General features: G+C 61.4%; 35 protein-coding genes and 1 pseudogene (1 of these 36 only partly in view). 13 read left to right on the top strand and 23 right to left on the bottom strand.

The features are described from left to right. A partial coding sequence (locus tag AC07OT_RS16280) for an immunoglobulin-like domain-containing protein (protein WP_495108508.1) occupies positions 1-1,100 on the top strand: 1,100 nt, incomplete at its 5' end. 179 nt (positions 1,101-1,279) lie between these two features. Here AC07OT_RS16280 and AC07OT_RS16275 read toward each other — a convergent pair. The 4 genes from AC07OT_RS16275 to AC07OT_RS16260 form a co-directional block, all read right to left on the bottom strand. Beyond that, positions 1,280-1,906, bottom strand: coding sequence for a helix-turn-helix transcriptional regulator (locus AC07OT_RS16275; RefSeq protein ID WP_027603534.1), 627 nt, complete (start codon positions 1,904-1,906; stop codon positions 1,280-1,282). After that, entirely contained in the window at positions 1,906-3,039 is a 1,134-nt protein-coding gene (locus tag AC07OT_RS16270; RefSeq protein ID WP_495108507.1) for an NAD(P)/FAD-dependent oxidoreductase, read from the bottom strand. The genes AC07OT_RS16275 and AC07OT_RS16270 overlap by 1 nt, the downstream gene beginning before the upstream one ends. Then, on the bottom strand, positions 3,036-3,971 hold the full coding sequence (locus AC07OT_RS16265) for an ornithine cyclodeaminase family protein (RefSeq protein WP_495108506.1): 936 nt from the start codon (positions 3,969-3,971) through the stop codon (positions 3,036-3,038). The genes AC07OT_RS16270 and AC07OT_RS16265 overlap by 4 nt, the downstream gene beginning before the upstream one ends. 69 nt (positions 3,972-4,040) lie before the next feature. After that, the gene (locus AC07OT_RS16260) at positions 4,041-4,979 is read right to left on the bottom strand and encodes a LysR family transcriptional regulator (protein WP_495108505.1); all 939 of its coding nucleotides are present in this window, start codon (positions 4,977-4,979) and stop codon (positions 4,041-4,043) included. 108 nt (positions 4,980-5,087) lie between these two features. Here AC07OT_RS16260 and AC07OT_RS16255 point away from each other — a divergent pair, with 108 nt between their 5' ends. From AC07OT_RS16255 to AC07OT_RS16230, 6 genes and pseudogenes are all read left to right on the top strand, one after another. Continuing rightward, on the top strand, positions 5,088-6,587 hold the full coding sequence (locus tag AC07OT_RS16255; protein ID WP_027603551.1) for a CoA-acylating methylmalonate-semialdehyde dehydrogenase: 1,500 nt from the start codon (positions 5,088-5,090) through the stop codon (positions 6,585-6,587). Between the two features lie 241 nt (positions 6,588-6,828). Next, positions 6,829-7,767, top strand: a complete 939-nt coding sequence (locus tag AC07OT_RS16250; RefSeq protein WP_495108504.1) for a pectate lyase family protein — start codon at positions 6,829-6,831, stop codon at positions 7,765-7,767. A 251-nt stretch (positions 7,768-8,018) separates the two neighbouring features. Further along, positions 8,019-9,269: a glycoside hydrolase family 68 protein gene (locus AC07OT_RS16245; RefSeq protein ID WP_065947964.1), complete on the top strand. Its 1,251-nt coding sequence runs from the start codon at positions 8,019-8,021 to the stop codon at positions 9,267-9,269. Between the two features lie 212 nt (positions 9,270-9,481). Next, positions 9,482-10,609 (top strand): annotated as a pseudogene (locus tag AC07OT_RS16240) (HAMP domain-containing protein); the annotation flags it as partial. A gap of 144 nt (positions 10,610-10,753) precedes the next feature. Further along, entirely contained in the window at positions 10,754-11,467 is a 714-nt protein-coding gene (locus AC07OT_RS16235) for a methyl-accepting chemotaxis protein (RefSeq protein WP_370737670.1), read from the top strand. A gap of 17 nt (positions 11,468-11,484) precedes the next feature. Then, a complete protein-coding gene (locus AC07OT_RS16230) occupies positions 11,485-12,405 on the top strand; it encodes a substrate-binding domain-containing protein (protein WP_027603555.1) in 921 nt (306 codons plus the stop codon). Between the two features lie 73 nt (positions 12,406-12,478). Here AC07OT_RS16230 and AC07OT_RS16225 read toward each other — a convergent pair whose 3' ends face one another. Then, entirely contained in the window at positions 12,479-13,897 is a 1,419-nt protein-coding gene (locus AC07OT_RS16225) for an MFS transporter (RefSeq protein WP_495108503.1), read from the bottom strand. Between the two features lie 88 nt (positions 13,898-13,985). On the opposite strand from AC07OT_RS16225, the gene soxR reads away from it, so the two are divergent. Continuing rightward, complete coding sequence (gene soxR / locus AC07OT_RS16220; protein ID WP_065939702.1) at positions 13,986-14,438, top strand: redox-sensitive transcriptional activator SoxR; 453 nt, start codon at positions 13,986-13,988, stop codon at positions 14,436-14,438. A 5-nt stretch (positions 14,439-14,443) separates the two neighbouring features. Here the strand turns inward: soxR and AC07OT_RS16215 are convergent, their stop codons facing one another. The 4 genes from AC07OT_RS16215 to xylA all read right to left on the bottom strand — a co-directional run bounded on the left by AC07OT_RS16215 (position 14,444) and on the right by xylA (position 19,916). Then, the gene (locus AC07OT_RS16215; protein ID WP_495108502.1) at positions 14,444-15,580 is read right to left on the bottom strand and encodes a sugar ABC transporter permease; all 1,137 of its coding nucleotides are present in this window, start codon (positions 15,578-15,580) and stop codon (positions 14,444-14,446) included. After that, complete coding sequence (gene xylG, locus AC07OT_RS16210) at positions 15,581-17,125, bottom strand: D-xylose ABC transporter ATP-binding protein (RefSeq protein WP_495108512.1); 1,545 nt, start codon at positions 17,123-17,125, stop codon at positions 15,581-15,583. Between the two features lie 128 nt (positions 17,126-17,253). Continuing rightward, positions 17,254-18,252 (bottom strand): D-xylose ABC transporter substrate-binding protein, encoded by a 999-nt coding sequence (gene xylF, locus AC07OT_RS16205; protein ID WP_495108501.1) that lies wholly within the window; start codon positions 18,250-18,252, stop codon positions 17,254-17,256. 347 nt (positions 18,253-18,599) lie between these two features. Further along, positions 18,600-19,916, bottom strand: coding sequence for a xylose isomerase (gene xylA, locus AC07OT_RS16200; RefSeq protein WP_253489058.1), 1,317 nt, complete (start codon positions 19,914-19,916; stop codon positions 18,600-18,602). A 139-nt stretch (positions 19,917-20,055) separates the two neighbouring features. Here xylA and AC07OT_RS16195 point away from each other — a divergent pair, with 139 nt between their 5' ends. Together AC07OT_RS16195 and AC07OT_RS16190 are read left to right on the top strand one after the other, a co-directional pair. Continuing rightward, entirely contained in the window at positions 20,056-21,282 is a 1,227-nt protein-coding gene (locus tag AC07OT_RS16195; RefSeq protein WP_495108500.1) for a XylR family transcriptional regulator, read from the top strand. Between the two features lie 189 nt (positions 21,283-21,471). Further along, complete coding sequence (locus tag AC07OT_RS16190) at positions 21,472-22,143, top strand: hypothetical protein (RefSeq protein ID WP_495102161.1); 672 nt, start codon at positions 21,472-21,474, stop codon at positions 22,141-22,143. An 87-nt stretch (positions 22,144-22,230) separates the two neighbouring features. Here the strand turns inward: AC07OT_RS16190 and AC07OT_RS16185 are convergent, their stop codons facing one another. The 7 genes from AC07OT_RS16185 to AC07OT_RS16155 all read right to left on the bottom strand — a co-directional run bounded on the left by AC07OT_RS16185 (position 22,231) and on the right by AC07OT_RS16155 (position 29,865). Further along, positions 22,231-24,639 (bottom strand): glucose/quinate/shikimate family membrane-bound PQQ-dependent dehydrogenase, encoded by a 2,409-nt coding sequence (locus AC07OT_RS16185; RefSeq protein ID WP_495108499.1) that lies wholly within the window; start codon positions 24,637-24,639, stop codon positions 22,231-22,233. 180 nt (positions 24,640-24,819) lie between these two features. Then, entirely contained in the window at positions 24,820-25,581 is a 762-nt protein-coding gene (locus AC07OT_RS16180; protein ID WP_495108498.1) for an SIR2 family NAD-dependent protein deacylase, read from the bottom strand. A gap of 23 nt (positions 25,582-25,604) precedes the next feature. Beyond that, positions 25,605-26,084: a DUF4760 domain-containing protein gene (locus AC07OT_RS16175; protein ID WP_053139554.1), complete on the bottom strand. Its 480-nt coding sequence runs from the start codon at positions 26,082-26,084 to the stop codon at positions 25,605-25,607. After that, positions 26,077-26,505 (bottom strand): DUF1810 domain-containing protein, encoded by a 429-nt coding sequence (locus AC07OT_RS16170; RefSeq protein ID WP_092359112.1) that lies wholly within the window; start codon positions 26,503-26,505, stop codon positions 26,077-26,079. The genes AC07OT_RS16175 and AC07OT_RS16170 overlap by 8 nt, the downstream gene beginning before the upstream one ends. Positions 26,506-26,528: 23 nt before the next feature. Further along, positions 26,529-27,983, bottom strand: a complete 1,455-nt coding sequence (locus tag AC07OT_RS16165; RefSeq protein ID WP_495108497.1) for a toxin-antitoxin system YwqK family antitoxin — start codon at positions 27,981-27,983, stop codon at positions 26,529-26,531. 158 nt (positions 27,984-28,141) lie between these two features. Then, positions 28,142-29,185 carry an LLM class flavin-dependent oxidoreductase gene (locus tag AC07OT_RS16160; protein WP_064052580.1) on the bottom strand — a complete coding sequence of 348 codons (1,044 nt, stop codon included), beginning with the start codon at positions 29,183-29,185 and terminating at the stop codon, positions 28,142-28,144. Positions 29,186-29,379: 194 nt separating this feature from the next. Then, complete coding sequence (locus AC07OT_RS16155; RefSeq protein ID WP_495108496.1) at positions 29,380-29,865, bottom strand: flavin reductase family protein; 486 nt, start codon at positions 29,863-29,865, stop codon at positions 29,380-29,382. A gap of 322 nt (positions 29,866-30,187) precedes the next feature. Between AC07OT_RS16155 and AC07OT_RS16150 the strand changes: the two genes are divergently transcribed. Beyond that, complete coding sequence (locus tag AC07OT_RS16150) at positions 30,188-31,594, top strand: purine-cytosine permease family protein (protein WP_495108495.1); 1,407 nt, start codon at positions 30,188-30,190, stop codon at positions 31,592-31,594. On the opposite strand, the gene AC07OT_RS16145 is transcribed toward AC07OT_RS16150, so the two are convergent. The 7 genes from AC07OT_RS16145 to AC07OT_RS16115 all read right to left on the bottom strand — a co-directional run bounded on the left by AC07OT_RS16145 (position 31,582) and on the right by AC07OT_RS16115 (position 39,231). Beyond that, positions 31,582-32,148: a sarcosine oxidase subunit gamma gene (locus tag AC07OT_RS16145; RefSeq protein ID WP_495108494.1), complete on the bottom strand. Its 567-nt coding sequence runs from the start codon at positions 32,146-32,148 to the stop codon at positions 31,582-31,584. The two genes, AC07OT_RS16150 and AC07OT_RS16145, sit on opposite strands and share 13 nt — an antisense overlap. A 3-nt stretch (positions 32,149-32,151) precedes the next feature. Beyond that, positions 32,152-35,049: a 2Fe-2S iron-sulfur cluster-binding protein gene (locus tag AC07OT_RS16140; RefSeq protein WP_495108493.1), complete on the bottom strand. Its 2,898-nt coding sequence runs from the start codon at positions 35,047-35,049 to the stop codon at positions 32,152-32,154. Then, complete coding sequence (locus tag AC07OT_RS16135) at positions 35,046-35,345, bottom strand: sarcosine oxidase subunit delta (protein WP_495108492.1); 300 nt, start codon at positions 35,343-35,345, stop codon at positions 35,046-35,048. Before AC07OT_RS16135 ends, AC07OT_RS16140 begins: the two co-directional genes overlap by 4 nt. Before the next feature lie 13 nt (positions 35,346-35,358). Next, positions 35,359-36,600, bottom strand: coding sequence for an FAD-dependent oxidoreductase (locus AC07OT_RS16130; RefSeq protein WP_495108491.1), 1,242 nt, complete (start codon positions 36,598-36,600; stop codon positions 35,359-35,361). After that, positions 36,582-37,487: a bifunctional methylenetetrahydrofolate dehydrogenase/methenyltetrahydrofolate cyclohydrolase FolD gene (gene folD, locus AC07OT_RS16125; protein WP_146477591.1), complete on the bottom strand. Its 906-nt coding sequence runs from the start codon at positions 37,485-37,487 to the stop codon at positions 36,582-36,584. The genes AC07OT_RS16130 and folD overlap by 19 nt, the downstream gene beginning before the upstream one ends. Beyond that, positions 37,484-38,350 (bottom strand): formyltetrahydrofolate deformylase, encoded by an 867-nt coding sequence (purU, locus tag AC07OT_RS16120; protein ID WP_495108490.1) that lies wholly within the window; start codon positions 38,348-38,350, stop codon positions 37,484-37,486. Before purU ends, folD begins: the two co-directional genes overlap by 4 nt. Before the next feature lie 281 nt (positions 38,351-38,631). Then, a complete protein-coding gene (locus tag AC07OT_RS16115) occupies positions 38,632-39,231 on the bottom strand; it encodes a helix-turn-helix domain-containing protein (protein ID WP_027603577.1) in 600 nt (199 codons plus the stop codon). A gap of 282 nt (positions 39,232-39,513) precedes the next feature. Here AC07OT_RS16115 and glnT point away from each other — a divergent pair, with 282 nt between their 5' ends. Then, entirely contained in the window at positions 39,514-40,848 is a 1,335-nt protein-coding gene (gene glnT, locus AC07OT_RS16110; RefSeq protein WP_495108489.1) for a type III glutamate--ammonia ligase, read from the top strand. Positions 40,849-40,870: 22 nt separating this feature from the next. Continuing rightward, a protein-coding gene (locus tag AC07OT_RS16105; RefSeq protein WP_065925860.1) for a class II glutamine amidotransferase crosses the window boundary here: on the top strand, positions 40,871-41,289 show its start. Its footprint extends 487 nt past the window's final position; the window shows 419 of its 906 coding nt (coding positions 1-419); the start codon lies at positions 40,871-40,873; the stop codon falls past the right edge of the window.

Genomic DNA, 41,289 nt, shown 5'->3' with positions numbered 1-41,289 from the left:
CAGCCAAGGGCGGCAGCACGAGCGGCAGCGTTGATTTCCCGATTCCGGCGAGCGCCATCGCTGCCAATATCGGTAACAGCAACCGAATATTTACCTTCAGGTATGAAGTGATCCGTGGCAGTGAGGCCAAGTCTTCCGGAACGGTAACGGTGACGGTGACGCCGATTCCTGCAGCGAACCTGCCTCGCGCGGTCATTCATAACATACCTAACGGCGGGACGCTGGACCTGAACACGTTTGCCGGCAATGCATGGGCAGCCCTGGGGAGATGGCCTTTTATTGCTGGCGGGCAACGGGTGTGGATTATCTGCAGCAGTGCGGGAGTCGCCGACCTGTATGTGCTCAATGGCGTGGCGATCACGGATACCGAAGCGGCGTACGGGTTGACGAATAAAACGGTGGTGCGCAGTTGGCTGGAGTCCGTGCCCAATAACCAGCAGATCCATGTGAGGAGCCAGGTGACGCTCAATGGCAGCGTGAGCCCTGGCGATGTGATTACTTTCCCGACGACGACTTACACGTTAGCGAAAACCTTGAGAATTGATCCAACCACAATGAACTTGAATGGGTACGCAATTATTGCATTCAACTGGCCCAGGAATGGGCAGGATTATCCAGGAAACGCACAAACCCGTTTGGCCACTGGCGGTCAACCACCCTACACATACACATCACGTAACAACGCCATCGCCCGGGTGAGCGGAAACGGGAAAGTGGTGGGATATGGTAATGGCAGCACGGTAATCGATGTTGAAGACGTTGCAGGGCACACGGTGTCATACAGCGTCGCTGTCTCTAACGTGTGGCACGTACGCGAGAATGCTAACTCTCTGAGCAGTGCCGAAGCCTACAACTGGCGTAGATCACTGCCAGGTGCCATAGGACTGGATTGGACCAATGGTCTTGAGTACATGCAGAGGGTGTATGGTCCTGCGGCGCAGTTCCCTGTTCCGAATGATGCGTATTATTGGGTATGTATTGACAACGGCGTGTATTGTCACTGGTTAGTCGATGCCACTTGGGATACCAGACGTCCCAACCAGATCTCATGCCTTGGTGTGAACTGGAGAGCATGGGCTTGGTGCTTACAGCCTTCCTGACTATCAAATTACCAACGAGTAACCGCGACGGATCTATACCGATGATAGATCTGTCGCGCGTTGGTGCTACCAGTGCGCAGCTCAAAGTCTCCAGCGTACGGCACTCTTCGCCAACCGCCCCGCATCGCATCCACATTCGCCGCCAACCGCCCCTTCCACATTTGATCAGCGGTGTTCGATCAGCCCTTGAGCTCCTTCAAATGCTTGTAGACCGTAGCCCGCCCCATGCCCAGCACATTGGCCACGTAGTTCGAGGCGCTCTTGCCCTTGAACGCCCCCTCGGCATGCAGCGCCAGCACCAGCTCGCGCTTGTGGTCACGGGTGAGCAGGTTCAGGCTCAGCTGGCGCTCGCGCATCCAGGCATGCAGGAACGTGTTGATACGCTCCTGCCAGTCATCGCGAAACAGCGAGTCCGGTTGCGGGATCAGCTTGCTCGGCGACAGGAACAGGTCCAGCGCGGCCTTGGCGTTTTCGAACAGTGAGATATTCAGGTTGATGCACAGCACCGCCAGCCGGCGACCTGTGTGGTCATGCAGCACGGTGCTCAGGCTGCGGATTTTCTGGCCGTCCCAATTGAGCTTTTCGTAGGGGCCGATATTCACGTCGCTGACGTCGGCGCTGAGCATGTCCTCCAGCGCCGAGTCGTCGCCAATGCCTCGTTTGGACAGGTTATTGGCGATGTAATCGACTTTTTGCGTGCGCAGGTCATGCAGCACCACTTCGGCATGGGGGAAGAACAACGTGGCGATTGCATCGGCAATCGCACGGAAATTCTGCAGGACTTTTTCGTGTTCGGCGCTGTTCATCAATGGGGCTCCAGGCGGGCGAGGGAGAGCATACCAGCGTCGAGGCCGAACCGTGTCAGTGCCTCCGGCAACGCTTCACCGCGCACCAGCGCCGCACTGGCCTGGCCCATGGCAGGGGAGGTCTGGATCCCATAACCGCCTTGCGCCGCCACCCAGAACAGGCCGGGCACCTGCGGGTCGAAGCCGCTGAGCAAATCACCATCATGCACAAAGCTGCGCAGGCCGGCCCAGGTGCGCGTCGGGCGGCGGATGTTCAGGGTGGTGGCTTCTTCGATCTGGTAGATGCCCATGGCGATGTCCAGCTCTTCGGGCTGTACATCCTGGGGCTCCACCGGATCGGCATTCGCCGGCGAGCCGAGGAACATGCCGGCGTCGGGCTTCATGTAGAAGGCTTCGTCGAGGGCCACCAGCATCGGCCAGGCATGGCTGTCCACGCCTTCGGGGCCGGCGAAGATAAACGCCGAGCGCCGCTTGGGTTGCAGGCCGATGGACGCGGCGCCCGCCAGCCCGCCGATATGATCGGCCCAGGCCCCGGCGGCGTTGATGATGATGGGCGCGGTGTAGGTCCCGTCCTGGGTGTTTACGCGCCAGAGTCCCGCGCTGTCACGGCTCAAGCCCAGTACATGGCTGTCGGTGCGCACTTCGCCCTGATTGCGCCGGATACCGCGCAGATAGCCCTGGTGCAGGGCGTCGGTGTCGATGTCGCTGGCGGTCGGGTCATACAGCGCGCCATGGACTTTTTCCCGGCGCAGGATCGGCAGGCGCGCGCAGGCTTCATCCGCCGTGAGCCGTTCGACCTGGGGCACCGTGGCCTTGGCACTCAGGTACTGGGCCTGCAATTCGGCGGCGTCACCGTTGAAGTCCACGGTCATTTCGCCGCGCGGCGTCAGCAGCGGGTGCTCGCAGAAACCCGGCGGCGAGTTATCGAAAAACGCGCGGCTGGCCTGGGTCAACGCCCGCACCTGCGGGGTGCCATACGCCGCCGTGTAGAGCGCCGCCGAGCGTCCGGTGGAGTGATAGGCCGGGTGGGATTCACGCTCCAGCACCAGCACCTTGCCATGGGGCGACAACCAGAAGCCGGTGGACGCGCCGGCAATGCCGCCGCCGATGATGATGAAGTCGGCGTGGCTCATAACAGTCTCCAGAGGGCATTGGCCAGGGCGATGTCTTCCAGGCCCAGGCCGATGGAACGGAAAAATACGTGGCGGTCACAGGCCGGGCGCTGTACCTGCTCACTGAGCAGTTCGGGCAGGTCGCCGACGATCGCGTTCTTGTCCCAGCCGTGCTGTTCAGCCGCAATCAGCATCTCGCCGGCCGAGCCGGGGGTGGTCTGGCGATAGTCGCAGAACACCTGCATGGCGTTGAGGCTCTGGGGCGGCACTTCATGGGCACGCTGGGCGTTGGTGCTGATCGAGGTGATCAGCGCCGGCTTGCTCAAGCGCGACGGGTCGATCACCGGGCCGGCCGATGAGGTGCACAGCAGGATCACATCGGCGTCGGCCACCGCCGCATCGCAGCTGTCGGCGACGCTCAAGCGTGGATCCAGGCGTTTGATGGCGTCGGTATTGGCAGTGGCCAGGCTGGGCGAAAACACACTGATGCTCTGCCAGTCCCGCAGATTCTTCACGTAATGCAAATGTGCCAGCGCGACCTTGCCGCTGCCGATGATCGCCAGGCGCCGTGCCGCCTGCGGGGCCAGCGCCTCCACCGCCAGCGCGGTGGTCGCGGCGGTGCGCGCGGTGGTCAACTCGGCGGCATCGCACAGCAACAGGGGCTCCCCGGTTTGCATCGACATCAACAGCGTCCAGGCCGTTACCAGCGGCCCTTGCTCGCGCACGATATACGGCGAGGTCTTGACCCCGTACACCCCCTCTTCAGCCAGCACGCCCAGGTAGTTGATGAAGTCGCCCGCGCCGTGGGGGAACACCACTAACTGCTGCGCCGGTTGCACCGCTTGCCCGGCGGCCAGGGCGCGGAACAGCGTGCGCAGGATCTGCGGTACATCGACTTGGGCAAGCAATTCGCGGGCCTGGGCTTGGTTGATTACATGGGGCGCGCTGGACATGGATATCTCCGATATCTGAACTTATTTGTCCATTATGGACTTTTAGTTCCGTTGAGCAAGCTAAAAACCTCAGCCCTCGAAGCGGAATCCCGTCGATAACTTCTCCTTCAAATACCCTACCAGCGCACTCACCGACTTCGGCACATGGGGCGAATACGGCCTGATCAGGTAGATCTCATCGGCAAACGCGCCCTTGAGTGTCCAGCCCTTGAGCACCTGTACCAGCTTGCCGCTGGCCAGCGCGGCTTGGGCGCTGAAGTCCGGGAGCAGGGCGATGCCCAAGTGGTTGAGCGCCGAATCACGCAGGGCTTCGCTGTTGTTGGTGGCGAAGCTGCCGGCGATGGGCACGGTGAGGCGTTCGACCTTTTTGCTGCCGCGCTCGAAGGTCCAGGCGGGCTGGTCGGTGCCGCGCGGGTAGAACAGGCAGTTGTGCGCCGACAGGTCGTGGGGTTCGCGGGGTTCGCCGTGGCGTTGCAGGTAATCGCGGCTGGCGACCAGCACCGAACCGGTGTCGCACAGCTTCCAGGCCACATGGGTTTCCGGCACCTGGAAGCCGTGGCGCACAGCGAGGTCGTAGCCTTCGGCCGCCAGGGAGCTCAGGGAATCCGAGACATCCAGCTGGATACGCACCTGCGGGTACTGCTGCAGGAATTCCGCCAAGTGCGGCACCAGCTGTTGCCGGGCAAATGCCACGGGGGCGGTCAAGCGCACCAGGCCACGAATCTCCCCGGCGGAATCGCGCACCGACGAGAAGCTGCGCGCGATTTGCTCATAGGCACCGCGCACTTCACGGGTCAGCGACAACCCGGCATCGGTCAAGCGCACGCTGCGCGTGGTGCGGGTCACCAGTCGTGTGCCGGTGGCTTTCTCGAGGTCGGAAATGCGCTGGCTGACTGCGGATTTACTCACCCCCAGGCGCGCGGCGGCGGCGGTGTAGGTGCCGTGTTCCTCCAGCACTGAGAGCCAGTGAATGTGGGTCCACAGCCCTTCGATCTCGGATTTTTCCATGGGTTTATTGTTCGCCTGTGAGGACAATCAGTTCTTGATTCTGCTCTGGTTTGGAACAAACCGAAAGCCTATCGTGTGTCCCAACGCAACCCACCTGGATCGACTGCCATGACTACAACCATCGAGCACTACATCAACGACCAGCGCGTCAGCCGCGATGATCGCTATCAGGACGTCTACAACCCGGCCACCGGCGAAATCACCGGCCGCGTTGCCCTGGCCAGCAGCCAGACCGTGTCCGAAGCCGTCGCCGCTGCCCAGGCCGCTTTTGCCGGTTGGGCCGACACCCCGCCTATCCGTCGCGCCCGCGTGCTGTTCGAATACCTGCACCTGCTGCGTGAGCGCAAGGACGACCTGGCGCGCATCATCGTCGCCGAACACGGCAAGGTCTTCACCGATGCCCAGGGCGAAGTCGACCGTGGCATCGACATTCTCGAATTCGCCTGCGGCATCCCCAACCTGCTCAAGGGCGAGCATTCCGACCAGGTCTCCCGTGGCATGGACAACTGGACGATGCGCCAGCCGCTGGGTGTGGTGGCCGGCGTCACACCGTTCAACTTCCCGGTGATGGTACCGATGTGGATGTACCCGATCGCCATCGCGGCGGGCAACACTTTCATCCTCAAGCCAAGCCCGACTGATCCAAGTGCTTCGCTGTTCATGGCTGAGCTGCTGCGTGAAGCCGGCCTGCCTAAAGGTGTGTTCAATGTGGTGCAGGGCGACAAGGAATCGGTGGACGCGCTGATCGCGCACCCGGACGTCAAGGCCGTGAGCTTTGTCGGCTCCACGCCGATTGCCCAGTACATCTACGAAACCGGTGCGCGCAACGGCAAGCGTGTGCAAGGCCTGGGCGGCGCGAAGAACCATATGGTGGTGATGCCCGACGCGGATATCGAAAAAACCGTCGATGCCTTGATGGGCGCCGCCTACGGCAGTGCCGGCGAACGCTGCATGGCCATCTCCGTCGCGGTGCTGGTCGGCGATGTCGGTGACAAGGTCATCGCCGCCCTGACCGAACGCGCCAGGCACCTGCGCATCACCGACGGCCGCGACCTCAAGGCCGAGATGGGCCCGATTGTGTCCCGCGCCGCACTGGAGCGCATCAGCGGCTACATCGAACAAGGCGTGCAGGCCGGCGCGCAATTGCTGCTCGACGGGCGTGACTATGTACCCACCGAGGCTGGCCTGGAAAACGGCTTCTGGCTCGGCGCGACCCTGTTCGACCACGTGACCCAGGAGATGAGCATCTACCGCGAAGAAATCTTCGGCCCGGTACTGGCCTGCGTGCGCGTGAATGACTTCGCCGAGGCGGTGAAGCTGGTCAACGATCACGAGTTCGGCAACGGCGTCAGCTGCTTTACCCGCGACGGCAACATTGCCCGCGAGTTTGCCCGGCGTATCGAAGTGGGCATGGTCGGCATCAACGTGCCGATCCCGGTGCCGATGGCCTGGCACGGGTTTGGTGGCTGGAAGAAGAGCCTGTTCGGCGACATGCATGCCTACGGCACTGAGGGTGTGCGCTTCTACACCAAGCAGAAATCGATCATGCAGCGCTGGTCGGAGAGCATCGAGCAGGGCGCGGAGTTTGCGATGCCGGTGTCCAAATAACGTTGGAAGAACACCGTAGGGCAAAAGTGGGAGGGGGTAAGCCCCCTCCCACTTTTGGTTGTTTTTCACTTGAGGGTTGACGGCCAGGCGAATGACGAATACTGTACATAAACACAGTGTTTAAGCGCTGATCAACCAGGATGGCAACATCAGCCACGCCAAACACTGTGTGCAAGTTAATGGATTAACTTAATGCACAGGCTCGTTATACCGAGCCGTTTTATTGATAGAGAGGGAACTCATGTCCTATCCAGAAAGCAAACTCACCGGCTTGACCGGTTTCGCCCTCGCGGCAAAAGTCACTGGCGGCTGGTCCGGCCCTGTGGTCAGCATTACTACCCTGGATCAACTCAAGGCCAATATCGGCGACACCACGCCTCGGGTATTGGTGATCAACAGTAATATCTCGGCGTCGAGCCTGACCAAAGTCAACTTGGGCGCCAACAAGACCCTGATCGGTTCCTTCCAGAACCGCACTTTGGAGAATATTCACCTGCGTGCAACCGCGCAGTCGCAGAACATCATCCTGCAGAATATTATCTTCAAGCATTCGGCAAGTATTAAGGCCAATGACGATATTCAGGTGTACCTGAACTACGGCAGCAAGTATTGGATTGACCATTGCTCCTTTGTCGGGCACAGCTGGTCCACCACTGACGGCAGTGAAGATAAACTGCTGTATATCGGTGAAAAAGCCGATTATGCCACCATCAGCAACTGCTTCTTTGGCAGCCACAAGTACGGGCTGATCTTCGGTCACCCGGCGGATGATAATAAGGCAGAGTTCAACGGTTATCCGCGCCTGACGCTGTGCCATAACCGCTTCGACAATATGGAAGTGCGCGCACCCGGCTTGATGCGCTACGGTTACTTCCATGTGTACAACAACTACATCAATAACTTCCACCTCGGTTTTACCCTGGCGCAGAACGCCAATATCCTGTCTGAAAGCAACTACTTTGGTGAAGGCAGCGAGAATAAAGGCATGTTGGATGACAAAGGTACCGGGACGTTCACTGATATAAACAGTGTGCCGCCGATCACCAACCAGAAGTCGCCCAAAGCACAATGGACGGCCAGTTCCAACTACGCCTATACCTTGAAGACCGCGGCGCAAGCCAAGGACTTCACCCAGAAGAATGCCGGTGCCCAGGCTGCGGCGCTGGTATTCGGTAGTTGAGTAGCTAGCTTTCTATTGAGCTGTCATTTATTGCAAGTGCCACTGTATTTATATCAAGGATATAAATACAGTGATGGCCTTTGTAATCTAAATAATTCTTCATGTTGCGATAAGCAAGTGCCCATGTTAAACCTTGGGGCGCACTTGCAGAGCCAACTATCTCTTGCTCTTTCAGTCAGTATTAAGTTGCTGGCTGTTCGGTGCTATTTAATCTTCGCTTGTCACTTAAGCGTCAGCAAAAGGACATCATCATGAAACATGCGAATCACACACCCACTCGCTGGACACGGGCCGATGCGCTGAAAGTTAATGAAAATGACCCGACGACGACACAGCCGTTAGTGAGTCCTGACTTTCCTGTCATGAGTGACACGGTCTTTATCTGGGACACCATGCCCTTGCGTGAGCTCGATGGCACGGTGGTATCGGTGGATGGCTGGTCGGTGATCTTCACCCTGACCGCCGACCGTCGCCCCCATGATCCACAATTCATCAATGCCGATGGCCGTTACGACATCAAGCGCGATTGGGAAGACCGCCATGGTCATGCGCGGATCTGCTACTGGTATTCGCGCACCGGCAAGGACTGGATCTTCGGCGGCCGTGTCATGGCCGAAGGGGTTTCGCCGACCACCCGTGAATGGGCGGGTACGCCGATCCTGCTGAACAACAACGGTGACATCGACCTGTACTACACCTGCGTCACGCCGGGTGCCACGATTGCCAAAGTCCGGGGCCAGGTCATTACGTCCGACACCGGTGTCACCCTCCAGGGCTTTGATCAGGTCAAGTCGTTGTTCGACGCCGACGGCACCTATTATCAAACCGAAGCGCAGAATGCGACCTGGAACTTTCGCGATCCCAGCCCCTTTATCGATCCCGTCGATGGCAAGTTGTACATGGTGTTCGAAGGCAATGTGGCCGGCGAGCGCGGGACTCACGAAGTGGGCCCGAACGAGCTGGGCCTGGTGCCGCCGGGGCACGAGGACGTGGGCGGTGCCCGCTACCAGGTGGGCTGCATCGGCATCGCCGTGGCCAAGGACCTCAACGGTGACGAGTGGGAAATCCTGCCGCCACTGGTCACGGCCGTCGGCGTGAACGACCAGACCGAACGGCCGCACTATGTGTTCCAGGACAACAAGTACTACCTGTTCACCATCAGCCACAAGTTCACCTATGCCGATGGCGTGACGGGGCCGGATGGCGTCTATGGGTTCGTCAGCGATCATCTGTTCGGGCCCTATACGCCGATGAACGCGTCCGGGCTGGTCCTCGGCAATCCGCCGTCGCAGCCGTTCCAGACGTATTCCCACTGCGTGATGCCCAACGGCCTGGTGACGTCGTTTATCGACAGCGTGCCCACCACCGGCGATGACTACCGCATCGGCGGCACCGAAGCGCCGACGGTCAGGATCGTGTTGAAGGGCGATCGTTCGTTTGTGCAGGAGGCTTATGACTATGGTTACATTCCGGCGATGCGGGATGTGGTGTTGAGCCAGTGACCGCAATGCAAAACCCAGCCTGATTTCATCAGGTAGGTGGGAGGGGGCTTGCCCCCTCCCACTTTTTTTTGACCGCATTTCAGCCTGCCTTCAAGGCTCAAGTCCTCGCCCACCTGGCCGATACAGGCACTAGCGCCACGAGTGATCCCGAACTCGTAGGTGCACGCCTGGTCGTCGCTCAGGTCAACGAATAAAAATCAAAAGGGGTGGCCATGCCCATATTGCAGCGTGTGATCGGCGGGTTTGCGGTGTTGGTGCTGTTACTGCTAGTCATGGCGGGGATCAGTTATCAGAACACCCAGTCCATCAGCAGTCGCTTGAACATTATCACCGGCGAGTCGGCACCCTTGAGCCGGGCCGCCAGTGAGCTGTACGTGTATATCCTGCGCGCCAACCAGGCGTTGCTGGCCCTTCAGATCAGCACCGACCCCAAGCAGATCGAGGACGGCAAGCGACCGTTCACCGAGAGCATCGCCCAGTTCAATCAATTGCTCGACAGCACCCTTGCCTATACGGGCGAGCATGAGGCGCTGCGCGCGAACCTGGCGCAGCAGCGCCAACAGGTCGCGGCCTACGCCGAGCAGGCGCAGGCGTTGATGACGTCCCATGTGCAACACGTGCAGCAGTTGGCGCTGACGCGGCAACTGCAAGGCTACAGCAGTGCACAGGCGATACAGCTGACCAGCTATCTGCGCGACTACATTGCCCATGCGCGCAGTGTCGGCGAACCGCAACAGGTGGCCGCAGCGGAAAAGCTGCTGTTGGAAGTCAACAAATCCTACGATGGCTTCGCGGCTCATACCGTCACGCCGGCCATTGATAAATTACAGCGTGTGCTCAATCTCCAGGACGAAGTGATCAGCACCCGGGCCCAGGCCCTGGCGGCGATTGACCCCAGGGTCGGGCGGATTGCCGGCGTCATGGTCAATCGCCTGCTGACTGACCTGACCGCCCCTGACGGCCTGTTCCAGGCTTATCAGGTGGAGGCAAAACTGGCCGCGCAGGTGCAGCAGCAACGCAGTGCGGTTGACGCGGCGCTGAAAGCCACCCTGGACAGGATTGGTGAGTTCGGCAGCCAGTCCCTGGAGGTCGCCAACCAGGCCAGCCAGTCGGCCAATGCCACCCTCGGCACCAGCCGCAGCTTGCTGTTGATCGCGTGTGTGCTGGCGGTGCTGGCGGCGGTGGCGATTGGTACCTGGGTCGCCTTCAGCCTGCGGCGCCCGCTGGCGGCGTTTCGTGAAGTCCTCAAGACGCTCACGGCGGGAGACATGCGGGTCAGTTTCGATGTCAGCCGTAAAGACGAGTTCGGAGAGTTGGGCGGTTACCTGAACGAACTGACCACGGCCCTGCGCAAAACCTTCCGTGAATTGATCGGCTCTGCCGATGCGCTGGCCGTTACCGCGGGCAGCAACGCCCTGAACAGCGAGCAGACCACCCGGGTGGTGGATGAACAGAAGGACCGCTTGCAATCGGCGGCTTCGGCCATGACGCAGATGGAAAGCACGGTCGAAGAGGTGGCCCGGCGTGCGCAGGACACCCGCCAGGCCGTGGACGACACAAGTGAGCTCACGCACAAGGTGCAGGCGCGTGTGGCCGAGACCATCGTCAATATCCGCCAGCAGGCCGACCAGGTGAACAAGGCCACGCAGGTGACCGATGAGTTGCAGAAGTACGGGCAGAATATCGAAGGCATTGTTGTCGCCATTCGCACCATTGCCGAACAGACCAATCTGCTCGCCCTGAATGCGGCGATCGAAGCGGCCCGTGCCGGCGAGCAGGGACGCGGTTTTGCGGTGGTGGCCGATGAAGTGCGCTCCCTGGCCAGCCGTACCCAGACCTCGACCAGCGAAATCCAGGACATGATCGGGCTCATGCAGGAAAAGATTCACTCGGTGGTGCACGTGATGAACGAAAGCCAGGCGCAGTCCACCCAATGCGTGTCCCTGGCCTCGGGCGCGGGTGACTTGCTGCTGTCGATGAGCGACTCGGTCGACAGTATCCGCGACATGAATATCCAGATCGCCGCCGCCACCGAGGAGCAGAGCGCCACGGTGCAGGAAACCAGTCGGATGGTCATCCAGATCAACGATTCGGCCCAGCAGACGGCAGACGGCGCCGAGCAGTCCGCCATCAGCAGCCACGAGCTGTCGGACATGGCCAAGGTGCAGCGCGAGCTGCTCCATCATTTCAGCGTTTGAGCCGCGGGAGTCAGAACATGAAAGCATGGTTAATCCTCGCCTTGGGGGCGACGCTGTTCATTCCGGGCCCGGCCCAGGCCGCCACGCCCTTGCTGGGTGTGGGCATGGCAAAGTACGACGATAACTTCCAGACCCTGCTGCGCAACGGGGTGCAGCAACAGGCCAGCGTCATGAACGCCGACATCTTTATGGAGAACGGGCAGGACAGCGTCGATTTGCAGATGCGTCAATTCCGCAATCTGGTCAACTCCAAGGTGGATGCGATCATCGTCGCGATGGTCGACGGCAAAAGTGCGGCGCAGATGATGCAGCTGGCCTCGGATGCAAAGATCCCGCTGGTGTTCGTCAACCGCAATCCGAACCCGCAAACGTGGCCGGCGCAGACCGCGTTTGTCGGCTCCAACGAGCTGGAGTCGGGTACGTTGCAGATGGAAGAGCTGGCGCGCCGCGCCGGTTACAAGGGCAACGTGGTGATTCTGGTGGGCGACCCGGCCAACGCGTCCTCCTTGATGCGCACCGAGGACGTGGAGAAAGTCGTCGCCAAATACCCCGGTATGAAAGTCGTACAGAAAAAAGTCGGCAACTGGGAGCGTAGCCAGGCCGCCACGATTGTCATTGACTGGGTCAAGCAGGGCGTCGATTTCTCGATCATTGCGGCCAATAACGATGAAATGGCGATCGGCGCGATCATGGGCCTGGAAAAGGCCGGCAAGCAGGCCAAGGACTATTGGGTCGGCGGCATCGATGGTACACCGGACGGCTTGAAGTTGATGGCTGAGGGCAAGATGGCGGTCAGCGTGTTCCAGGATGCCGCCGGCCAGGCCGGCGGCGCAGTGGACACCGCACTGCGCCTGGTTCGCGGCGAGGTGCTGGAGTCGGCGGTGGTCTGGGTGCCGTTCAAGTTGATCACGCCCGAGAATCGCCAGGCGTTTGAATAGCACTGAGCACCTCGATCCAACCTTGGAATGCAGTCAAATGTGCTCAGGCAGGGGGATTGGTGCGCTTGGCATGCTACTGACCGATCATGCGAACCACCCGCCTGGCAATCAGAACACCCACCACGGGCGCCAGTGCAAACACCCCAAACAGCCACACCGCAGCGCTTGCGGTGCCTTCGACGCCGCCGGGCTCACTGAGGCCGGCGACGTTTGCGACCATGCCCGCCAGTGCCGCGCCAAACGCGGTAGCGAACAGCTGCACAGTGGTAATCGACGCGCTGGCAAGGTCCTGCTCACCCGCCGGCGCCACCTGGAACACCCGGGTCAGCAAGTGCGGCCATGCCAGCCCCACGCCCAACCCAATCAGGATAAGCGCCAGGCAGATCGGTGTGAGTGTCTGCGCGCTGCCGTTGCTTTCGACGGGCATCAAGATGGCCAGCGCCACCATGCCCACCACGCCCAGGATCGGCCCGGCCAGGATCGCCCGTCGAATGTTGCTGCCCGTCACGCCCGCGCTGGCGATTGACCCCAGCGTCCAGCCAGCCGCCATCAATGCCGCCAGATAACCGGCCACCAGCGGCGACTGGTGGTGCAGGACTTGAAGAAACAACGGCACGAAGATTTCGCCACTGGTCACCGCCACCGCCAGCAGTGACATCGTCGCGTACAGCGCGCCGAGTGCCGTGGTGATCCGAAACGCTCCGGCGGGCAACAGTCGATGGCGGGCGCGGCTTTCCGTGACGATCAGCAGCGCGGTGAACACCGCAGCCACGGCCAGCCCCAGCAGGTTCAGGGGCAGGGTGGACGAGACACTGCCGGCCGACACCGCCAGTACCGCCGCCGTCAGCAGCACCAGTTGCGCGAGTGGCAACGGGGTCGGCGCAGCGCTCTCGGTGCTGCGCCTGGGCAGGACCGCCGCCGCCAGCACCGCGAATAACCCGGCCACCGGAATCAACGACCAGAACGCCGCGCGCCAGATGCCCAGCTCGGCAAACACCCCGCCCACCGCCGGGCCGACCAGCGTCGCCACGCCCCACATCCCCGAGACCAACGCCATCGCGCGCGGCCACAGGCTTTCATCGAACACCAAGCGGATCATCGCGTAGGACAGCGCGAACAAGAACCCACCGCCCAATCCCTGCACCAACCGCCCCACGAGCATCACCGGCATGGACGGCGCAAACGCACAGGCCAAGGCCCCGCCGGCAAACACCAGGCTGGCGACCAGGTACGCCGCACGCGGCCCGAGGCTGCCGAGCAGGCGCGCCGACAATGCCGAGCCGAGGATCGAGGCGGCGACAAATAACGTGGTGTTCCATGCGTAGTAGTCGATGCCGCCGATGTCCTGGACCACCGACGGCAGAATCGTGGTGGCGATGTACACGTTGATCGCATGCAGCACCACGCCGCCGGCCAGTGCGAGCGAACGTACGCCGTTGGCACCGGACAACAGCGCGGCCCAGTTGGAGGGGGAGGGTTGAGGTGTGTCCATGCAGGCTCCGATTCAAAGGACTGAAGGCTTGCCAAGGCAAGCCGACACCCTTTATAAAACCTCATGTTTAGATGAGGTCAAGAGCCGGATGGAAGCGAAAATCGATGTGCGCATCCCCCTCGGCGTGGGCGAATTGGCCCGGCGCAGCGGCGTGACCGTGGCCACGGTGCATTTCTACGAAGCCAAGGGGTTGATTCACGCACAACGCAGCGCGGGCAATCAGCGTCGTTATCAGCGTGACGTACTGCGCCGGATCGCGGTGATCAAGGTCGCGCAGCGCGCGGGCATTCCGTTGGCGACTATCAAGGACGCGTTGGACGAACTGCCTTCAGGACGGCCGTTGACGGCCAAGGACTGGACCCAACTCTCCACGCACTGGCGCGACCTGTTGAGTGAGCGCATCAACAGCCTCACTCAACTGCGCGACCAACTCGATGGCTGTATCGGCTGTGGATGCCTGTCCCTGGATGATTGCCCGTTGCGCAATCCGGGGGATCAGTTGGGACGGCTGGGGGATGGGGCCGTATTGCTCGGAAAGTGAGGCAGTCAGCGCCGACCCGTGCGCGTACTCACATCCACCCACACCGCCAATACCAGGATGCTGCCCTTCACAATCATCTGCCAGTAACTGTCCACGTCCAGCATCGACATGCCGTTATCCAGGCTGGTAATCACCAACGCCCCGAGCAACGCGCCATACACGGTGCCCGAGCCGCCGCGCATCGACGTCCCCCCAATAAAGCACGCAGCGATGGCATCCAACTCGCCCATATTGCCCGCCGACGGTGATCCCGCCGCCAGGCGCGCGGTGTTGACCAGGCCGGCGAGGGCACACATCACGCCCATGATCCCGAAGATCCACAGTTTCACCGCCTGCACGTTGATGCCCGACAGGCGCGTGGCTTCCATGTTGCTGCCCACCGCGTAGACGCGGCGGCCGAACACGGTCTGGCTGGTGACGTAGCTGAACACGCCGAGCAGCACCAGCAACAGCAGCACCGGTACGGGGATGCCGTCGTAGCTGTTGAGGGTGGTGACGAACCCGGCGAGCACCGCGCCGATCACCCCCACGCGCAGCACATCGCGCATCATGGCGTGCGGCGCCAAGCCATGCAGCGCGCGGTTGCGCCGTTGTCTCCAGGTCAAAAACAGGGTCAGGGCAAACAGCAAGACCCCAAGGCCAATCCCCACCGAATGCGGCAAATACCCCTGGCCCACATACACCAGCGACGGCGACACCGGCGCGATGGTGGTGCCGCCGGTGATCCCCAGCAGAATTCCGCGAAACGCGAGCATGCCGCCGAGGCCAACGATAAACGAGGGAATGCGCAGGTAAGCGGTCATGTAGCCGTTGGCCAAACCGATCATCAAGCCGCACAACGCCACCAGGCTGAGGTTGACCAGCAGCGGGATGTGATAGACCACATCCAGGATCGCTGCGAGCCCGCCCAACAGTCCCAGCAACGAACCCACCGACAAATCGATCTCGCCGCTGATGATCACCAGCACCATGCCGCACGCCAGGATGCCGGTGATCGACATCTGCCGCAGCAGGTTGGACAGGTTGCGCGGGGTGAGGAAGCCGCCCTCGGTCTGCCAGCTGAAAAACAGCCAGATAAACGCCACGGCGATCACCAGGGCGAGCATTTTGTAGCGGGTGAACAGCTGTTTGACCTGATTCATCTACGCGGTTTTCCGATTGTTATTGTTTTGGCTGAGCGCGGCGGCGAGCACCTGTTCCTGGGTGAGCCCCTCGTTGATGAAGTCGCCACGCAACTGGCCTTCGCCGATCACCAGCACGCGGTTGGACACGCCGAGCACTTCGGCCAATTCCGAGGAAACCATGATGATCGACACGCCTTCGGCCGCCAGCGCGCCCATCAGTTTGTAGATCTCATACTTGGCGCCCACATCCACCCCGCGCGTGGGCTCGTCGAGGATCAGCACCTTGGGCTTGGTCATCAGCATTTTCGCCAGCACGGCCTTTTGCTGGTTGCCGCCGGACAGGCTGGTGATCGGCAGGAACGGGCTGGCGGTCTTGAGGTGCATGCGCGCGATCTGCTGGTCGATGCTGCCCAGTTCGGCCTCGGCATCGATGCGAGTCAGGTGGGCATAGCTGTCGAGCACCGCCAGCGTGATGTTCTGGCCCACGCCCAGGTCAGGGATGATGCCCTGGCGCTTGCGGTCTTCGGGCACCATGCACAGCCCGGCGCGGATCGACTTGAGCGGCGTGCGCGTGTCGATCACCTGGCCGTCGAGCCACACCTCGGCGCTGTAACGGCCGGGGTAGGCGCCGAACAACGCCGACACCAGCTCCGTGCGCCCGGCGCCCACCAGCCCGGCTATGCCGAGGATTTCGCCGCGCTTGAGCACAAAGGAAATATCGTCGACGCGCTTGCGCTGGGGGTTGTCGACGTCATAGCAGGTGACGTTGCGCGCTTCGAAAATCACCTCGCCGATGGCATGGGGCTCGGTGGGGTAGAGGTTGCTCATTTCCCGCCCGACCATCTGCGTGATGATCTGCGGGATGTCCATGTCGGCCATGGCCGTGGTCGCGATATGCTTGCCATCGCGGATCACCGCGATGGTGTCGCACACCGCCGCCACTTCATCGAGCTTGTGGGAGATGTACACGCAGGCCACACCCTTGGCCTTGAGGCCGCGGATGATGTCGAGCAGCACCTCGATTTCCGAGCGGGTCAGGGCCGAGGAGGGCTCGTCGAGGATCAGCAGGCGCGCCTGTTTGTTCAGGGCCTTGGCGATTTCCACCAGTTGCTGGTAGCCGCCGCCGTACTGCGACACCGGCAGCGCCACGTTCATGTCCGGCACCTTGAGCTCGCGCATCAACGCTTCGGCGCGGTGCAGCATCGCCGGGTAGTTCATACGCCCGCCGGGCAACGTCAGCTCGTGGCCCATGAAGATGTTCTCGGCTACCGACAGGTCAGGCACCAGGGTCAGTTCCTGGTGAATGATGACGATGCCGGCGGCCTCGGTTTCGCTGATGGACTGGGCCCTGAGCGGTTGCCCGTCCCAGAGGATTTCCCCCTCCCAGGTGCCATGGGGGTAGACCGCCGACAGCACCTTCATCAGGGTGGATTTACCGGCGCCGTTCTCGCCGCACAGGCCGACGCACTCCCCCGGCCGCACCTTGATGTCGATGCCGTTCAGCGCGTGGACACCGCCAAAGGTTTTGACGATGCCGTTCATTTGCAGCAGGTAGTCGGACATACCATGGCTCACACACAGGACTGACGACATGACTGTAGGAGCGAGCTTGCTCGCGAAAAACGCCAAGTCACCGCGTTTATTCAGGCTTTCCGCGTTTTCGTTCGCGATCTTCGCTGGCAAGCCAGCTCCTACAGGCCGATCTGCTCTTTGGTATAGAACCCGTCCTTCTCCAACAGGTCGATATTGGCCTTGGTCAGCGGGGTCGGGGTGAGCAGGATGGTGTCGACTTTCTTGCTGCCATTGTCGTACTGCGAGCTGTAGGTGGGCTTCTCGTTACGCGCCAGTTGCACCGAGAGCTTGGCGGCTTCGGTGGCGATCAGCTTGAGTGGCTTGTACACGGTCATGGTCTGGGTACCGTCGATCACGCGCTTGACGGCGGCCAGGTCGGCGTCCTGGCCGGAGATCGGCACCTTGCCTGCCAGTTTCTGCGCGGCCAGGGCCTGGATCGCACCGCCGGCGGTGGCGTCGTTGGAGGCGACGATGGCGTCGATCTTGTTGCTGTTGCGGGTCAGGGCGTTCTCGACGATGCTCAGGGCTTCGGTGGGGTTCCATTCCTTGACCCACTGTTGGCCGACAATCTTGATGTCGCCCTTGTCGATGGCCGGTTGCAGCACCTTCATCTGGCCTTCGCGCAGTACCTTGGCGTTGTTGTCGGTGGGCGCGCCGCCGAGCAGGAAGTAATTGCCCTTTGGCGCCGCCTGCAGCACGCCGTTAGCCTGCATTTCACCGACTTTTTCGTTATCGAAGGAGATGTAGGCATCGATGTCCGCGTTGAGAATCAGGCGGTCATAGGACACCACCTTGATCCCGGCTTTCTTGGCTTCGGCGACCGCGTTGGTCAGCACCGTGGCGTTGAACGGCACGATCACGATCACATCGACGCCCCGGGAGATCAGGTTTTCGATCTGCGAAATCTGCTTCTGCTCGTTGGCATCGGCGGACTGCACAAAGACCTTGGCATCGAGTTTTTCTGCGGCGGCGACGAAGTAGTCACGGTCACGGGACCAGCGTTCCAGGCGCAGGTCGTCGATGGAAAAACCGATTTTCGGGTGGGCGGAATCGGCCATCACCGGCAGGGCGAGCAGGGCCAGGGCGGTGGCGAGCAGGCTACGTTTGAATGACTTCATGGTGGTGCGTCCTTTTATTGTTGTTGGAAAGACACTGGGTGAAGACTCTAGGCGAACACTGTAGGTGTGGCTAACCGGCGTGTTGTGGCAAGCCGGGCTTTTGTGGTGAACAGGACTTTTGTGGTGAATGGGCTTGTCTTGGTGAATGGGTTTAGTGTTGTGAGCGGGCTTATTGTGGTGAATGGGCTTGTTGTGGTGAGCGGGCTTGCCCCGCGCTGGGCTGCGAAGCAGCCCCAAACCCAGGCACCTCGGTGTGTCAGCTAAAAACACATCGCCTGCAATGGGGCCGCTTCGCGCCCCAGCGCGGGGCAAGCCCGCTCACCACAACAACCCCGCTCACCACGCTGTCACCGATAAATAAACCGGTTGACCACCCCCTCCAGCATCTCCTGCCGACCACTCACGGCCTGCGGGTTCAGTTCGTGGGTAAACGCGTGTTCGGCCAGGGACTCCAGGCTGAACTCACCGGCCAGCACGGCCTGGCCCAGCGGCTGCTGCCAGCCGGCATAGCGCTGGTCCTTGAACTGCTGTAACTGGTCGTTCTGCACCATCGCCGCCGCACGTTCCAGCGCCAGGGCGAGTACATCCATGGCGGCGACATGGCCGTGGAACAGGTCGACCTCGTCCAGGCTCTGGCGGCGTACCTTGGAGTCGAAATTGTAGCCGCCATTCTTGAAGCCGCCGGCCTTGAGGATTTCATAGGTGGCGAGGGTCATCTCCTCGACGCTGTTGGGGAATTGATCGGTGTCCCAGCCGTTCTGCGGGTCGCCCCGGTTGGCGTCGATGCTGCCGAAGATACCCAGGGATACTGCCGTGGCAATTTCGTGATGGAAGCTGTGCCCGGCCAGGGTGGCGTGGTTGGCCTCGATATTCACCTTGATCTCATGCTCCAGGCCGTACTCATGCAAAAAGCCGAACACCGTGGCGCTGTCGTAATCGTACTGGTGCTTGGTCGGCTCCTGGGGCTTGGGTTCGATCAGCAGGTCGCCCTTGAAGCCGATCTTGTGCTTGTGCTCCACCACCATGCGCATAAAGCGCCCGAGCTGTTCGCGCTCGCGCTTGAGGTCGGTGTTGAGCAGGGTTTCATAGCCTTCACGTCCGCCCCACAGCACATAGTTGGCGCCCTTGAGTCGCAGTGTGGCGTTCATCGCGCTGAACACCTGGGCAGCGGCGTAGGCAAACACCTCCGGGTCTGGGTTACTGGCGGCACCGGCGGCAAAACGCGGGTTGCTGAAGCAGTTGGCGGTGCCCCACAGCAACTTGATGCCGGTCTGTTCCTGATGGCGCTCCAGATGGTCGACCATCTGCGCAAAGTGGTTGCGGTACTCCTTGAGCGAACTGCCTTCCGGCGCCACATCGGTGTCGTGAAAACTGTAGTAGTCGATGCCCAGCTTGGAGAAAAACTCGAAGGCCGCCTCTGCCTTGCCGATGGCCACGTCCATCGGCTCGCCGCTGCGCTGCCACGGGCGCTTGAAGGTGCCCATGCCGAACATATCGGCGCCGGGCCACACGAAGGTGTGCCAGTAACACGCGGCCATGCGCAGGTGCTCGCGCATCGGCTTGCCGAGGATCAGCTTGTTGGCGTCGTAATGGCGAAAGGCGAGGGGGGCATCGCTGCTGGGACCTTCGAAGCGAACCTTGTCGACACCGGGGAAGTACGGCATGGCGTTTTCCTTATTGTTCTTGGCGGTGTCTGGATACTAGCAACGACACCGGGCCCGCTGATTATGAAAATCACCAAGGGGTGGTGCGATTTTGACCGGCGAGGGCTAGTCTGTTGCCACAGGCCCGAGGACAAAAACAATGAAAACCCTACCGCCCGTGCACCGTATCGCCTTGCTTTTCAACGGCAGCAAAATCTATGACCGCGGCATCATCGCCGGTATTGGCAATTACTTGAGCAGCACCCGCGCGTCTTGGGACTTGTTCCTGGAAGAGGACTTTCTATGCCGGCTCAAAGGCATCGAGCGCTGGCAGGGCGACGGCATCATTGCCGACTTCGACGACCCGCTGATCGGCGAAGCGTTGGCCGACAGCACGTTGCCGGTGGTGGCGGTGGGTGGCTCCTATGAAGACGCGCGCGCCTATCCCAAGGGCATTCCCTATGTGGCGACCGATAACCACGCATTGATGAAGTTGGCTTACGAACACTTGATCGAAGCCGGCCTGACCCGATTTGCCTGCTTCAGCCTGCCCGAGGCCCAGGCCAATCGCTGGGCCCAGGAGCGTGAAAAAGCCTTTCGCCGCCTGCTGCAACGGGATGGTTTGCACGTCGAGGTGTATCGCGGCCTGGGCACCAGCGCGCCGTTGTGGGACAGCGCGGTGGAACAGCAGATTGCCTGGCTGCACAGCCTGCCCAAGCCCATCGGCATCATCGCCGTCACCGACGCCCGCGCTCGGCAATTGCTGCAAGCCTGCCTGACTGCCGGCATCGCCGTGCCGGAGCAAGTGGCGTTGATCGGCATCGACAACGACCCCCTGACTCGCACCCTCACGCGGGTGCCGCTGAGTTCGGTGATCCAGGGCACGGAAACCATGGGGCGCACGGCCGCCGCCTTGCTGCACCAGATGCTGCACGGCAAACCGTGCGTGGGCACGCAGGTCCTGGTGCCGCCGGAGGCCATCAACGTTCAGGCCTCCAGCCTGCATCAACCCTTGGGTAATCCGTACGTGATGCAGGCGCTGCTGTTTATCCGCCAGTACGCCTGCCAGGGCATCAAGACCGCGCAGGTGGCGGCCTATGTCGGCGTGTCGCGTTCATCCCTGGAAGCGCACTTTCGCAAGGTACGCGGCTGCAGCGTGCATGACGAGATCCTGCGCTTCAAACTCGCCGCCGCTGCCAAGGGCCTGGAAAGCCACGAACTGGCAATTGCCGATATTGCCGCCAAGTGCGGGTTCAAATCGGCGCAGTACCTGCATACGGTGTTTCGGCGAGAGTTTGGTTGTACGCCGCGGGAGTATCAGCAGGGCGCGGGGGGGACGATGCCTGCGTCGCACTCATCCACAACGTTCAACCACAGTGTCATTTAGCTCGCTAGGCTGCTGTCCGTGTGCAAGTGCAACCTGTTCGCTTGCTCTGCGTAGCGGAACTTGGCACGCTCAAACGGTGAGTGAGTACGCCAGGATGATCAATAAGGAAGCATTACATTGAGTTGGGGAAACGTTGGAAAATTTCTGTTGGCCCTAGTGACGGGTCTGGGATCAATTACCGGGATATACGTGGCTTTCAAGGATGACACTAAGCTCGAGGCTGATCTGTCCTACCGGTATGAAAGTGCACCCCGTCAATTCTCTGAGCGTTTAGGCAGTACTGCTGAAAAGCTCAAGTACGCCAATTTGTATGACAGCATCAAGCGCATTGGTGACGGTGCGCTCAGTCATGAACAGATCGATAAAATGGTCAACCTGAGCCAGGCGCCTTACCTCGCGCTACTCGATGCGCCGTTCGAAAAAGGGCCGGACAATTACCCCATAAGCCTGTTGATTACGCTGAGGAACAGCGGCAGCAAGGTCATCAAGGATGTACACATCAAGCTGCCTGCAAAGGGACTGGTCCAGATCAGGGATGATTCGCGCTCTGATACGGTGATGCCTGATCCGGTCAGCAGTGTTGTCATTCCTTCGATTGTGCAAAACGGTGTGTACACGCTCTGGATTCATTTTCAGGGTGATTTAAAAACGCTAAAAGAGCAGGACGTGTACATCGGTTACAGCGACGGCGTTGCGCAAGTTCGGGTGTATGAGGATTTCATAGGGTTTGAAGCGAGCATGGCCCGATATGGCATTTTGGTGTTGGGTGCTCTGGTGATGCTTGCGTACTGTTTCCTGGTAGCTGTTTATCTTTTGATAACGACCGATAGAAACAATGATGCGAATACGGTCCAGAGGTGACCGCCTGCACTTGAACGCGAGCATTGCTTGCTCGAAGAGCGATCCAGTCCAGACAGCGCGGTACCGGGGCACCGCGCCAGGAGGGGGTTATGGCAGGGCGTAGGCGATCACGTAGTCGCCACGGTCGGTGGACTGGCGCGCACCGCCGGCGGTGATCACGATGTACTGCTTGCCGGTTTTCGGCGACACGTAGGTCATCGGGCCACCCTGGCTGCCGACGGGCAGGCGGGCCTTCCAGATTTCATCGCCGTTGCCGCTGTTGAAAGCGCGCAGGTAGAAGTCCTGGGTGCCGGCGATAAAGATCAGGCCGCCCTGGGTCGACAGCGTGCCGCCGAGGGTCGGCAGGCCGATCTTGATCGGCAGGTGCATGCGGATGCCCAGGGGGCCGGTGTCTTCAACGGTGCCGACCGGTACTTGCCACGCGACTTTCTGGGTCTTCATGTCGATGGCGGTGAGGGTGCCGAACGGCGGCGCCTGGCATGGGATGCCGGCCACCGACAGGAAGCGGTTTTTGTTCACCGCATACGGCGTGCCCTTGAGCGGGACCGCGCCCATGCCGGTGTTCAGCGCTTCGCCACCGGACGAAGACTGGGCCTTGTTCTGCGACGGCAGCATCTGGATCCACAGGCCCAGGCGCATGTCGTTGACGAAGATAAAGCCATGCACCGGGTCGGTGGAAATACTGCCCCAGTTCATGCCGCCCAGGGAGCCGGGGAAGCTCAGGGATTTATCCGTGCCCGGCGCGGTGTAGAGGCCGTCGTAGCGCATGCCCTTGAAGTCGATGCGGCACAGCAACTGGTCGTACGGGGTGGCGCCCCACATGTCAGACTCGCTCAGGGTTTGCGCGCCGATCTGCGGCATGCCCACGGACTTGGGCTGGGTCGGCGAATAAGGCTCGTTCGGAATGTTGGCGGCCTTGACCGGGACTTCCTTGACCTCGGTCAGCGGCGTGCCGGTGGCGCGGTCGAGTACATAGATCTGCCCGGCCTTGGTGCCGATCACCACCGCCGGTACCGCCTTGTCGCTGCCCGGTGGGGTGAAGTCGATCAGGCTCGGTTGCATCGGCAGGTCGAAGTCCCACAGGTCATTGTGGACGGTCTGGTACACCCACTTTTCAGCACCGGTGGAGGCATCCAGCGCCAAGACCGAAGCGCCGTATTTGTGGTTGAGTTGGGTGCGTTCCACGCCGTAGATATCGGTGGACGAGCTGCCCATCGGCAGGAAGACCGTGTTCATCAACGGGTCGTAGGACATCGGCGCCCAGCTGTTGGGCGTGCTGCGCACATAGGTGCTGCCGGCGGCTGGTGCTTGTTTGTCTTCAGGGTTGCCCGGGTCGAACGCCCAGCGCATTTGCCCGCTGATCACATCGAAGCCACGGATCACACCGCCGGGCATATCGGTCTGGACGTTATCCGCGACGCGGCCGCCCACCACCACGGTAGTCCCGGCGATCAACGGCGCGGAAGACAGTTGGTAGTAGCTGTCCGGCACATTGCCCAGGCCGGCTTTCAGGTCCACCTGGCCGTGGGTGCCGAAGTCTTCGCAGAATTTACCGGTGTCGGCATCCACGGCGATCAGGCGCGCATCGATGGTGTTGGTCAGCAAGCGGCGTTGGCACTGCGCACCGGCGGGAACGCTGGCGGCGATGATCGGCGAGCTGTTGGGCTGGGTCGGCTGGGCAATCGGCGCGGTGGCGTCGAAATACGCCATGCCCCGGCAACGCTGCCACACCGCCGACTTGGCGTTGACTTCGTTCTTCCACAGCTCTTTGCCGGTGTCGGCGTCGAGGGCGATCAGGTTGTTGTGGGGCGTGCAGATAAACACCTTGTTGCCGATCTGCAGGGGCGTGAGCTGGTCTTCGGCGCCGTTGCCGTCGCTGAGGGCCACGTCACCGGTGTGATACGTCCAGGCCACCTTGAGCTTGTCGACAGTGTCGCGGTTGATCTGGTCCAGCGCGGCGAAGCGGCTGCCCCCTTCGGTGTTGCCGTAGTGGGCCCAGTCCTTCTGCGCGTCGGCCGCGGCCACGGGCGTGATGCCTGGGCCTGCACCGGTCGGCGCGACGCTGGGATGGGCGACGAACATATTGCCCGCCGCCACCGCCACGCCCACCGCCAGCACGGCGGCAACGCCATAGGCACCGCGCGCGGGCCGGCCGGCCAGCAGCGGATACACCAGCGCCACCACCAGGCCGATGGCCGCGAACATGAACAGCCGCGAGAACAGCGGCCAGAACACCAGGCCCGCATCCGCCACCGCCCAGATGGCCGTGCCGATCAGGAACGCCGCGAACAGCCATGCACCTGCGGTTTTTTGTCGGGCAATCAGCAGGCCGGAAACCGCCATGGCCACGCCGCCGACCAGGAAGTACCAGGAACCACCGAGGCTCACCAGTTTGGCGCCGCCAACGGCCAGCGCGAGGCCGAGCAGGGCGATGATTACGCCCAGGCCCAGGAGTAGGAATCTAGAGACGCCAGTGGCGCGCGATGCTCGTTTCATGTCGAAAGGACTCGAGTGAGAGAGGGCAAAGACGCGATTTTAGCAAGATAAGTAACCAGTTAGTACATTGTGGTCCTGCAATAGACTATTACAGGTGCTGCGATGATGCAGTGCGGTTAAATGCCGCTTTGGGTGCGATGCGGGGGCATCGCACGGCAAAGGGCACGTTGTTCTGGTGATTTAAACGCTGATCAATGCCTGTGCAATTCTGGGAAGCCAACTGGTCGCGGTGCCAATTAGGGTGTTGCCGGGCGCTGATACGGAGGGTGCAAGATTGATGTGCACGACCCAGGCTCCCCGTTCGGCGGCCAAGATCGGCAGGTATACCGCTGGAGCGACGCTTTCGGAGGTCCCAACGGACAGGAAAACGTCGCAGTCGAGTGCCGCTGCATTGGCGCGGTTTATGTCCTCAGGCGACAATTTCTCACCAAACCAGACAACGTTCGGTCGAACCAGGCCGTCACAGTGTTGGCAGTGCGGCGGATCTGATGGACCTTCTTCCTGGGACGCATTGACAGGCAGGGCATCCAGATAAGGTTTATTACACGTGTAGCAGCGAGCAGTGGTCAGGTGCCCATGTAGATGAATCGCATCCCTGGAGCCCGCGCGCTCATGCAGATCGTCGACGTTCTGCGTGATAAGTGTTACGCGGTGCAGGGATTGTTCGAGCTCGGCCACGGCCAGGTGCGCAGCATTTGGCTTCGCTTTGCTGACCAGCATTCGACGCCAGGAATACCAGCCCCAGACCAATGCAGGGTTTTGTTCAAAGGCTTCAGCACTGGCGAGTTCGCCTTGCTTATAGCGCGACCAGAGCCCGGTCGCGGGGTTGCGGAATGTGGCAATGCCGCTTTCGGCGGAGATACCTGCACCAGTAGAAATCACTACATGCCGTGCCGTGCGCAGCTTCTCGAGAGTGTGTTGGAAAAGGGTTTCGGCGTTCATCGTTTCACCTCAAGAAGTTGCATTCAGCTTCGGACGCACTGATCGCGCAACCAATCGAAGTTGCTCCAGTATTTGCGGTCGCCGCCTGCCTGGGTGCGCTTTTTCTCGATGTAGGGCGCAAGCACTTGGTGGCAGTGCAGGATGCTGGGCGCCCAGTTTTCGATGATGACGTGTTTGTTCGTGATCAAATCCACACGCAGCAGTGCTGCCACGACGTCGTAGTTTGCACAGGCCAAGGATGCCTGCTGGACGTGGCGTTCGTCCCAGCTGTCATGGTGCAGGCTCGATAGCGTCGCGCGGACCGTTTCGCGTGCTTCGCGGGCGTCACTGGCTTGCAGGAATTCGACAATCGAGATGATGCTCTGTGCTTCGGAGGCCAGCTGTGTTGCCTTGAGTTGGGACGTCAAGATTCCGATCTGGCGGCCCACCAGGTACACAGAGAGGAAAGCGGCCAACGCCACGATGATCTGCACTGCCAATGTCCATTTTTCGTAATCAGTCATGTCCATTCTCTTGCTGGTTAAGAATCATACGTGTTTTTTCATCTACGCCGCTCAGGCCATCCCGCGCTTGCGCATAGAGGGATCCGGCATCAGTGACAGCCGCGAACAGCGTCATGCAGGAGGCGAATTTCAGCGCGTCGACGTCGCCGAGCAGCTCCTCCAAAGGCACTGCTGCATCGAGGACTGCACGGGTGGCGCGAGCAAGCCGGGGACCTAATATCGGGTGTTGCAAGTAGTCGCGTGCTTCAGCAGCACCCTGCAAGCCGTAGTAGGTGGCCTTTTCACTGGAGCCCAGGCCACGCAGTTGGGGAAAGATGAACCACATCCAATGGCCGTCTTTTTTTCCGTGCTCCAACTCATTAAGGGCAGCTTCGAATTGTGAGGCTTGAGCCAGGACAAAGCGTTCCAGCGATTGCTTCATGTCGCACTCCATCAACAAGGCCGTTACAGGCAGCTCTGCTCGAACTCTTCGAGCATGTCGGCGCGTATCAGCGCCTCAGGGTCTTCGGCATGCACCGCGTCGACCTGGCGTTGTACGCAGCTTTCACGATCACGGGTGCTGTTGCCGGAGTTCGTGGCCACCGTTGCCTGGGGCGGGGTGGTGACGATCGCCTGGCCTGGCGCGGGGATGTCGACCAGTTGCTCATAGCGGGAGACAAAGCCGGCACCGACGTAGGTGCTGTTCTTGTCGAAGGCCTCTTCCTCTCTCACCGGGTTGGCCCATTGCTGAAAGCCGCCGAGCAAGCCCATTTTGCCGGGGTGCTGCTGGCGCAGATCGGGTGTGAGGGTGACAAGCACCTGACTGACCTGGCCCGCATTCCAGACGATGATTGCCTGTAGTTCACCCTTGTCACTGAACAGCCGTTCCTGGCCCTGTTTGACCACGCGCTGTTGTTGGTCATAGTTATCGCGCCCGAGTCCCTGGAACTGGCTTTCCTGGCGGTCACCGACCCACACCGTTGCGGTGGCACTGATCAACTTGCCTTTGTTCCACTCCAGTTCGCGGATGAGGTGGCCGTTGTCATCCCAGTACTGTTCGGTGCCGTCGTTGGCCAAGTCACTGGCCATGTATTGGTTGACGTCTTCCTTGAGGGCCACACGGCTGACGTGATGGATGTGTTTACCGTCATAGCTGTACTGGTCAACTACGCGTGTGCGCAGTTTTCCATGTTCGAACACACTGGACTCAGTCACGTTCCCGCGCGCATCGATACGCCGCTGGGCGCCGTGCTGCAGGCCGTTTTCGTAGTTTTCTTCGTCAGAGACATAGAAGCGATTGCCGGTCAGGCCATAGTCTTTTTGAGGACCGTGCTGCTTGCCGTTCAGGTACGTGCGGTGCTGGGTGCCACGGTTATCGAAACCACTGCGCAGGCCGTTCTCCCATTTCAGGTCGGCGATCAATGCATCGCCTTCATTGTCCCAGGCGCGTTCGGTGCCATTCTTTTTACCGGCGGTGTAGTGCACCTCGAGGATACGTTCACCGTTCTGCGGGTTGAACTGCTCGGTTACACCGTCCTGCGCTCCGTTTTTCCAATGGGCGATCAAGATTTTCTTGCCGGTCTTGGCGTCGAATTTTTCTTCTTTGCCATCGCGCTTGCCGGCTTTGAACTCGCCCGAGGCCAGCAAGTTACCGGCGTTGTCGGAGCAATGAATTTCACCGTCGGGCAGCCCTTTTTCGATATCGACAGTACAGGTGCCGACGTTGAACAAACCGAGCACGGACATCGGGTAATTGAGCACGCGCCCGCTGAACGGATCGTCCGCGTGCACTTTGTAGAGCAGGCCTTGGATTTCCCGTGTCTGACGCGCGTCAATTTCTTCGGTGAAGCAGCCTGTGAGGCTGAGGGATGCCAGGGTTATTGCACCCATGGCGAGGCAACTACGGACGTTGAGCGACACCAGAATCTCCTTATTCACGGGACGGCAACTGCCGATCAGTGAGGCGTGAAAAGGACGCAGTGTAGAGCAAATGAGGTGGGTGATTCCAATTTGATATTAGTTGGTCCGAAGGCAGCCGGGAGGCGGCTGCCTTCGCAAGAGCCAGTCTCGATGTTCAGTTACCGAAACGCCGGCACCACCTGCTCGATAAACAACGCCAACGACTTCTTCTTCTCGGCATGGGGCAGGCTGTTGTCGCACCAGAAGCTGAACTCATCCACGCCCAGCTCCTGGTAGTAACGGATGCGCGGGATGATTTCTTCGGCGGTGCCGATCATCGCGGTCTTGTGCAGGCTGTCCAGTTCGAACTCCGGGCGGGCGGCGAATTTTTCTTCCGGGCTCGGTGCCAGGAAGCCATTCACCGGTACCTCTTTATTACCGAACCAGGCATCGAAGGTGCGATAGAACTTCGAGATCGCCTTGGCCCCGACTTTCCAGCCGTCCGGATCATCGGCGGCATGCACGTGGGTGTGACGCAGCACCATCAGTTGCGGGCGCGGTACGCCGGGGTTGTTGTCGAGGGCGGCCTGGAATTTGTTTTTCAGGTCGAGGACTTCCTCGTCGCCTTTCATCAGCGGCGTGACCATCACGTTGCAGCCGTTGGCGACTGCGAAGTTGTGCGAGTCCGGGTCGCGGGCGGCAATCCACATCGGTGGATTAGGCTGCTGGATCGGCTTGGGCACGCTGGTGGAGGTGGGGAATTTCCAGATGTCGCCGTCGTGGGCGTAGTCGCCTTTCCACAACGCACGCACCACCGGCACCATCTCGCGCAGCGCCTGGCCGCCGCTGGAAGCGGGCATGCCGCCGGCCATGCGGTCGAACTCCACCTGGTAAGCGCCACGGGCCAGGCCGACTTCCATGCGCCCGTTGCTGATCACGTCGAGCAACGCGCATTCGCCCGCCACCCGCAACGGGTGCCAGAACGGCGCGATGATGGTACCGGCGCCCAGGTGAATGGTGGTGGTCTTGGCCGCGAGGTAAGCCAGCAGCGGCATCGGGCTTGGCGAGATGGTGTATTCCATGGCGTGGTGTTCGCCAATCCATACGGTGCTGAAACCGCCAGCCTCGGCCATCAGGGTCAGTTCAGTCAGGTCTTCGAACAACTGACGGTGGCTGACACTTTCGTCCCAACGTTCCATGTGTACGAACAGGGAAAACTTCATGACGCTTACCTCGGATCTATTGTGATCGGCCTGTCGACTGCGGGCCCTTAAGTGCTCTCGCCAATGTGAAGCTTGCCAGTGATGACGGCTGTTCGGCGGATTGATTGTTGGTATACCATAATACGGAATGTCCGCAAAATTTTTCTCTCAACCGGTTACCGGGCTGACACCCGCAATCAAACTGTGGGAGGGGCTCAGGCCGGCATCGGCAACGCACCCATCTTGCCGTGGCAATACACCAGTGGCCCGGCGTTCTGCCGGGGCACGATCAGGTTTTTCACTGCGCCGACCATGATCGCGTGATCGCCGCCTTCGTATTCGCGCCACAACTCGCACTCGATCACCGCCGTGACATTCGCCAGGATCGGGTTGCCCAACTCACTGAGCGTCCATTCGATGCCCTGGGCCTTGTCCTTGCCCTTGCGCGCAAAGGCATAGGCTTCGGTTTGCTGCCCCCCGGAAAGCACATGAATGGCAAAGCGTTTGTTCTTGATCAACACCGGGTACGAGTCGGAGCTGTAGTTGGGGCAGAACAGCACCAGGGCCGGGTCCATGGACAACGAGCTGAAGGCACTGGCGGTCAGCCCGACGATTTGCCCGTCGTCATCCAGCGTGGTGATCACGGTGACCCCGGACGGAAACGAACCCATCACTTGTTTGTAGATAGCGGCATCGATCATGGGACGGTCCTCTGCGGGTAGAGCGGTTCTTATGAGTTTGTAGGTCTGATGGTATACCGTAATACAATCGATGCAACCGCTTTTTCAATCGCCCGATGAACGTCAAGGCTGGGTCTTATAGCCAATAAATACGGGCGCCATGGCAGGAAATAACAGGGTGCCCTGTGGCACACTTGCGGATCAGATGGGCGCTGAAACTACGGATCAGTCTTGTGAAAATGTTGGAATACCATAATATGGTGTTCATCTGAGGGGCGGCCAGAGAGCTCCCCCGGTTTGGCGTCAAACAACTATAAGATCAGACAAACGCGAGTTCATTTCCATGCCCCAGATGTCCCGGCAAGACCCCCTGATCGAGCATCACACGGTCGATTACGTCCCCCTCGCAGAGCGCCATGGAAAGGCCCGCGACCTGTTCACCTTATGGTTCAGCACCAACATCGCACCGCTGCCGATCGTCACGGGTGCCATGGTGGCCCAGGTGTTCCATCTCAATCTGGCGTGGGGCCTGCTGGCGATTGCCCTCGGGCATCTGCTCGGCGGCATCGTGATTGCCCTCGCATCGGCCCAGGGCCCGCGCATGGGCATCCCGCAGATGGTGCAGAGCCGTGGCCAGTTCGGCCGTTACGGTGCGCTGCTGATCGTGTTCTTCGCCGCACTGATCTACATCGGCTTTTTCATCTCCAATATCGTCCTGGCCGGCAAGTCCATCGTTGGCATTGTGCCGTCGGTGCCGGTGCCGGCGAGCATCCTGATCGGCGCCCTAAGCGCCACCGCCATCGGCGTGATCGGCTACCGCTTTATCCATACCCTCAACCGCATCGGCACCTGGGTGATGGGCAGCGCGTTGCTGGCCGGTTTTATCTACATCTTCGCCCATGACCTGCCGGCAGACTTCCTGACCCGTGGCGGCTTCAACGCCGCTGGCTGGTTGGCCACCGTGTCGCTGGGGGTGATCTGGCAGATCAGTTTTTCGCCCTACACCAGCGACTACTCGCGCTACCTGCCGGCGGATATCGGCATCACCCGGCCGTTCATTGCGACCTACCTGGGCGCCACCCTCGGCACCATCCTGTCCTTCGCCTTTGGCCTGGTAGCCGCACTGGCCACGCCCGAAGGCACCGAAGCCATGGTCGCGGTCAAGCAAGCCACCGGCTGGCTGGGGCCGATCCTGATGGTGCTGTTCCTGCTCAATATCATCAGCCACAACGCCCTGAATCTGTACGGCGCGGTGCTGTCGATCATCACCTCGGTGCAGACCTTCGCCAGCCACTGGACCCCGAGCATCAAGGTGCGCGTGCTGCTGTCGGGCGTGGTCCTGGCCGGTTGCTGCGTGGTGGCGTTGGGCGCCTCGGCGGACTTCATCTCGCAATTTATCGGCCTGATCCTCGCGCTGTTGCTGGTGCTGGTGCCGTGGGCGTCGATCAACCTGATCGACTTCTACATCATCAAGCGCGGGGTCTATGACATTGCCTCGATCTTCCGGGCGGATGGCGGGGTGTATGGGCGTTTCAACCTGCATGCGATCGTGGCGTACTTCATCGGCATCATCGTGCAACTGCCGTTTGCCAATACGTCGCTGTATGTGGGGCCGTGGGCCAACCTGGTGGAAGGCGCGGACCTGTCGTGGCTGGTGGGACTGGTGGTGACGTGCCCGTTGTATTACTGCCTGGCGACACGTCAACACACCCGGAAGATCAGGGCGGCGCGGTTGGGCTACACCGACTGAGCGACTCCGCCGAACTCCTCCAGTGCATCCCGCAACGCGCCCTCGAAGTATTCCTTCGAGGCGCGATCCCAGAGGATATGAAACGCCGGCAGTTCCACACTCCCTGTGTGGATGACAATCGCATTGACCCGCGCCACCGACGTCTGCGCCACCATCCCGGGCTTGAACGCCGGGTCGCTCAAGTCAACCCCGCACAGCTTGGCCATCACCTGCGCAATCACGCCCCCGCTGAGTCGCACGCAGGCATGGCTGTCCTGGCGCGGCAGCAGGTAATTGGCGCGGTGGTCCAGTTCCCAACGCGCTTCTTCATCGGCAATCCGTTGCCCCTGATCCTGCGGGCTGCCCAGCACCAGATATTCGTTCTGCGACAGGCGCGCTACCCAACTGCCGTCCGCTTGCGCACTGGCTTGGTTGGGCGCGCCCGGCAACGTGAAGCCGCGCGCGGTAAGGTATTCGGCGCTTTGTGCGCCGCGTAAGCCGACCCGGGGCAGGTCGGTCTGGTCCTGCAGTTGGCAGGGCGGCGTGAACAATTCGTGGGCTTTCAGACTGGTCATGGCTTAACCCTCCTGGCGTTGGTGGGTGGGGTCGAAGAACGGCAGTTGCACCACCTCGGCCTGGACGACGATGCCGCCTTCGACGCGAATCGGAATGCGCTGCCCCGGTGTGCTCTGGTCGATCCCGGCGTAGGCCAGGCCGATGATGCGGCCCAGGCTGGCGGAATATTCACAGGAGGTGACGTTGCCGCTGATGTCCGCGCCGTTGAGCACCAGATGGCCTTCCAGCGGTTGCACGCTGCCCTTGGGCAGGCTGAAGCCCACCAGTTTGCGTTTCAGCGGCTGGGCTTCGAGGATGTCCACCGAGCGGCGACCGACGAAGAACGGCTTGTTGCGGCTGATCGCCCAGCCCATGTCGATTTCTGCCGGGTGAGTCATGCCGTCGGTGTCCTGGCTGATGATCACGTGGCCTTTTTCCAGGCGCAGCAGGCGTTGGGTTTCGACGCCGAAGGGGCGAATGTCAAAGGCCTTGCCGGCCGTCATCAACGCGTCCCACAACGCCAGGCCGTGGCGTGCCGGTACGTGGATTTCATAGCCCAGCTCGCCGACAAACCCGACCCGCAGCAAGCGCGCCTTGATCCCGGCCACCGTGCCCTGGCGCACGCCCAGGTAGGGGAAGCCTTCGGCACTGAGGTCGAGGTCGCTGCACACCTGCTCCAGCACCTTGCGCGAATCCGGCCCGGCGAGGTTCACCGCACAAATCGCTGCCGTGACGTTGGTCACGTCCACGTCCAGGCGCCACTGTGCGTTCCACTTGAGCATCTGCTGGTAGATGCGGTCGACGCCGCTGGTGGTGGCGGTGATGTAGAAATGCTTGTCGGCCAGCCGCGCGCACACGCCGTCGTCGATCACCACGCCGTGTTCGTTGGTCATCAGCGCATAACGCGAACGGCCCACCGGCTGCTTGAGGAACGCGAAGGTGTACATGCGGTTGAGCAATTCGGCGGCGTCCGGGCCGCGCACGTCCAGGCCACCGAGTGTGGACACATCGATCAACCCGACCTTGTTGCGCACGTGCAGCGCTTCGGCCTGCATGCACGCTTCGCGGTCCTGGGGCTTGCCGTAATAGGCCGGGCGCTGCCAGATACCGGCGGGCATCATCTTCGCCCCGGCTTGCACATGGCGCGCGTGCATCGGCGTTTGGCGGTAAGGGTCGAAGGCCCGCCCGGCGACATGCGCAAGTTTCTCCGCCACGAACGGCGGCCGTGCGGTGGTGACCCCGGTTTCGCTGATCGTGCGCTGGGTCGCCCAGGCCACCAGCCGCGCGGTCGGCAGCGCCGAATGGCGCCCCTGGGACGGGCCCATGCCGACCGTGGAGTAACGCTTGACCAACTGCACATCGCGGTAGCCGATGCGGGTGGCGTTGACGATGTCCGCCACTTGCAGGTCTTCGTCGAAGTCGATGAAATCCTTGCCCTTGGGGTGCGGGAAGATCGGCCAGTGGAAGTTGACCTGGGCTTCGCTGCGCAACGCTGCAGGCGGGCTCGGGCTGTTCAAACCGAGGGCGCGCAGGCTGTCGGCGGCGGCGTTGGTCCCATCCGCCAGCACATTGTCCAGTTGATGCCGACCGTGTACGGAACCGGCCACGCCCAGGTTGCGCGGCAGGCCACTGAGGCTGAACTCCGCCCGCGAGTCGTCATAGGCCAGCTTGCCACCGGCCTGGCATAGCAATTGATAGACCGGCATATAGCCGGCCGACATGCACAGCAGGTCGCAGTCGATCACGTGCCCGCTGGTGCTGACCTGGCCCTGGCCGGTGATCTGGCGCACGTCGACGCCCTTCACATGGCGCAGGCCTTTTTCATGCAGGGCCTCGAACACCGTGCTGTTGTTCAGGCACGGGATCTTGCGCTGGGCCAGCGCGCCCGGCAGGGCTTTGTCCGCCGGGGCGTGACGCAGGTCGATCACGGCGGCCACCTCCACGCCCTGGTCATGCAGGTCGAGGGCGGCGAGGTAGCCGTCATCGTTGCCGGTGAGCACTACCGCGCGCTTGCCGGGCTTGACCGCATAGAGCTTCATCAGGCGTTGCGCGGCGCTGGTGAGCATCACCCCCGGCAGGTCGTTGTTGCGGAAGACCACCGGCTGGTCGAACGAACCGCTGCACACCAGGCACTGTTGTGCGCGCACTTTGTACAGGCGCTTGCCCTGGATCACCGGCAGGTAGTTGTCGGTGAACCAGGCATTGCAGGTGGCGTCGGTGAGCACCTGGATATTCGCGTGTTGCTGCACCGCGCCGAGCAACTCGAGGCGCAGGGTGTCGGCGCGGGTGCCGGCGATATCGAAGCGCGCGTAGGTCAGCGACCCGCCGAGAATCGGCTGCTGCTCGATCAGCAGCACCTTGGCGCCGGCATTCGCAGCGGTCAGCGCGGCCTGCAAGCCGGCGGGACCGGCGCCGATCACTGCGAGATCGGTAAACAGGTAGGCCTTGTCGTAGTACTCGGGTTGGAACGTCAGGTCGAGCACGCCCAGGCCGGCCTTTTTGCGGATGATCGGCTCCCAGACTTTCCACATGCCCTTGGGCTTGTAGAACGAACGGTAGTAGAAACCCACTGGCATGAACTTGGAGAACTTACCCAGGTAGGCGTCCTTGTCGTTATCCAGCGAGCCGTTGACGTTCTGCGCCGTCACCGCCAGGCCTGCGGACAGCGCATGGGCATCGGCCAATACGTTGGGTTCGCGGGGCAGTTGCACCAGGCTGTTGGCGTCATGGCCGGCCATGGTCAATGGGCCGCGTGGGCGGTGGTACTTGAACGAACGCGACATCAGGAAGCGCCCGTTGGCGAGCAGCGCGCTGGCGATGCTGTCGCCCTGCAAACCTTGGTAGGGCAGGCCGTCGAAACTGAAATCGAGTGGCTGGTCACGCTGGATCAGCAAACCCATGGGGGCGGGGAGGCGGTTCATCCGGCGATCTCCTTGGCGGTGGTGAAGTCGACGCGGGTGTTGAACACTTCGCGCGGATCGAAGGTGCGCACGATCTCGTCGGTGACCGTGTGGCGCTCGGCGAGGAACCAGTAACTGGACGGCGTGTGCATCCACCATTCGCGCACCACACCGGCGAGGTTGTCGGTGTTGAACACGTAGTCGGCCCATTCGGCATCGCTGCAGGTCAGCGGATCGGGCATCGGTTTGAATTCACCGCCGTAGGTGAACTCGCTGATATTACGCGGCCCGTTGAGCGGGCAAATCATGATTTTCATCGTCTGCTCTCCGTCAGTGGCTGGCCGCTGTGGCGCCCATTTCGTTGACTTGCTGGAAGGTCGAGAAACGTTCGAGGCCGAAGGGCTTGATCAAGTCCGGCACCTTGCCGCCGCTGGCGACCAGCTCGGCCATGGTCTTGCCGCAGATCGGCGTGGCCTTGAAGCCCCAGGTGCCCCAGCCGGCGTCGAGGTAGTAATTCTTCAGCGGCGACAGGCCCATGATCGGGCTGTAGTCGGGGGTCATGTCGGTGATCCCGGCCCACTGGCGCATCAACTTGGCGTTGGCCAGGAACGGAAACATCTCGATGGCATGGGCCAACAGGCTTTCCTTGAGGTCCAGGGTCGAGCGCGTGTTGAACAGCGGGTAGGGGTCGGAACCGCCACCGAACACCACTTCGCCACGGCTGGTTTGCTGCACGTAGCAGTGCAGGGCCGAGGAACTCACCAACGGGTCGAGGAACGGCTTGAACGGCTGGGTGACCATGGCCTGCAACGGGAAGGTCTGGATCGGCGAACGGATACCGGCCTTGGCCATCAGCAGCGAGCTGTGCCCGGCAATCGCCTGCACCGCGCAGCCGCATCGGATGGTGCCGCGATTGGTTTTCACCGCGGTGATGGCGCCGTTCTCGATCACCAGGTCCTGCACTTCGGTGAGCTGATGGATTTCCACGCCGTGCTTGGCTGCCTGCTTGGCGTAGCCCCAGGCCACGGCATCGTGGCGTGCGGTGGCGCCGTCGATATGCCAGAGCCCGGCGATTACCGGCAAGTGGCCGGGGTCGAGGTTGAGGCTGGGCACCAGCTCGCGGATCTGCTGGCGGTCGATCATCTCGGTACGCCCGCCGAAGTGTTTGTTGACCTCGGCACGCTGGCGGAACGAACGCACGGTGGCGTCGGTGTGGGCCAGGGTCAGTTGGCCGCGCTCGGAGTACATGATGTTGAAATCGAATTCGTTGGACAGCGACTGGAACATCTTCACCGACTCGGCGTAGAAACGAACGCCTTCGCTGGTGAGGTAGTTGGAGCGGATCACCGCCGTATTGCGCGCGGTATTGCCGCCGCCCAGGTAGGCCTTTTCCAGCACCGCTATGTTGGTGATGCCGTGGTACTTGGCCAGGTAGTAGGCCGTCGCCAGGCCATGGCCACCGGCGCCGATGATCACCACGTCGTAACTCGACTTGAGTTCCTTGGGCGGTGGCAGGTCCACCTCCACCGGGTACTCCGAACTCAGCCCGTATTTCAATAGATTGAATGGCATACGGCCTCCGATTGGCTGCGTAGGGCGTGGTGTTGCGCCAGGGCGGCGGCCACGGTGTTTTTCATCAGGAAGGCAATGGTCATCGGCCCGACACCGCCGGGCACCGGGGTGATGGCGGCGACATGGGGCAGGGCGCTGTCGAAGTCGACATCACCCACCAGGCGGCTGCGGCCGTCGTCGTCGATGCGGTTGATGCCGACATCGATCACCACCGCGCCGGGCTTCAACCAGCTCGCGTCAATCAAGCGGGCGCGGCCCACGGCGGCGATCACGATATCGGCCTGGCGACACAGGGCCTGGGCGTCGTGGCTGCGCGAATGCAGCACGGTCACCGAGCAATCCGCCTTGAGCAGCAGCGCGGCCATGGGCTTGCCGACGATGTTCGAACGGCCGATCACCACCGCGTGTTTGCCACGCAGGTCGCCGCAGGTTTGCTCCAACAGATACAGGCAACCACTCGGGGTGCACGGCGTGAGCACTGCGCGGCCCTGGCTGAGGCCGCCGACGTTCTGGCTGTGAAACCCGTCGACGTCCTTGTCCGGCGCGATGGCCTCCAGGGCGCGCAGTTCGTCCATCTGCGCCGGCAACGGCAATTGCAGGAGGATGCCGTGGATCGCCGGGTCGGCATTCAATTGGCCGATCAGGATCAACAATTGTTCGGTGCTGGTATCGCCGGGCAGGCGATGCTCCACGGAGCGGATGCCCACCTCTTCGGCGCGCAGGATCTTGTTGCGCACATAGACCTGGCTGGCCGGGTCGCTGCCCACCAGGATCACCGCCAGCGCCGGTTGAATAGCCTGCCCATGCAGCCGCGCCACGTCCTCGCGCACTTGCAGCAGCACGCGCGCCGCGGCGGCTTTGCCGTCGATCAGCTTATGCGCGCTCACCGGAACACCACCGTTCTGTCCTGATTGAGGAAGACCCGGTGCTCCAGGTGGTACTTGACCGCCTTGGACAGGGCCACGGTTTCGGTGTCGCGGCCGATGGCGACGAGGTCGTCGGGCTTGTACACGTGGTCGACGCGCTGCACTTCCTGCTCGATGATCGGGCCCTCATCCAGGTCGCTGGTCACATAGTGCGCGGTGGCACCGATCAACTTCACGCCGCGTTGATACGCCTGGTGATAGGGCTTGGCACCCTTGAAACCGGGCAGGAACGAATGGTGGATATTGATCGCCCGCCCCGACAGTTGCCGGCACAGGTCGTCGGAGAGGATCTGCATGTAGCGCGCCAACACCACCAGCTCGGTGCGGGTGTCGTCGACGATCTTCATCAGCTCGGCTTCCTGCGCGGCCTTGTTGTCCCTGGATACCGGCAGGTAGATAAAGCGAATGCCCTCGCGCTCGGCCATCGGCCGCAGGTCGAGGTGGTTGGAGACGATGGCGGTGATGGTCATGTTCATCTCGCCCTTGTGGTAGCGGTAGAGCAGGTCGGTGAGGCAGTGGTCGAACTTGCTCACCATCAGCATCACGCGCATCGGCTCGCGGGTGTCGTACAGCTCCCACTGCATGTCGAAGGCCTGGGCGACATCGGCGAAACCGTCTCTGATCGCTTGCAGGTCGCCTGTGTGGCCATCGTTGAAACGGAACACGGCACGCATGAAAAAGCGGCCGCTGAAGTCATCGTCGAACTGCGCCATTTCCCCGATGTAGCACGCCTTGTCCGCCAGGTAAGTGGTGACGGCAGCGACGATGCCGGACACGGCGGGGCACGTCACCTTGATGATGAAATGGTTTTTTTCGTGTTGCATGACACGTCCTCGGGATGATGGCGGCAGCTCATCGCATAGCGAAAAAATGTCTGAGGACAGCAGGCTCATTCCTTGAGCGCGTTTTCTTGTGGGGAATAAAATATTCCTGAGATGGCTTTATAGGGGAATGGGGGCAGGGCGTCTAGGGGTTTTGGGAAAGTTTTTTAACTGGGGGGAATTTTTACACAGGCCCAACGGCATCGAACGCTGTTAAAAATGTGGGAGGGGGCTTGCCCCCTCCCACAATTGGATCTCTGTGCTTCAGGTGTATCGAGTCCGGATTACTCTTTGTCGTTGCCGTAATTCATGATCGACAGCAGGCGAATCGGCACCCGCACCAACTCTTCCGGCCCATGGGGAATCTCGCCCTCAAACGTCAAGCTGTCGCCAGCCTCCATCCGATACAGCTGGTTGCCATGCCGGTAAATCAACTCCCCCTCCAGCAAATGCAGAAACTCCGTCCCTGGATGGGCAAAGGTCGGAAACTCCTCACTGGCGTCATCCATGCTGACCATGTACGCCTCGAAGCTCTTCTTCGGACCGCGCGTGTGGTTGAGCAGGTGATAGGTATGCCCCTTCTCCGTCCCCCGGCGCACCACTTCCATGCCCTGGTCGGCCTTGACCAGCAAGGCGCTGCCATCCTGCTGGTCGTATTCGCTGAATAACTTCGACAGTGGCAGCCCGAGTACATCGCACAGGCGGCTCAAGGTATCGAGGCTGGTGGAGACCTGGGCGTTCTCGATCTTGCTCAACATGCCTTGGCTGATATCGGCAATCTTCGCCACGTCGGACAGCTTCAGGTCCTGGGCCTGGCGCTGGCGTTTGATCTGCAGCCCCAGGTATTGCTCGAGCTTGAGGCGCGGGGCGGTTTCGGTGGACATGATCATCGGCTCCTGCACGGTTTCCGTTCAGTAATATTATTTTCGCACTGGGAAAGTGCAAGGTCTGGCGCTTGAAGGCCACCCCGCTGTGCGTATTCCTGCGGGGAAAAGAATTTTCCCATATATACAGCACAAAAGCGCAGCTCCACCCACTTCGATGTGTCGATCGCGATTCTGGCAAGGGTATTGCATTCCTGTAAGGAAACTAACTTTCTTTTTAGGAATAAAAAGACAGCCTAGGCCCACCCACACGGTTTTGCCTTTCGCGAGGAGTGACACGCAATGTTGCCAGCAGAAACCCAGCGCATCATCGACAAGCACGGGATCAAATACGTGCTTGCGCAGTTTGTGGATATACACGGTGCGGCCAAGACCAAGTCGGTGCCCATCTGCGGGCTCAAGACCGTGGCCGAAGAGGGCGCGGGGTTTGCCGGGTTTGCCATCAGTGGCATGGGCATGGAGCCCCATGGCCCGGACTTCATGGCGCGCGGCGATCTGTCGACCTTGACCCCGGTACCCTGGCAGCCGGGTTATGGGCGCGTGGTGTGCGTCGGGCATGTCGACGGCAAGCCTCATCCCTACGACAGCCGCTACGTGTTGCAGCAACAAGTGCAGCGCCTGCAGGACAAGGGCTGGACGCTGAACACTGGCCTGGAGCCCGAGTTCAACCTGATGCGCCGCGACGAGCAGGGCAAGCTGCAACTGGTAGACCCCAGCGACAACCTCGACAAGCCTTGCTACGACTACAAGGGCCTGTCGCGTTCGCGGGTGTTCCTCGAGCGCCTGACCGAAGCCTTGCAGGCGGTGGATTTCGAGGTCTATCAAATCGACCACGAGGACGCCAACGGCCAGTTCGAGATCAATTACACCTACAGCGACGCCTTGACCTCCGCCGACCGTTTCACCTTCTTCCGCATGGCCGCCGGAGAGATCGCCAATGACCTGGGCATGATCTGCTCCTTCATGCCCAAGCCCGACCCGAAACGCGCCGGCAACGGCATGCACTTTCACCTGTCGATCAGCAGCGCCGAGAACAAAAACCTGTTCCATGACGCCAGCGACCCAAGCGGCATGGGCCTGTCGACACTCGCCTATCACTTCGCCGCCGGCTTGCTCGCCCATGGCCCGGCGCTGTGTGCGTTCGCCGCGCCCACGGTCAACTCCTACAAGCGCCTGGTGGTCGGCAACTCGTTGTCCGGCGCCACCTGGGCCCCGGCCTTTATCGCGTTTGGCGCCAACAACCGCTCGGCCATGGTCCGCGTGCCGTATGGCCGCCTGGAGTTCCGCCTGCCGGATGCCGGCTGCAATCCCTACCTGGTCAGCGCTGCGATCATCGCCGCGGGCCTGGACGGTATCGATCGCCAGCTGGAAATCGACCACGTCTGCAACGAAAACCTCTACAGCCTGAGCCTCGAGCAGATCGCCGAGCGCGGCATCAAGACCCTGCCGCAATCCCTCAAGGAGGCCTGCGACGCGCTGGAAGCTGACGCGCTGTTCGCCGAAGTGCTCGGCCCGCAGATCGTGGGCGAGTTCATCAAGCTCAAGCGCATGGAGTGGGTGGAGTACAGCCGCCATGTGAGCGACTGGGAAATCCAGCGCTATACCGAATTTTTCTGACACCGTGTGACGGAGACTTGTTATGTGTGGAATCGTAGGCCTGTACCTGAAGAATCCGCAGCTGGAACCCCAGCTCGGCCAGCTGTTTGAACCCATGCTGCAAGCCATGACCGACCGTGGCCCGGACAGCGCCGGTTTTGCCATCTACGGCGATGAAGTCGCCGATGGCTGGGTCAAGCTGACCCTGCAAGCCACCACCGAAGCCTTCGACTGGAAAGGCTTGATGGGCGAGCTGGAAGGGCGCCTCGGCTGTTCCCTGGATTGGTTCCAGAACGCCAGCGCCGCCGTATTGAAGATCCACGCCGACGAAACCCCGGTGCGCCTGGCCCTGGCCGAACTGGCGCCGAGCGTGCGCATCATGAGCGCCGGGCAGAGCATCGAGATCCTCAAGGGCATGGGCCTGCCCCAGGAAATTTCCCAACGCTTCGGCCTGGCAAACAT

The sequence above is a fragment of the Pseudomonas sp. GW821-FHT09C10 genome (assembly GCF_059418085.1).
The sequence above is the reverse complement of the archived record's forward strand: the minus strand, read 5'-3'. Positions and strand labels throughout refer to the sequence as shown.

Coding starts and splice junctions, on each gene's coding strand:
- AC07OT_RS16270 (WP_495108507.1), bottom strand. CDS start 3,039: ATGAGCCACGCCGACTTCATCATCATCGGCGGCGGCATTGCCGGCGCG.
- AC07OT_RS16235 (WP_370737670.1), top strand. CDS start 10,754: ATGACGCAGATGGAAAGCACGGTCGAAGAGGTGGCCCGGCGTGCGCAG.
- AC07OT_RS16115 (WP_027603577.1), bottom strand. CDS start 39,231: ATGTCCACCGAAACCGCCCCGCGCCTCAAGCTCGAGCAATACCTGGGG.
- xylF (WP_495108501.1), bottom strand. CDS start 18,252: ATGAAGTCATTCAAACGTAGCCTGCTCGCCACCGCCCTGGCCCTGCTC.
- AC07OT_RS16160 (WP_064052580.1), bottom strand. CDS start 29,185: ATGAAGTTTTCCCTGTTCGTACACATGGAACGTTGGGACGAAAGTGTC.
- AC07OT_RS16275 (WP_027603534.1), bottom strand. CDS start 1,906: ATGAACAGCGCCGAACACGAAAAAGTCCTGCAGAATTTCCGTGCGATT.
- xylG (WP_495108512.1), bottom strand. CDS start 17,125: ATGTCCGACTACCTGCTGCAAATGAACGGCATCGTCAAAACCTTTGGC.
- AC07OT_RS16245 (WP_065947964.1), top strand. CDS start 8,019: ATGAAACATGCGAATCACACACCCACTCGCTGGACACGGGCCGATGCG.
- AC07OT_RS16185 (WP_495108499.1), bottom strand. CDS start 24,639: ATGAAACGAGCATCGCGCGCCACTGGCGTCTCTAGATTCCTACTCCTG.
- AC07OT_RS16230 (WP_027603555.1), top strand. CDS start 11,485: ATGAAAGCATGGTTAATCCTCGCCTTGGGGGCGACGCTGTTCATTCCG.
- glnT (WP_495108489.1), top strand. CDS start 39,514: ATGTTGCCAGCAGAAACCCAGCGCATCATCGACAAGCACGGGATCAAA.
- AC07OT_RS16145 (WP_495108494.1), bottom strand. CDS start 32,148: ATGACCAGTCTGAAAGCCCACGAATTGTTCACGCCGCCCTGCCAACTG.
- soxR (WP_065939702.1), top strand. CDS start 13,986: ATGGAAGCGAAAATCGATGTGCGCATCCCCCTCGGCGTGGGCGAATTG.
- AC07OT_RS16215 (WP_495108502.1), bottom strand. CDS start 15,580: ATGAATCAGGTCAAACAGCTGTTCACCCGCTACAAAATGCTCGCCCTG.
- AC07OT_RS16140 (WP_495108493.1), bottom strand. CDS start 35,049: ATGAACCGCCTCCCCGCCCCCATGGGTTTGCTGATCCAGCGTGACCAG.
- AC07OT_RS16150 (WP_495108495.1), top strand. CDS start 30,188: ATGCCCCAGATGTCCCGGCAAGACCCCCTGATCGAGCATCACACGGTC.
- AC07OT_RS16195 (WP_495108500.1), top strand. CDS start 20,056: ATGAAAACCCTACCGCCCGTGCACCGTATCGCCTTGCTTTTCAACGGC.
- AC07OT_RS16265 (WP_495108506.1), bottom strand. CDS start 3,971: ATGTCCAGCGCGCCCCATGTAATCAACCAAGCCCAGGCCCGCGAATTG.
- AC07OT_RS16135 (WP_495108492.1), bottom strand. CDS start 35,345: ATGAAAATCATGATTTGCCCGCTCAACGGGCCGCGTAATATCAGCGAG.
- AC07OT_RS16170 (WP_092359112.1), bottom strand. CDS start 26,505: ATGAAGCAATCGCTGGAACGCTTTGTCCTGGCTCAAGCCTCACAATTC.
- AC07OT_RS16225 (WP_495108503.1), bottom strand. CDS start 13,897: ATGGACACACCTCAACCCTCCCCCTCCAACTGGGCCGCGCTGTTGTCC.
- AC07OT_RS16175 (WP_053139554.1), bottom strand. CDS start 26,084: ATGACTGATTACGAAAAATGGACATTGGCAGTGCAGATCATCGTGGCG.
- AC07OT_RS16180 (WP_495108498.1), bottom strand. CDS start 25,581: ATGAACGCCGAAACCCTTTTCCAACACACTCTCGAGAAGCTGCGCACG.
- purU (WP_495108490.1), bottom strand. CDS start 38,350: ATGCAACACGAAAAAAACCATTTCATCATCAAGGTGACGTGCCCCGCC.
- AC07OT_RS16255 (WP_027603551.1), top strand. CDS start 5,088: ATGACTACAACCATCGAGCACTACATCAACGACCAGCGCGTCAGCCGC.
- AC07OT_RS16155 (WP_495108496.1), bottom strand. CDS start 29,865: ATGATCGATGCCGCTATCTACAAACAAGTGATGGGTTCGTTTCCGTCC.
- AC07OT_RS16250 (WP_495108504.1), top strand. CDS start 6,829: ATGTCCTATCCAGAAAGCAAACTCACCGGCTTGACCGGTTTCGCCCTC.
- xylA (WP_253489058.1), bottom strand. CDS start 19,916: ATGCCGTACTTCCCCGGTGTCGACAAGGTTCGCTTCGAAGGTCCCAGC.
- AC07OT_RS16260 (WP_495108505.1), bottom strand. CDS start 4,979: ATGGAAAAATCCGAGATCGAAGGGCTGTGGACCCACATTCACTGGCTC.
- AC07OT_RS16130 (WP_495108491.1), bottom strand. CDS start 36,600: ATGCCATTCAATCTATTGAAATACGGGCTGAGTTCGGAGTACCCGGTG.